Annotated in this window: 62 protein-coding genes and 4 pseudogenes (1 of these 66 cut by a window edge); 29 read left to right on the forward strand and 37 right to left on the reverse strand. The window is 50.9% G+C overall.

What is annotated here, in order from left to right; all coding sequences use genetic code 11:
* Nucleotides 1-108, forward strand: a 108-nt coding sequence (locus tag M0R33_RS24390) for an IS3 family transposase (RefSeq protein WP_366043435.1), incomplete at its 5' end; no start/stop codon positions are given.
* Between the two features lie 253 nt (nt 109-361).
* The gene (locus M0R33_RS08080; RefSeq protein ID WP_292567650.1) at nt 362-1213 is read left to right on the forward strand and encodes an SIR2 family protein; all 852 of its coding nucleotides are present in this window, start codon (nt 362-364) and stop codon (nt 1211-1213) included.
* 89 nt (nt 1214-1302) lie between these two features.
* On the opposite strand, the gene M0R33_RS08085 is transcribed toward M0R33_RS08080, so the two are convergent.
* The 3 genes from M0R33_RS08085 to nifL form a co-directional block, all read right to left on the reverse strand.
* A complete protein-coding gene (locus tag M0R33_RS08085; RefSeq protein ID WP_292567652.1) occupies nt 1303-3036 on the reverse strand; it encodes an NAD-dependent malic enzyme in 1734 nt (577 codons plus the stop codon).
* 102 nt (nt 3037-3138) lie between these two features.
* On the reverse strand, nt 3139-4671 hold the full coding sequence (gene nifA / locus M0R33_RS08090; protein ID WP_292567654.1) for a nif-specific transcriptional activator NifA: 1533 nt from the start codon (nt 4669-4671) through the stop codon (nt 3139-3141).
* Entirely contained in the window at nt 4664-6295 is a 1632-nt protein-coding gene (gene nifL, locus M0R33_RS08095; RefSeq protein ID WP_292567656.1) for a nitrogen fixation negative regulator NifL, read from the reverse strand. The genes nifA and nifL overlap by 8 nt, the downstream gene beginning before the upstream one ends.
* 289 nt (nt 6296-6584) lie before the next feature.
* Here nifL and rsxA point away from each other — a divergent pair, with 289 nt between their 5' ends.
* The 11 genes from rsxA (at nt 6585) to M0R33_RS08150 (ending at nt 15074) form a co-directional block, all read left to right on the forward strand.
* Nucleotides 6585-7166, forward strand: coding sequence for an electron transport complex subunit RsxA (gene rsxA / locus M0R33_RS08100; protein ID WP_292567658.1), 582 nt, complete (start codon nt 6585-6587; stop codon nt 7164-7166).
* Between the two features lie 138 nt (nt 7167-7304).
* Complete coding sequence (gene rsxB, locus M0R33_RS08105) at nt 7305-7841, forward strand: electron transport complex subunit RsxB (protein WP_292567660.1); 537 nt, start codon at nt 7305-7307, stop codon at nt 7839-7841.
* Between the two features lie 13 nt (nt 7842-7854).
* Complete coding sequence (gene rsxC, locus M0R33_RS08110; RefSeq protein WP_292567662.1) at nt 7855-9402, forward strand: electron transport complex subunit RsxC; 1548 nt, start codon at nt 7855-7857, stop codon at nt 9400-9402.
* On the forward strand, nt 9399-10454 hold the full coding sequence (locus tag M0R33_RS08115; protein WP_292567664.1) for an RnfABCDGE type electron transport complex subunit D: 1056 nt from the start codon (nt 9399-9401) through the stop codon (nt 10452-10454). The genes rsxC and M0R33_RS08115 overlap by 4 nt, the downstream gene beginning before the upstream one ends.
* A gap of 14 nt (nt 10455-10468) precedes the next feature.
* Entirely contained in the window at nt 10469-11212 is a 744-nt protein-coding gene (gene rsxG, locus M0R33_RS08120) for an electron transport complex subunit RsxG (protein ID WP_292567666.1), read from the forward strand.
* A gap of 50 nt (nt 11213-11262) precedes the next feature.
* Complete coding sequence (locus tag M0R33_RS08125; protein ID WP_292567668.1) at nt 11263-11976, forward strand: electron transport complex subunit E; 714 nt, start codon at nt 11263-11265, stop codon at nt 11974-11976.
* A gap of 12 nt (nt 11977-11988) precedes the next feature.
* The gene (locus M0R33_RS08130) at nt 11989-12264 is read left to right on the forward strand and encodes an RnfH family protein (protein ID WP_292567670.1); all 276 of its coding nucleotides are present in this window, start codon (nt 11989-11991) and stop codon (nt 12262-12264) included.
* Nucleotides 12265-12291: 27 nt separating this feature from the next.
* Nucleotides 12292-12861: a hypothetical protein gene (locus M0R33_RS08135; RefSeq protein WP_292567672.1), complete on the forward strand. Its 570-nt coding sequence runs from the start codon at nt 12292-12294 to the stop codon at nt 12859-12861.
* A 21-nt stretch (nt 12862-12882) separates the two neighbouring features.
* On the forward strand, nt 12883-13203 hold the full coding sequence (locus tag M0R33_RS08140; protein ID WP_292567674.1) for a rhodanese-like domain-containing protein: 321 nt from the start codon (nt 12883-12885) through the stop codon (nt 13201-13203).
* A complete protein-coding gene (locus tag M0R33_RS08145; protein WP_292567676.1) occupies nt 13200-13907 on the forward strand; it encodes a dinitrogenase iron-molybdenum cofactor biosynthesis protein in 708 nt (235 codons plus the stop codon). Before M0R33_RS08140 ends, M0R33_RS08145 begins: the two co-directional genes overlap by 4 nt.
* Before the next feature lie 213 nt (nt 13908-14120).
* Nucleotides 14121-15074 (forward strand): 5'-nucleotidase, encoded by a 954-nt coding sequence (locus tag M0R33_RS08150; protein ID WP_292567678.1) that lies wholly within the window; start codon nt 14121-14123, stop codon nt 15072-15074.
* Between the two features lie 63 nt (nt 15075-15137).
* Here M0R33_RS08150 and M0R33_RS08155 read toward each other — a convergent pair whose 3' ends face one another.
* Complete coding sequence (locus M0R33_RS08155) at nt 15138-15722, reverse strand: TetR/AcrR family transcriptional regulator (protein WP_292567680.1); 585 nt, start codon at nt 15720-15722, stop codon at nt 15138-15140.
* Between the two features lie 198 nt (nt 15723-15920).
* Between M0R33_RS08155 and M0R33_RS08160 the strand changes: the two genes are divergently transcribed.
* Together M0R33_RS08160 and M0R33_RS08165 are read left to right on the forward strand one after the other, a co-directional pair.
* A complete protein-coding gene (locus tag M0R33_RS08160) occupies nt 15921-16538 on the forward strand; it encodes a cytochrome P460 family protein (RefSeq protein ID WP_292567682.1) in 618 nt (205 codons plus the stop codon).
* 574 nt (nt 16539-17112) lie between these two features.
* A complete protein-coding gene (locus M0R33_RS08165) occupies nt 17113-17733 on the forward strand; it encodes a cation transporter (protein WP_292567684.1) in 621 nt (206 codons plus the stop codon).
* A 40-nt stretch (nt 17734-17773) separates the two neighbouring features.
* On the opposite strand, the gene M0R33_RS08170 is transcribed toward M0R33_RS08165, so the two are convergent.
* The 7 genes and pseudogenes from M0R33_RS08170 to M0R33_RS08200 all read right to left on the reverse strand — a co-directional run bounded on the left by M0R33_RS08170 (nt 17774) and on the right by M0R33_RS08200 (nt 21479).
* Nucleotides 17774-18139: an efflux RND transporter permease subunit gene (locus M0R33_RS08170; protein ID WP_292567686.1), complete on the reverse strand. Its 366-nt coding sequence runs from the start codon at nt 18137-18139 to the stop codon at nt 17774-17776.
* Nucleotides 18136-18629 (reverse strand): annotated as a pseudogene (locus tag M0R33_RS08175) (efflux RND transporter permease subunit). Before M0R33_RS08175 ends, M0R33_RS08170 begins: the two are co-directional and overlap by 4 nt.
* 42 nt (nt 18630-18671) lie before the next feature.
* A complete protein-coding gene (locus M0R33_RS08180) occupies nt 18672-18875 on the reverse strand; it encodes a hypothetical protein (RefSeq protein ID WP_292567688.1) in 204 nt (67 codons plus the stop codon).
* 40 nt (nt 18876-18915) lie between these two features.
* On the reverse strand, nt 18916-19038 hold the full coding sequence (locus tag M0R33_RS08185) for a hypothetical protein (RefSeq protein ID WP_292567690.1): 123 nt from the start codon (nt 19036-19038) through the stop codon (nt 18916-18918).
* Nucleotides 19035-20276: a HAMP domain-containing sensor histidine kinase gene (locus tag M0R33_RS08190; protein WP_292567692.1), complete on the reverse strand. Its 1242-nt coding sequence runs from the start codon at nt 20274-20276 to the stop codon at nt 19035-19037. Before M0R33_RS08190 ends, M0R33_RS08185 begins: the two co-directional genes overlap by 4 nt.
* A gap of 130 nt (nt 20277-20406) precedes the next feature.
* The gene (locus M0R33_RS08195) at nt 20407-21084 is read right to left on the reverse strand and encodes a response regulator transcription factor (protein WP_292567694.1); all 678 of its coding nucleotides are present in this window, start codon (nt 21082-21084) and stop codon (nt 20407-20409) included.
* Nucleotides 21085-21125: 41 nt separating this feature from the next.
* Nucleotides 21126-21479, reverse strand: a complete 354-nt coding sequence (locus M0R33_RS08200; RefSeq protein ID WP_292567696.1) for a PepSY domain-containing protein — start codon at nt 21477-21479, stop codon at nt 21126-21128.
* A gap of 297 nt (nt 21480-21776) precedes the next feature.
* Between M0R33_RS08200 and M0R33_RS08205 the strand changes: the two genes are divergently transcribed.
* Genes M0R33_RS08205 through M0R33_RS08215 form a run of 3 tightly spaced genes read left to right on the forward strand, consistent with a single transcriptional unit; the run spans nt 21777 to nt 24111 of the window.
* Nucleotides 21777-22088, forward strand: coding sequence for a metalloregulator ArsR/SmtB family transcription factor (locus tag M0R33_RS08205; RefSeq protein WP_292567698.1), 312 nt, complete (start codon nt 21777-21779; stop codon nt 22086-22088).
* Nucleotides 22088-23032 (forward strand): cation diffusion facilitator family transporter, encoded by a 945-nt coding sequence (locus M0R33_RS08210; protein WP_292567700.1) that lies wholly within the window; start codon nt 22088-22090, stop codon nt 23030-23032. Before M0R33_RS08205 ends, M0R33_RS08210 begins: the two co-directional genes overlap by 1 nt.
* A gap of 17 nt (nt 23033-23049) precedes the next feature.
* A complete protein-coding gene (locus tag M0R33_RS08215; protein WP_292567701.1) occupies nt 23050-24111 on the forward strand; it encodes a DMT family transporter in 1062 nt (353 codons plus the stop codon).
* Nucleotides 24112-24266: 155 nt separating this feature from the next.
* Here M0R33_RS08215 and M0R33_RS08220 read toward each other — a convergent pair whose 3' ends face one another.
* Complete coding sequence (locus M0R33_RS08220) at nt 24267-25025, reverse strand: hypothetical protein (RefSeq protein ID WP_292567703.1); 759 nt, start codon at nt 25023-25025, stop codon at nt 24267-24269.
* 394 nt (nt 25026-25419) lie between these two features.
* Between M0R33_RS08220 and M0R33_RS08225 the strand changes: the two genes are divergently transcribed.
* The 5 genes and pseudogenes from M0R33_RS08225 to M0R33_RS08245 form a co-directional block, all read left to right on the forward strand.
* Nucleotides 25420-25608, forward strand: coding sequence for a hypothetical protein (locus tag M0R33_RS08225; protein WP_292567705.1), 189 nt, complete (start codon nt 25420-25422; stop codon nt 25606-25608).
* 208 nt (nt 25609-25816) lie between these two features.
* Nucleotides 25817-26284: a DUF805 domain-containing protein gene (locus M0R33_RS08230; RefSeq protein WP_292567707.1), complete on the forward strand. Its 468-nt coding sequence runs from the start codon at nt 25817-25819 to the stop codon at nt 26282-26284.
* A 56-nt stretch (nt 26285-26340) separates the two neighbouring features.
* Nucleotides 26341-26997: a pyridoxamine 5'-phosphate oxidase family protein gene (locus M0R33_RS08235; RefSeq protein ID WP_292567709.1), complete on the forward strand. Its 657-nt coding sequence runs from the start codon at nt 26341-26343 to the stop codon at nt 26995-26997.
* Nucleotides 26998-27058: 61 nt separating this feature from the next.
* Nucleotides 27059-27379, forward strand: coding sequence for a hypothetical protein (locus tag M0R33_RS08240; protein ID WP_292567711.1), 321 nt, complete (start codon nt 27059-27061; stop codon nt 27377-27379).
* Nucleotides 27380-27653: 274 nt separating this feature from the next.
* A pseudogene (locus M0R33_RS08245) lies at nt 27654-28026 on the forward strand (transposase); the annotation flags it as partial.
* Nucleotides 28027-28324: 298 nt separating this feature from the next.
* On the opposite strand, the gene M0R33_RS24395 reads toward M0R33_RS08245, so the two are convergent.
* The 6 genes and pseudogenes from M0R33_RS24395 to gatC form a co-directional block, all read right to left on the reverse strand.
* Complete coding sequence (locus tag M0R33_RS24395) at nt 28325-28447, reverse strand: DUF5615 family PIN-like protein (RefSeq protein WP_366043380.1); 123 nt, start codon at nt 28445-28447, stop codon at nt 28325-28327.
* Nucleotides 28447-28673: pseudogene (locus M0R33_RS08250) on the reverse strand (DUF433 domain-containing protein). The gene M0R33_RS24395 and the pseudogene M0R33_RS08250 overlap by 1 nt, the downstream one beginning before the upstream one ends.
* Before the next feature lie 60 nt (nt 28674-28733).
* Entirely contained in the window at nt 28734-30173 is a 1440-nt protein-coding gene (gatB, locus tag M0R33_RS08255; protein WP_292567713.1) for an Asp-tRNA(Asn)/Glu-tRNA(Gln) amidotransferase subunit GatB, read from the reverse strand.
* A 19-nt stretch (nt 30174-30192) separates the two neighbouring features.
* Nucleotides 30193-30795, reverse strand: coding sequence for a Uma2 family endonuclease (locus tag M0R33_RS08260; RefSeq protein ID WP_292567715.1), 603 nt, complete (start codon nt 30793-30795; stop codon nt 30193-30195).
* A 13-nt stretch (nt 30796-30808) separates the two neighbouring features.
* Nucleotides 30809-32260: an Asp-tRNA(Asn)/Glu-tRNA(Gln) amidotransferase subunit GatA gene (gatA, locus tag M0R33_RS08265; protein WP_292567717.1), complete on the reverse strand. Its 1452-nt coding sequence runs from the start codon at nt 32258-32260 to the stop codon at nt 30809-30811.
* Between the two features lie 8 nt (nt 32261-32268).
* Complete coding sequence (gene gatC / locus M0R33_RS08270; protein WP_292567718.1) at nt 32269-32556, reverse strand: Asp-tRNA(Asn)/Glu-tRNA(Gln) amidotransferase subunit GatC; 288 nt, start codon at nt 32554-32556, stop codon at nt 32269-32271.
* 105 nt (nt 32557-32661) lie between these two features.
* Here gatC and M0R33_RS08275 point away from each other — a divergent pair, with 105 nt between their 5' ends.
* The 6 genes from M0R33_RS08275 to mltB all read left to right on the forward strand — a co-directional run bounded on the left by M0R33_RS08275 (nt 32662) and on the right by mltB (nt 39224).
* The gene (locus tag M0R33_RS08275) at nt 32662-33705 is read left to right on the forward strand and encodes a rod shape-determining protein (RefSeq protein ID WP_292567720.1); all 1044 of its coding nucleotides are present in this window, start codon (nt 32662-32664) and stop codon (nt 33703-33705) included.
* Nucleotides 33706-33878: 173 nt separating this feature from the next.
* A complete protein-coding gene (gene mreC, locus M0R33_RS08280; protein ID WP_292567946.1) occupies nt 33879-34772 on the forward strand; it encodes a rod shape-determining protein MreC in 894 nt (297 codons plus the stop codon).
* Nucleotides 34759-35250: a rod shape-determining protein MreD gene (gene mreD / locus M0R33_RS08285; RefSeq protein ID WP_292567722.1), complete on the forward strand. Its 492-nt coding sequence runs from the start codon at nt 34759-34761 to the stop codon at nt 35248-35250. Before mreC ends, mreD begins: the two co-directional genes overlap by 14 nt.
* 1 nt (nt 35251) lies before the next feature.
* Nucleotides 35252-37105 (forward strand): penicillin-binding protein 2, encoded by a 1854-nt coding sequence (gene mrdA / locus M0R33_RS08290; protein WP_292567723.1) that lies wholly within the window; start codon nt 35252-35254, stop codon nt 37103-37105.
* The gene (gene rodA, locus M0R33_RS08295) at nt 37095-38225 is read left to right on the forward strand and encodes a rod shape-determining protein RodA (protein WP_292567725.1); all 1131 of its coding nucleotides are present in this window, start codon (nt 37095-37097) and stop codon (nt 38223-38225) included. Before mrdA ends, rodA begins: the two co-directional genes overlap by 11 nt.
* A 9-nt stretch (nt 38226-38234) precedes the next feature.
* A complete protein-coding gene (mltB, locus tag M0R33_RS08300; protein ID WP_292567727.1) occupies nt 38235-39224 on the forward strand; it encodes a lytic murein transglycosylase B in 990 nt (329 codons plus the stop codon).
* Here mltB and thpR read toward each other — a convergent pair.
* The 19 genes and pseudogenes from thpR to M0R33_RS08395 form a co-directional block, all read right to left on the reverse strand.
* On the reverse strand, nt 39221-39730 hold the full coding sequence (gene thpR / locus M0R33_RS08305; protein ID WP_292567729.1) for an RNA 2',3'-cyclic phosphodiesterase: 510 nt from the start codon (nt 39728-39730) through the stop codon (nt 39221-39223). The genes mltB and thpR overlap by 4 nt on opposite strands.
* Nucleotides 39727-40401 carry a TlpA family protein disulfide reductase gene (locus M0R33_RS08310; protein WP_292567731.1) on the reverse strand — a complete coding sequence of 225 codons (675 nt, stop codon included), beginning with the start codon at nt 40399-40401 and terminating at the stop codon, nt 39727-39729. Before M0R33_RS08310 ends, thpR begins: the two co-directional genes overlap by 4 nt.
* A 24-nt stretch (nt 40402-40425) precedes the next feature.
* The gene (gene flgL / locus M0R33_RS08315) at nt 40426-41340 is read right to left on the reverse strand and encodes a flagellar hook-associated protein FlgL (protein WP_292567732.1); all 915 of its coding nucleotides are present in this window, start codon (nt 41338-41340) and stop codon (nt 40426-40428) included.
* An 11-nt stretch (nt 41341-41351) separates the two neighbouring features.
* Complete coding sequence (flgK, locus tag M0R33_RS08320) at nt 41352-43013, reverse strand: flagellar hook-associated protein FlgK (protein WP_292567734.1); 1662 nt, start codon at nt 43011-43013, stop codon at nt 41352-41354.
* Between the two features lie 9 nt (nt 43014-43022).
* The gene (gene flgJ / locus M0R33_RS08325) at nt 43023-44057 is read right to left on the reverse strand and encodes a flagellar assembly peptidoglycan hydrolase FlgJ (RefSeq protein WP_292567736.1); all 1035 of its coding nucleotides are present in this window, start codon (nt 44055-44057) and stop codon (nt 43023-43025) included.
* Nucleotides 44058-44142: 85 nt separating this feature from the next.
* Nucleotides 44143-45243, reverse strand: coding sequence for a flagellar basal body P-ring protein FlgI (locus M0R33_RS08330; protein WP_292567738.1), 1101 nt, complete (start codon nt 45241-45243; stop codon nt 44143-44145).
* Between the two features lie 33 nt (nt 45244-45276).
* On the reverse strand, nt 45277-45945 hold the full coding sequence (gene flgH / locus M0R33_RS08335) for a flagellar basal body L-ring protein FlgH (protein WP_292567740.1): 669 nt from the start codon (nt 45943-45945) through the stop codon (nt 45277-45279).
* Nucleotides 45946-45961: 16 nt separating this feature from the next.
* Nucleotides 45962-46750, reverse strand: a complete 789-nt coding sequence (gene flgG, locus M0R33_RS08340) for a flagellar basal-body rod protein FlgG (RefSeq protein WP_292567742.1) — start codon at nt 46748-46750, stop codon at nt 45962-45964.
* 50 nt (nt 46751-46800) lie between these two features.
* Nucleotides 46801-47550: a flagellar basal-body rod protein FlgF gene (flgF, locus tag M0R33_RS08345; protein ID WP_292567744.1), complete on the reverse strand. Its 750-nt coding sequence runs from the start codon at nt 47548-47550 to the stop codon at nt 46801-46803.
* Between the two features lie 15 nt (nt 47551-47565).
* Nucleotides 47566-48870, reverse strand: a complete 1305-nt coding sequence (gene flgE / locus M0R33_RS08350) for a flagellar hook protein FlgE (RefSeq protein WP_292567746.1) — start codon at nt 48868-48870, stop codon at nt 47566-47568.
* A 9-nt stretch (nt 48871-48879) separates the two neighbouring features.
* A complete protein-coding gene (locus M0R33_RS08355) occupies nt 48880-49554 on the reverse strand; it encodes a flagellar hook assembly protein FlgD (protein ID WP_292567748.1) in 675 nt (224 codons plus the stop codon).
* A 10-nt stretch (nt 49555-49564) separates the two neighbouring features.
* Entirely contained in the window at nt 49565-49981 is a 417-nt protein-coding gene (gene flgC, locus M0R33_RS08360; protein WP_292567750.1) for a flagellar basal body rod protein FlgC, read from the reverse strand.
* A gap of 2 nt (nt 49982-49983) precedes the next feature.
* The gene (gene flgB / locus M0R33_RS08365) at nt 49984-50376 is read right to left on the reverse strand and encodes a flagellar basal body rod protein FlgB (protein ID WP_292567752.1); all 393 of its coding nucleotides are present in this window, start codon (nt 50374-50376) and stop codon (nt 49984-49986) included.
* A 333-nt stretch (nt 50377-50709) separates the two neighbouring features.
* Nucleotides 50710-51099, reverse strand: a pseudogene (locus M0R33_RS08370) (integrase core domain-containing protein); the annotation flags it as partial.
* A 526-nt stretch (nt 51100-51625) separates the two neighbouring features.
* Nucleotides 51626-52825, reverse strand: a complete 1200-nt coding sequence (locus M0R33_RS08375) for a catalase family protein (protein WP_292567754.1) — start codon at nt 52823-52825, stop codon at nt 51626-51628.
* Complete coding sequence (locus M0R33_RS08380) at nt 52822-54345, reverse strand: peroxidase (RefSeq protein WP_292567756.1); 1524 nt, start codon at nt 54343-54345, stop codon at nt 52822-52824. Before M0R33_RS08380 ends, M0R33_RS08375 begins: the two co-directional genes overlap by 4 nt.
* Before the next feature lie 16 nt (nt 54346-54361).
* Nucleotides 54362-55663, reverse strand: coding sequence for a hypothetical protein (locus M0R33_RS08385; protein ID WP_292567758.1), 1302 nt, complete (start codon nt 55661-55663; stop codon nt 54362-54364).
* A 24-nt stretch (nt 55664-55687) separates the two neighbouring features.
* Nucleotides 55688-56143 carry a hypothetical protein gene (locus M0R33_RS08390; protein WP_292567759.1) on the reverse strand — a complete coding sequence of 152 codons (456 nt, stop codon included), beginning with the start codon at nt 56141-56143 and terminating at the stop codon, nt 55688-55690.
* Between the two features lie 5 nt (nt 56144-56148).
* On the reverse strand, nt 56149-57076 hold the 3' portion of the coding sequence (locus M0R33_RS08395; RefSeq protein ID WP_292567761.1) for a catalase. 26 nt of this gene lie beyond the right edge of the window; only the last 928 of its 954 coding nucleotides appear in the window; the start codon falls outside the window, past its right edge — the gene reads right to left on this strand; its stop codon occupies nt 56149-56151.

The following is a 57076-nucleotide window of genomic DNA, read 5'->3' on the forward strand; positions in this document are numbered from 1 at the left end:
GGCGTGATCGATTATTTGGCCTTTTACAATGGCCGCCGATCACACTCAACATTGGGTTATCAATCCCCAATCGAATTCGAGCGGGAATTTTATAGAAACGCTGTCTGAACAGGTGTCCGGTTTTTGTTGACCATTACAGTTTGGACGGTTTTGTATCGATTGACCCATAACCGTTTAAATACCGCTTTATTGTGATAAACCCTACAAATATCCGTGATTTAATACATCTGTCTAACCCGTGCCCCACTGGGGCCATACCTTGATTTTTGCCGTCCGGCAACCTCAACAACGGCTGTATGCAAAACTGGATTGAATATTGCTTAAGCCTACTAAATAGTGGTTATTTATTAGGAGTTCACCCATGTCCGAATCCGTATTTTCCGAAATCCTCAGCGGTCTTTATGACAATCAAGTCGTGCCTTATCTGGGGCCGGGGGTGTTGTTCGACGCCGTCAGCAAAGTCAGCGGCGCGCCCATGCCAGCCGACAGCGATAGCCTGATTTTGGCCATGAACGGCGGCAAACCGATGGCGCCTAAATTGATGTATGAATTCCCACGGGCGGCCATGAATCAGGAGCTGAAACGCGGCCGTAATTTCCTCGGCCAGTTTCTGGATAAAACCTATCGAGACACCAAATATAGCCGTGCCGCGATTCACGACTGGGTGGCGGAATGGAAACCCAATTTTGTGATCGATATTAACCGCGACACGCAATTACAAGACAGTTATGCCGACGAAGAACACACGTTAATCGTCGGTTTGGCTCGCGTAGTGGGCAATGACTATCGCTTCAAAATCTATCAATACGACGGCCAGGCTTATTTCGAAGTCGCACAAAATCAGGTCGACAAAAAGCTGCCTATCCTATTTAAACCGATGGGCACACCTAGACCCGAGTCCAACTACGTTGCCTCTGACGCCGACTACGTCGATTACATCACCGAATTAATGGGTGGCTTTGCCATTCCGGATTTCTTAAAGGAATATCGTAAAGGTAAAAAATATCTATTGATCGGTTTACCTTTAAACCGCGACTCGGAACGTATGGTAATGAGCGACATAACCTATGACGCCGACCAACACAGAGGCTGGTTTTTACGTAAAAATCCAACCGACAAGGAAAAACGCTTTGCTGGAAAATTGGGGTTTGAATTAATCGAAGCCGATTGCAAGGATTTGCTGGAACAAGTGCAAACCCGCCAGGCAGCCTAACGCGGGTTTTGTTGATGACATCCCCTTCCGCCTCACAGTCCCGCAACCCCACGCCCAGCGTGGGGCTATATGGATGGGCGGCCGATGATTTAACCGATCGTGGCGTATTTGACCGGCAAATGCTTGGCTTGCCAGAGATTGGCTTTGATATAGGCCTCCAGATCGATGCCGGCCAAGTCCGTGCGACAGGCGGAACCGTCTTCCAATGCTTTCGCCAACACGCGAGTTGCCACATACAGACTGACTTTTCTCAAGTCGGAAATCGGCGGAAAGATCTGCCCGGCCGACAGACAATGTTCCTCGGTGTAATCGGCCAAGGCGTAAGCGGCCTCTTGCACCATGGCCTCGCTAATACGACTGCACTCGGCCAGTACCGCCGCAAAACCCAATCCTGGAAAAATAAAGGCATTGTTGCCTTGAGCAATCTGATAACGCTGTCCTTGGTATTCAACATCCGCGAAGGGGCTGCCGGTCGCTATGATGGCTTGTCCATTCGTCCACTCTAGTATGTCTTTAGGCGTGGCTTCGCAATTATCGTTGGGATTGGATAACGGAAAAACGATAGGCCGTTGATGGTTTGCGGACATGGTTTTGATAATGGTTTCAGAAAACAATCCGGCCACGCCGGAAAGACCGATTAAAACCCCCGCTTTGGCATTCGCCACCACCTCCAGCAAACACGGAATATGATCAGACTGTATCGGCCATTCTTGAAAAATTTGTTTATCGTGAGCCAAGGGTAATTTGTAGTCTTCGATAGTCGACTCGGCAAGCACCAAACCATGTGCGTCTACCACAAAAATTTGCCTAAGGGCTTGTTCCGGCGACAAACCGGCCCGAATCAGGCCTTGCATAATAGCACTGGCGACACCGATACCGCCCGCACCGGCCCCGACCACGACGATGGTCTGCTGAAGCAAGGTTTCGCCCTTTTGCCGACAGGCTAAAATCAAACCCGCCAACGCCATCGCACCGGTACCTTGAATATCGTCATTGATACACGGAATTTGGTGTCTATAGCGTTCCAGCACATCGAAAGCCACGTGCTTGGCAAAGTCTTCCCATTGAATAATGGCTTTAGGCCATCTTTTTCGGACCGCGGCCACAAATTTATCCACCACCGCCCAATATGCCTCACCCTGCAGGCGTTTGGTTCGAACACCCAAATAGGTCGGATTATTCACTAACTCTTCTCTATCGGTCCCCACATCCAGATTGACCGGTAAAGTTTGAAACGGACATAAGCCGCCGCCGGCCGTATACAAAGACAGCTTGCCGATACAAATCGCCAAACCGCCCATGCCTTGGTCGCCGATACCGAGTATTGCCGAGGCATCGGTCACCACGATCATGCGAATATCCTGCATCGGGTAGTGTTCCAGCACGCTATCGACACGGTCGATATTATCAACCGATAACGTCAACCCGCGCGGCGTGTTGAACAAGGAACTGAATTGTTTAACCACCAAACCAATCGTAGGCGTATAGACAATAGGCACCATTTCTTCCAGATGCCGTTCCAACAACGCGAAAAACAGCACATCCGTGCGGTCATGGACTGCCCGCAGAAATTGATACTTGGCAATATCATTCGGCTGAATTTGATAATTTAGGTACAAGGCATCCACTTGCTGTTCAAGCGTTCTAACCTGGGGCGGCAACAGCCCATCCAGCCCCAGTTCGACGCGCTCCGCAATGGAAAACGCCGTTCCCTTATTAATGGCAGGCAGGCGCAGCAACAAACTGCCGCGCAACATCACCTGCAGATAAGCATTGCCGTCCGCATCGATCCGATAATCAAAGTAATCGCTTAATTTTGGCATTCAGTGCTTCCCGAGGTAAGAGTTAACCGCATAATAATTCAGTAGCCCAAGGCCCGGCGGCTATTTTTCATACCGATTCAGAATCAGCATCCGCCGCCTGGATCAGATCTGTTTAACACTAATATTCAGGGTCTGAATCCGATAGGCGATCTGGCGCGGCGTCATATCCAGCATGCGGGCGGCCTTGGCTTGCACCCAACCGCATTGCTCCAGAGCGGCTATCACGCGTTCGCGTTCGTCCAGGTCTTCGTCATGTAGATCCATCATCCGGATCGGTGCGGCCGGTTGCGGTCGGCTAAGGCTGATTTCGTCTTCCAGGCCGGTGCTGATGATGACATCCCGATCGATGATACCATCGTGGCTCATGATGGCCGCGCGCTCCAGGCGGTTTTCCAGCTCCCGCACGTTGCCGGACCAGTTATGTTTCATCAAAATGCGCAGTGCGCTTTCCTTGAGTTCCAACAGCCTGCCGCCTTGTTGTTTGGAAATACGGTTTAATAAAAAGCTCGCCAATTCGGGAACATCCTCAATGCGGTCGCGCAAGGGCGGCATGTTGATCGGCATGACATTCAGACGATAATACAAATCCTCCCGAAACATGCCGTCCGCCACATCTTTTTCCAAATTACGATTGGTGGCGGCGATGATACGCACATTGACTTTCAAAGTCCTGACCCCACCTACCCGTTCGAACTCGCCCTCCTGCAGCACACGCAGTAATTTGGCTTGAAACGACGCGGAAATTTCCCCCACTTCATCCAAAAACAAGGTGCCGTTGTCGGCCAGTTCAAAGCGGCCCTTGCGTTGGCCGATGGCGCCACTGAAGGCGCCTTTTTCGTGGCCGAACAATTCCGACTCCAACAAAGTGTCCGGCAATGCCGCGCAATTGAGTTTCAAAAACGGGCCGCTGGCACAATTCGAATTAAAGTGTATGGCGTTGGCCACCACTTCCTTACCGGTACCGGATTCGCCGCGAATCAATACCGTAGTATGCCATTTTGCCACCTGACGGATAATGTCGAACACTTTCAGCATCGGCTCGGAATGGCCGATGATGTTTTCGAAACGGTAATTTTTCACCAGCGCTTGTTTCAGAAAATCCCGCTCGTTAACCAGTTCGGTTTGTTTGCGCTCCATGGCCCGCACCGAATTGACGCTGTGCGCAATCAGATTGGCCACCATTTCCAGAAAACGAGCCCGTTCGCCTAGAAAGCTCGAATCGCACGGTTGTGCTGCCAATATGCCCACCACTTCGCCTTGCTCAACCGCCAACGGCGAACCGATAAAAGGTAGATCCGGGTTGTACACACCCAGGCGGCTCAAAAAGCGCGGCTCATCGGCAATGCGTTCCACAACGATGGTGCAGCCCTCGTCCAGAATCGCGCCCACCAAGCCTTCGCCAGGCTGGTAACGGATACTGCGATCGATATCGTCGCCATAAATTTCGCAAATGCTCATGCTGTCGTTATCGACATCGCGTAGCGTGATCATCCCAAAGTGCAGGCCGGAGCGCTTATGCAAAATTTCCAAAATGCCTTTAAGTTTATTACGCATATCGTGCGTGCTGTTGAGCAGCTGACTCACCAGAAACAGCGTATCCAGTTCAGACTCAACCAGTGTGGCGCGATCATTCATGAATACTTACCCCCAACGAATGCTGTTGGCTGGGAAAGCTGATATTAAACCGGCAACCATTTTTATATTCCGGATCGATTTCAATAATACCGCCATGCTGGCTGACAATTTCCCGTGCCATTACTAAACCCATTCCGGCTTGAGCGCCGCCCAGACTTTGATGCGTGGTAAAAAACGGTTCGAATACTTTTTGGCGTTGATTGGCGGGTATCCCCGGACCGCTGTCGGATATGGCCACCCGCACCCAATCATGATCGGTGCTAGTGCTGATATTGATCAGCCGTTCATTAACCCCGGCCCGATTCATGGCGTTGACGGCATTATCGATGAGCTGTTTAAATAACATGCGTAATTTGTTGGCCGAGCCGAGTACGGATGGTAAAACCGGGTTGGGCAACCAATCCACCACCACGCCGTTGGCCAGGAATTTTTGACTATGCAACAGCATGGTTTCATGCAGTAGTTGGTTGATATTCACCGACGTCACGGCAGTTTCGGGAATTTCCGGCACACAACGCCGCAAGGTTTCCAGCGTTTCCTCGCCCCTGGCTTGTACCTGGCTTAACAAGTCTTTTAGCGATTGATTTTGGCTGTCGTTCCGCTGACTCATGATTTGAATAGCCGCGCTAATCTGGTTCAGGGGCTGGCGAATTTGGTGCATGGCGCCCAGCAGCGTTTCGCGGATGCTGCGTATATGCTCTTCTTCGGACATCAATTGCCGCAGGGTATGCAATTGCAGTTTCTCTTGCTGACTGCGTTGCAGGCTGATGTCGTTAATGGTCAGCAGCAGGTAATTGCTGGACTGCCGGGAGAAAAAGTTGTCGGCATCGGTACCGTTTTCGCAAAACCAGTTGCCGGAACAGGAAAACCAGCGCGTACCCCGACGGCCTATACCCTCGACCCGGATCTCCCGATTCACAAAGCCTTGCGGCTGAGCGGCCAGCGTCGACCACAAATCCCCCATGTCTTGTTGCAAGGCATCCAAAAAAAACAGAGCCGGCTCGGCGTAACCCAGCTCGCTGATCAACATTTTGTACATCTGATTATCCAGCACGATACTGTTGGCACTATCCAGCACTACCATGGCAACCGGCGAGGCGTTCAAAACCGACTCTATCAATTGCTTTTGGTTGTTGACTTGCTGCTCGGCATAATGCGCCTGAGTGACATCGCGGTGCATACCAATGTAATGGCTGATGGCGCCCTGTTCGTCCAGCATGGGAGCAATAGTCAGGTCCGCCAGATAGCGCTGCCCCTGCTTGCGCCGGTTAACCAGCTGACCGTGCCAGACTTGCTTACGGGAAATAGTGTGCCAAAGGTCGTAGTAAACCTGCCTGGGAGTACATTTATCGGAAAGTTTTGATTCGTTTTGCCCCAGAATTTCGGCTGCCAAATAGCCGGTAACCTGAGTAAACGCATTGTTTATATAAAGTATGTTGGCTTTCTTATCGGTAATGGAAATCGCGATAGGCGCTTGTTCAACCGAAGCCACAAATAGTGACAAAGGTACAGTTTTCGAGTTATCACTCCTTTCGGGATTGAGTGAGTCGATGCCTGGTGCGATCAAGTCAGCCACTTCGGCTGCGATCTGGTCAGGTAGAAAATCCGGTGTTATTTTGCTCATTACTGACTCTGGTTGATTGAATCGACTATACATTTATTAGCAAATTAAACGCCAATATTTTTAAATTGGGGCTTTGTAACAAATCCGCATCGCTATAACCCTTGTTAGTATCAGGATTTTGTAGGCTTTACGACAATTTTTAATCCACCTCTCCGGCATGTGTGTTGTTTGGTACAGCTCATCCGCACCGCAAAAGACCGCAAATGCACTAAATCTGCCCGCTTAACCCCACTGGAATTGTTGGCATAGATGATGCTCAATCGTTTACAAACAACTGGGTGTTAAGGCGATGGGCGAATACTTACTGCTGATTCTAGGTACAGCATTAGTCAACAATGTAGTGTTGGTAAAGTTTTTGGGTTTATGCCCCTTTATGGGGGTCTCCAACAAACTCGATTCCGCCCTGGGCATGGGGCTGGCCACCACCTTCGTGCTGACCTTGGCTTCGGCCGCCAGCTGGGTATTGGAACACCGCTTATTAATGCCCTTCGATATCGGCTTTTTGCGGGTGCTGGGCTTCATCCTGGTTATTGCCGCGGTGGTGCAATTCACCGAAATGGTGATTCACAAAACCAGCCCGGTTCTGTATCAGGTCTTGGGCATTTTTCTGCCTTTGATTACCACCAATTGTGCGGTTCTGGGTGTAGCGCTGCTTAACATCCAAGAACATTATAACTTCGTGCAAAGCCTGATGTTCGGCTTTGGCGCGGCAATGGGTTTTACCCTGGTGATGGTGCTGTTTGCCGGTCTCCGTGAACGCCTGGCGTTGATGGCTGTACCGGCTCTTTTTTCGGGCACGCCGATAGCATTCATCACCGCCGGCATTCTGTCCCTGGCATTCATGGGCTTTGCCGGCCTTTATACCAAATGAAAACAGCACGTTTGCATCGAACCCTTTTCGGCGGACACGCGGCTAGCCGCCCGACTGTCGGAACCGCCGAATTAAACAACCGCCGCAGCTACGGCACTTTTAAAGCCGCAGGCATATTCTGAACCACCGAGACGGATTATGTACATTCTATCAGCCATCATTATCCTCACCGCACTGGGCTTGTTCCTGGGCTTGAGTTTAGGTATCGCCGCCAAATATCTGCGGGTGGAATCCGACCCCTTGCTCGAAAAGGTGGAAGCCCTGATGCCGGGTTCGCAATGCGGCCAATGCGGCTTCCCCGGTTGCCGGCCCGCCGCCGAAGCGGTGGTCTCGGGTTCGGCGCCTGTTACGCTTTGCCCTCCAGGCGGCACTTCGCTGGTGGAACAGTTGGCAAAATTGCTGGGCGTGGATGTCGATTTAAGCCAAACCAAAGACGCCGAACCCATGGTGGCCCGCGTCAGCGAAGATACCTGCACCGGCTGTACCCGCTGCTTTAAAGTCTGCCCCACCGATGCCATCGTCGGCGCTCCCAAACAGATTCATGCCGTAGTGGCCGATGCCTGTATAGGCTGTGAAAAGTGTATCAACGTCTGCCCAACAGAATGTCTGCAAATGCATCCGGTCGAAGTGACTCTGCGCGATTGGCGCTGGCCTAAACCCATGGCCGCGGCTTAAACGGAGAACCTGCATGCTGGCTTTATTCGAAAATCCCAGGCTGCGCGGCGGCATTCATGCCGAAGAGCACAAAACCGAAACCTCGGGCGTACCGATTGCTTTGGACATGCCGTTGCCGAAAAAGCTGTATATCCCGGTACAACAACACGTCGGCAAACCGGCCGAGCCCTTGGTCAAAGTCGGCGAAAAAGTACTGAAAGGCCAGTTGCTGGCGTATAGCCAAGGCACCATTTCCGCGCCGGTACATGCCCCCAGTTCGGGCCTGATAGCCGATGTATTGGATTTCCCGGCACCGCACCCTTCCGCATTGCCGATCCGCACCATCGTCATCGAAACCGATGGTCTGGATCAATGGACTCCCATCCAAAAGCCTGATGATCCGCTGGCGCTGGCGGCGGAAGAAATCTGTGCATTGGTCGGTGCGGCAGGTGTAGTCGGCCTGGGTGGAGCGGTATTTCCGTCGGCGGTAAAACTGGATTTGGGCCGCAAGAATAAAATTCATACCTTGCTGATTAACGCCGGCGAATGCGAACCCTATCTGACCTGCGACGATAGATTGATGCAGGAACGGGCCAGCGAAATTGTCACCGGCATCCGTTTGATGCTGCGTGGAATGGGGGCTCCCGAAGCCACCGTCGGTATCGAAGACAATAAACCGGAAGCCTATCTCGCCATGCGCGAGGCTTGCGCCGAATTTACCAACATTAATGTGGTGCAAGTGCCCACCCGTTACCCCATGGGTTGGGACAGACAAATGCTGCGCTACCTGACCGGTCGGGAAATTCCAGCCGATGGCCGCGCCACCGATATAGGCGTGGTAATACACAATGTGGCAACCGCTCATGCCGTCTATCGGGCGGTCTGTCTGAACCAGCCGCTGATTACCCGGGTAGTCACCGTCTCCGGCAGTGCGGTGGCCAAACCACAAAACGTAGAAGTATTGATCGGCACTTTAATCTCCGAAGTATTGGATTTCTGCTTGGTCGACAAAAGCCGGGTGGCCCGCTTGATCATGGGCGGGCCGATGATGGGCGACGCGCTGCCTATCAGCGAAGTGCCGGTGGTCAAGGCCTGCAACGGCATTTTGGCACTATCCGAACAGGATATCGAAATTCCGGAAGTCAAACCCTGCATCCGCTGCTCGACTTGCATAACGGCTTGCCCGGTCGGTTTGTTGCCGCTGGAAATGGCCAGCCGCATCCGCGCCAACCAGCTGGATGCCGCCGTCGATTTAGGTTTAAAAGATTGCATCAATTGCGGTAGCTGTTCCTACGTGTGTCCGTCTAATATTCCGTTAGTGCACTACTTCAAGTTCGCCTCGGGTGAGTTGTATAAGCGCCAGCAGATGGACCACAAATCCGAACAAACCAAACGTCTGATGGACGACCGCACCCAACGCATGGAGCGCATCCGCCTGGAACAGGAAGCCGAAGCCCGCCGGGTGATGGAAGCGCGCGCGGCCAGGGCCCGCGAACAGGAATTGGCCAAACAACAAGCCCAACAGGCCCAGCAAAGTATTAGCGAAGCCGGCAACAAAGCCACCGCGGAGGAAGTCCAATGAGTATCAAACCTGTCAGCGGCCCTCATGTCGTCGCCGTCCGCAGTGTAGACAGCATTATGCGTAAAGTGATTTACGCGCTGCTACCGGCCACGGCCTGGGGAATCTTCATCTTCGGCTGGCCGGCCTTGTATTTGTGTGCCGTGACGATATTTTCCGCGGTATTGTTCGAAGCGGTTTGCCTGAAGTTAAAGGGAGTTGCCGCCGCACCTTATTTACGCGACGGTTCCGCCATCCTCACCGGTCTGCTGGTGGTCATGACCCTGCCGCCTTGGGCGCCTTGGTGGATAGGCGTCGTGGGCGCGGCGATCGCCATCATCCTAGGCAAACAGGTATACGGCGGCCTGGGCCAAAATGTTTTTAATCCGGCCATGCTGGCACGGGTAGCCTTGCTGATTTCGTTTCCGATCGAGATGACCACCTGGGTCAATGTTAAACCCATCCTGTTAGGCCCAGGCATCATGGAAAGCCTGTCGATTACCTTTTCCGGCTTGTCCGATCTGGATGGCGTGACGGGCGCCACAACCCTGGGCGCCGTGAAAACCGGTTTTTCCGTGCATCAAACCTTGCCTGGCCTGTTGCACGATTACTCCGCCATTCTGGCTTTCATCGGCTGGGAACGCGGCAGCCTGGGCGAAACTTCCACGCTGTTGATTTTGTTGGGCGGGCTGTGGCTGATTCGGGACGGCATCATCAAATGGCAGATTCCGGCGTCGCTGTTGCTTAGTATCGCCTTGCTGTCCAGTCTGTTTCACCTGATTGACAGCCAGCATTACCTGGGCCCATGGGTACATCTGAATTCCGGCGCGGTCATGCTGGTGGCTTTCTTTATCGCCACCGATTACGTCACCTCCCCCAACACACCGGTAGGACAAGTGATTTTCGGCGCCGGTTGCGGAGCCCTTATTTTCATCATCCGCAGCTGGGGCGGTTATCCGGAAGGCACCGGCTTTGCCATTTTGTTGATGAACGCGGTCACCCCGTTAATCGACCATTACATTCGCCCCCGCATTTACGGGCGCTACCGTAACGGCAAACCCATAGACGTCAGCTAGCCGAGAGAATCATCATGAGTTCCGACCCCGCACACGAACAACCCGCCGCTCAAGCTCCCGAGCTGAAAAACGCGTCGGCTGCCAAGCAAAAATTGCTGGCTTTCCTGGCACCGGACAATCTGGCGCTATGGCGGCCTAGATTGAGCTATCAGGCCGGCGTGCTGGCTGTATTTGCTTTGCTGGCCAGCGTTTTATTGGGTTTTGCCGATCTGGCCACCCGCGATGTGATTCAACAGCGCCTGGATGAAGATTTAAAAGCCAGCCTGGAAGCCGTGGTACCGGCCGATTTATACGACAACAACCTGCTGGAAGACACCATGACCCTGGCCTCGGCCGAGCACAATATCGGCGCGGCGGAGACCATGGTTTATCTGGCCAAAAAAGCCGGCAACGTGTCGGCGGTATGTTTCAAGTTTATCGCCCCGGACGGCTACGCCGGCCCGATCAGCTTGGTGATGGGCGTGAACACAAAGGGCGAAATTCTGGGCGTGCGGGTAATCGCCCATGTGGAAACCCCCGGTTTGGGTGACAAGATAGAAATCAGCAAATCCAAATGGGCGCTGGGTTTTAACGGTAAATCGCTGGATAACCTGACTGCGGCGCAATGGGCGGTCAAAAAAGATGGTGGGGTGTTCGATCAATTTGCCGGCGCCACCATTACCCCACGCAAAGTAGTCCAGGCCATCAAACGCGGCCTGGATTTTTATCAAGCCAATCGCCCGGAATTGCTAGGTTTGCCCAACGTATCAGAACCCTAAATTGTTGTAACGTTGCAAAATTTTGCGCCGCTCCCCAAGGAGACTTCGAGATGAAACTATCCAGCTTATTTTCCGAACCCTACCGAAAAATCGCCAAAGACGGCTTGTGGGACAACAACGTGGTGTTGACCCAAAATCTGGCCTTGTGCCCCTTATTGGCGGTAACCGGTACCGCCACTAACGGCCTGGGCATGGGCCTGGCGACCATGGTGGTGATGGTGGCGTCTAATGCCGCGGTGTCTTTTAATCGTCACTTGATCCCGACGGAAATCCGCATTCCGATTTTCGTACTGTTGATAGCCGCCTTGGTGACCTTGGTGGATCTGTTTTTGAACGCCTGGATGCACGAATTACATAAAGTGCTGGGCTTATTCATCCCATTAATCGTCACCAACTGCGTCATTTTAGGCCGCGCCGAAGCGTTTGCCTCCAAGCAACCCTTAATGCCGTCGATGTGGGACGGTTTTATGATGAGCGTCGGCTTTACCCTGGCCATGGTGGTATTGGGCGCGGCGCGGGAAATCAGCGGCGCCGGCACCCTGTTTGCCAATGCCTCCGTGTTGTTGGGCGAAAGCTTCCGGTTTATGGAACTGACCATCATTCCCGAATACAAAGGCTTTCTGTTAATGGCCTTGCCGCCCGGCGGCTTCATCATGTTGGGTTTTATGGTGGCCGCCAAACGCCTGTTCGATAAAAAAGCCGCCCAAAAACAAACACCCGGCGCGGTGATTGAAAGCCTGCAATTAGCCGAACAAGACAGTTAAGGGAGACTAGCCATGAATGTAGGGGTGTGTTATGCGGAAGCCGACCGGCAATTGTGGTTACGTCTGGAAGTACCCGAAGGCAGCAGCGTACAGCAGGCGATCGAGTTATCCGGGGTGCTAAAACAATATCCGTATATCGATTTGACTACCCAGAAAGTCGGTATTTTCGGCAAGCTGGCCAAGCTTGATGCCCCAATCAAGGAAGGCGACCGGGTGGAAATTTACCGCAAAATCACCGCCGATCCGCAACAAGTCCAACGACGCCGCGTAGACGTCGATGCGGATTAACCGAATTTTTTAAACAGGAGACACTCCATGCTACTTGAAAACTTGGACAAAGAAGGGTTGACCTTCATTACCAATGTATTGGGCGAAACCAGCGAAAAAGGCCTTTGGGCTTACCGGGGCGACTTGGTATTGATTCCAGGTTCATTTCGCGAAGGTTCCACAACCGACCGTAAACCGCCCGAATTACTCTTGCACCAGACCGCTATTCTGGCCGACAGCAATAAATTTATTTTCGTGAACGGCCTGTTCGATGAGTTGCAACACATCGGCATCTTTATCGAAAAATACAAAGAATTCCTCGCCCCGGATACCTTAACCCTGTTTTACGTGGAAAACATCTCAACCGCCATGCAAATCGAGTTGGAAGGCATCGCCTTCAGACTTTTACCCTACAAGGAAGGCATGGTTTGGAACGAGACCATGGAAACGCTATATATCGAAAAAGCCGATTTGAAAGGTCAATCCGCCGAAGACAAAGTCGTCACTGTCTTTGAAGCCGCTAAAGACTTTAAGCCCAAAGGCGAAACGCTCAGCTTCGAAGATGCCTTGAGCAAAACCTTTGTGGTCAAAAAAGCCGCCGCCGTGGGTCCGATCTAAATCAGTATCAGGTAAAGCATTATGAAGCCGTTCAAAACAGTCACCGCCGATGCGGCGGAAAAACTCATCGCCGACGCCGACCCTTTAATCCTGGATTGCCGGGAGTTAAAGGACTACCGCGCCGGTCACATCGACAACGCCATGCATGTGCATGAACAGTTACGCGACAGCTTGATCAAAAAAGGCGATAAGGCCCGGGATATGCTGATTTACTGCTATTTCGGCCACGCCAGCGAGCATCTGGCGGAGATGTTTTGCGATTTCGGCTTCAAACAAGTCTACAGTCTGGCGGGCGGTTATGCCGGCTGGAAGGAACATCACAAACCTACAGGTGATTTATGAATCAATTATCGCGAGAACTGGCCTTACGTATCGCGCTGGCAACGCGCGTCCTGCCCGGCGTAGACGTCCCACAACTGATCGGCATTTTGCACGAAAAAGTCGGCTCGCCGCTGGACGATGATAAGCTCAAGTCCATTACCGTCACCAATCTGAAAACCGGCATCGGCAGTTTGGACGGCGAAGAAGACGGCGAAGACATCGGCATCGGTTTGGAAAACATCAAACTGGCGGTGCGTTATTTATGGGGCGAGGAAGAGGAAGACGAAGGTCTACCGGAAATTCAAACTTACAAGGAAGGCGACATTCCGGAATCGATCCGGGTGGCCGTGGCCTCCAATAGCGGCGCGCTGTTAAACGGCCATTTCGGTTCCTGTATCCGCTTTTTAGTTTACCAATTGTCCCGCGCGGAATGCCGGTTGATCGACATCCGTTCGACAATAGAAGCCGACAATGCCGACGACCGCAACCTGTTCCGCGCCACCATGATTGAGGATTGCCATGTGCTGTTTGTGCAGTCCATCGGCGGCCCGGCGGCAGCCAAGGTCATCCGCGCCGACATCTATCCGATCAAGGTGCCGGACGTGATCGATGCGGTGGATAAGCTGACCGAATTCCAAAGCGTCTTCGACGCCGCCCCGCCCTGGATGGCCAAAGCACTGGGCCGTGGCGCCGAGGAAAGAAAACGTTTTGTGGCGCATGAATAATTCCTAACGTCCTCAAACAGGGTTTGTGTGTTAGCAAACCCAGCTTGAAAGTATCTTAAGCCGGATTGGATTTCCATCCAATCCGGTCATTTCCTATAACACCCTACTGGTCTTATCGTTCCCCGCCCGCCTTCACTGAGACTGAAAAAAATTGACAGCCGTCCATTACCGGTTATAGTCGGTGGCCTTTGAACGAGCGGGTATGGAGACATTGTGGCATTGGATTTATCCGATACTTTAGTGATAGGTGTTACAGCAACAGCGCTGTTTGATTTAAGCGAAGCCGATTCGGTATTTCGCTCAAAATATGCTGAAAATAAAGATACCGCGATTCAGCACTATCGCGAATACATGCTTGACAGGGAAAACGATCCACTAACCGATGGAACCGGGATGCCGTTGGTAAAAGCGCTATTGGATTTGAATCGATATCAACCCGTGGGGGAACCGCCATTAATCGAGGTCGTGGTGATGTCTCGTAATAGTCCGGAAACCGGTGTAAGGGTATTTAATAACATCAGAGACAGGAAAATGTCCATCTCACGCCATGCTTTTACTGGCGGCGAATCTGTCGTCGATTACCTGGATGCCTACGACGTGGACTTATTCCTGACTACCAACATCAGCGATGCCCAGAAAGTAATCGACGGCAAGACATGCGCCGCGGCAATCGTCAAAAATCCTCCCATTGATTTTGGCGATATTCCCGAGGGACAGGTTCGTATCGCATTCGATGGCGATGCTGTTCTATTCGACGATAGCAGCGAGATCGTCTACAAGGCGGAAGGGCTCGGCAGCTTTCATGCAAACGAAGATAAAAACCAAGATATCCCGATACCGGAAGGGCCTTATGCCACCTTGCTTAAAAAGCTATCGCGCCTTCAAGACCGATTGCCGTTTAGCGTGGAGTTTTCTCCGGTTCGCATCGCAATTGTCACGGCGAGAAATTCGCCGGCGGAAATGAGAGTGATTAAAACGCTGCGTCACTGGGGCGTCTATGTGGATGAAGTATTCTTTCTGGGCGGACTGGAAAAATCAAAGGTACTTCGAGCTTTCAGACCGCACATTTTCTTCGATGATCAAGACCTTCACCTGGAAGCGGCCTCAAAATATGTGCCTTCCGGAAAAGTCCCGTATACTAGCGATTCGCCGTTAAATAAAAAATGAAATCGCTTCAAGGGTATTCCTGCCCGGCAGTGCAAATAACCGAAACACCCGCTAAAGCAAACCTCAACAATAACGGTCGATCAACTCGGCAGCCATGGCCGTCATATCCACCGGATAGTCGCCTTTGGTCACCAAGGCAATGGCGGACATGCCTTCCAGCAACACAAACAGTTTATAAGCCAGTTCGTCGGCTTTATTTGGATTAATCTGTTGGGTCAAGCCTTGCAAAACCTCAATTTCCCATCGTTTGAAATCTGTACAGGCATCTTCTATAGCGTGGTCCTTACCTGAAAACTCACCCATCGCATTGACGGCCAGGCAGCCGTGAAACTGCGCGTCGCCGAACCAGGTTTTGGCGTCGTCAAAGATAGCCAGTAGGTTATCGCGGGCCGGTCTGTTGTTAGGGTCTATCACCGTGGCCATATGACTTTGATAGCTCGCCCGGTAATACGCCAACACTGCCACAATCAACTCGCCTTTAGTCCGAAAATACTTGTACAAGGTTCTTTTCGAGATCCCAGCTTCCTGCATGATCATGTCGACGCCGGTGGCGTAAAAGCCGTTTTGTTTGAATAATCTAAAAGCCGTTTCCACAATGAGTGTCTGCTTGGAAAGGCCTGCTTTATTTGCGTCTGCTTCGCTGTCCATGGTTTGCCGGTGTAGGGATTTTGCGGTCTATAGCTTAACAGAAAGCCACAAAAGTATACAGATCGGTTTACAAGACTTGACAAAGTAAACAGATCGGTTTACATTTTTTGACAGGGTAAACAAGTCTGTTTACCCAAAGATAAAGCGCACCTTCTCTCCGTTCGCTTTATTTGCTTATCTTTGCTTCAGGAGTCAGTCATGAATACTACCAACACCATTTATTCCGGCAGCGCGGCATTGCTGCTTTGTTTAAGCATGTCACCGTTTGCCTCGGCCGAAAACGTTCCCCAAGCTTCGTCGGGCTATGCAAATTTCACATCTGCGGGCGAATTGGTCAGACCTCTCGGTTATCGGGAGTGGATTTTCATCGGCACGCCTTTAACTCCCAACGATATGAACAACGGCAAAGCGTCTTTTCCGGAATTTCACAACGTTTATATAGACCCGGCCAGTTGGGCAGATTGGAAAAAAACCGGTGGATTCCCGGACGGCACGTTGATCGTCAAGGAACTAGTCAGTGTCGGCAGTAAGCAAGCTGCCAGCGGTAACGGCTATTTTCAGGGCGAATATATCGGCCTTGAGGCCAGCGTTAAAAGTAAACAGCATTTCCCGGATACCCCAGGACATTGGGGCTTTTTCCGGTTTACCGTCGAAATCAGTCAAGCGTTACGCAAAATTGCAGCAGCGCAGCCCGGCGAAAACTGCATGGGTTGCCATCAAAGTAAAGCGGCCCAGGATCAGGTATTCACCCAACACTATCCGGTGCTGCGCGCGGCCGCGGGTAAAGGCAGCGCCGGTGCCGGCCGCCTTGATTAAAAGTATCCGTGCATCCGTGCCTGAATTTTAATTTTAGCTGGAGAGGGTAATGAATATTAGCATATTCGGCTCGGTTTACGGTAATGGCCTCAGCTGAGCAGGTCTCGACGTCCACGCGGAATCAACAGTAAAAATCGATCAAATACGGCTTCCAGCAGCTTTTGTTGGCCCTAAGCGGCGGTTAAGACGGTCGATTCGGCTATAAAATCATCGATAAGCCAAGGATGACAAACGTGGCTTTTTGCCAAACAGCGATAACAAATGCGTTACCATAACACTATCCATCGCACGGCGAATTTCGGTAACTCCATTCCCTCTCCCACAGGAGAGGGTTACGGGCGGAAGAGAATTAAATAACCGAAATTTGAAGTGTATTGCGTATATTAGGACCGGCAAGACGATGACGTTTTTCATGAGAATGCGATTTGTTGATGCACCGAATCGGCCGCCGCAGTGCTCAATCTTGCTGTTTCGGGTGAGGAAAATGCCGTTAAGTGCGTTCTGCAACTGAATAACGATAATGGAAAATTTTTAGTACTCGTCGATTGATTAGACTATTTATGAGGTGTTCAAAATGAGCGGTTGCTGTGATCATGATTGTTCTTTGGATCGGCTACAAGAACGACAACGCGGAACATTACAAATCGTTTTAGGCATTAACGCTATTATGTTTTTTGTCATCGTTGTTGCTGCATTCTATGGCCGATCATCCGCTCTGCTATCCGATAGTCTTGATAATCTTGGAGATGCACTGACCTATGGTCTAAGCATTTATTCCGTCTCGCGTGGTGTCGCGGTCAAGGCCAAAGTGGCTTTATTCAAAGGTACGCTTATTTTTCTAGCCGCTTTGGCCGTGGGTGCCCAAATTGTATCCAAGCTTATAGCGCCAACTGTGCCTATCTTTGAGATTATGGGTGTGTTTAGTCTTATCGGTCTTGCCGCTAACGCCTTATGTCTCTTTCTTCTTTGGCGTCATCGGCAGGATGATGTCAATATGAGTTCGGTATGGGAATGCTCCAGAAACGATATTGCATCTAATCTTGCCGTTTTCGCTGCCGCCGGGGCGGTCTGGCTGACGGATTCAGGGTGGCCGGATATTGCGGTTGCGTCATGTCTTATGCTTCTGTTGATACGTTCGGCCATCAGAGTGATTAAATCCGCCAGGGCTGAACTTCAGGCAGCAACCGCACAATAAACACATCTCGAATGTCCGCATCAACTTAATAGATCACCGGTTAGATCCGGGCTTGGCCATTATGATTTCGGGATCGGGATTTATGTTTAAACCTAACAATGAAACCGTGGCCGTGCAAATCGTCGGCATATCGGATGAAGCATGATTTTGATCGCTTAATTGTAGAGGTGAGCCGGTATTCATTAGACTTTTTAGGTTTTAACTGATTGAGTAGAACTAAAAAACTTGGTAACACAATGAGTACCAACGGCGTCTGAACAATAAGCCCCGAAACGATGGCGATGGCCAGCGGTTGCAGCATTTCAGAACCGGCGCCGATACCCATCGCTAAGGGTAAGAGCGCCAAGATGGCCGCTACTGTGGTCATGGCAATTGGTCGCATGCGGTTGTTGCCAGCCGTAATCATGCGCTGGATGCCCGCCTCTGATTTCGGCAGGCCTTGGTATTCCAAATATAAAAAATACTGACTTCAGTGACGATACCGATGACCATGGCCATCCCCATCATCGCGGTGATGTTTAATTCGGTGTTGCTAAGCCACAAACCGACAAAAACCGCGGCAACCGCCATGAGCGTGGTGAGCATCATCGATAGAGCCACATGGAAATATTCGTATAAATATAATAAGCTTTATGCGGCAGTAATCCGGGTTGATCCATGGCTTTAATGACATCGGCAACAGTTAATCCCATATCGCGGCCGCTAATGCGGCCAGTGACAGCCACCATACGTTTTAAGTTATCCTGTTTAATTTGCACCTGCCCGACTTCGGTGGTGATTTCCGCTATTTTTTTTAGCGGCACCCAATGACCTTCAGCGGAGCGGATGCGTAATTCATTCATGGCGCGGGTGCTTGAGCGGTTACTTTGAGGTATCCAAAGGCGTAAATTCACCATCTTCGGGCCTTCTTGCAATTGTGTGGTGACAGTTCCGGCTAGTTAACTATTCAGGGGTTGTTTGACGGCATTGGGATTGAGTCCTTCCAAGGCGGCTTTATCGCGTAACACTCTAAGATTGATAGCATCGCCCGCTGGAATAACGCCGTTGTTAAGATCAACCACGCCTGGAATATTTTCCAAATTACTGGCCACTTTCGTTGCCTGTGCTTTCAATACCGCGCCGTCATCTGAATATAAATTCACTTCTATCGACTGCGGGACTGTGGTTAAGTCACCGTTGCTTCTAGGGTGTTTCAAGCTGTTGTTGAATGGCTTGTTCGGTTAATGGCTTGGCTTGATATTGGGCACAGCCAACGAGCCAACATAGCCACATCACGATAACAGGTTTGCTTACCTTGGCATTCATACTGAAGTAAATTGATCCGTTTTTTTTCGGAAATTGAGTACCGCTTTTAGGCCTGGGTAGTTATCGGATAACACTATTTTGCCGTTATGCAGATCTACAATGGCAGCTACAATACTTAAGCCAAGGCCGTTACCAGGCCTGGTACGGCTTTGCTCCAGCCGATAAAAACGCTGAAAAACTTTTTGGCGCTGTGCTTCGGTAATGCCTGGGCCGTGGTCGGCAATTATCAATTCAACCCAGTCATCAAAGGCGCGCAGGTTAACGGTGATTCCGCTGTGTTCGGGTGTATGCACGATAGCATTTTCCAAGAGATTAAAAACAAGCTGCGTCATAAGCTCTTTATCTCCGTATAGCTCACAAGCTTGTTCAATATCAAAAGCAATTATTTTTCCTTGTTCCTCAGCTGCCGGATTCAGTGCATCGACTACCGCAATCACAATGTCGCTGAGATTGATCATCTTGAACCCACTACGGCGGGATTGGGATTCGATTTGAGAAATCCTCAATAACGCGGAAAACGTCTCCAGAATCGTATCGGCTTCAGTAATGGCACTGGCAATCTGCTCTTTGTATTGCTCTTCGGATAAGTTTGACATTAAAGCCGCTTCGAGTCGGAATTTCAAACGACTGACCGGGGTACGTAAATCATGGGCTATATCGTTGGAAACCTGCTGAACGTTGGCAATTAAAGTACCCATTTTGTCCAGCATCCGATTTAACAAAAATGCCAGATTGTCTAATTCATCTTGGTTTTTCGAAACCGTCAAACGATGGCTTAAGTCTCCAGCAATAATGGCTTGGGTTGATTGAGTAATGCGGTCGATTTTTGTAAGAAAAGCATGGCTAATATAAATTCCTCCCATTATGCCTAGGACAATCACCAGTCCGAAGCCCCATAAAAAAGCCTGAATAATGGCTTCTCCTGCATCGTTAATATTACCGCTGTCATGGCCCACCCCTAGCCAAATATGATTGGGTAAAGCGATGATACGAACCAAAAAAAGGGCTTTCTCGTTGGCTGTCTTGTTGATGGGACGGTTGAGTTTGAGGATTTGCCAGCCTTCTGCAAGCTTAAATTGGCTGAGACTACCGGCTATCAATTGGCCATTCTGATTCAACACCCCGTATTCCAAGGCATGATTCGATTTTGAATCAATAACTTCATTAATCTCGTCGATTAATTCCGGCAATCCGCCGGATTTATATTCCGTTTTCAGTCTGGCAATTTCGGACTCCAAATTATTCCTGAGCTGTTGCTCCAGAGAATGTGTGGTCAATAGATAAACCGTGGTGCCGATGGCTAGAAATGAACATAAGAACAAACCTAAATAGAGTGCCGACAATTTAAAGCCGGTCGTGCTGACAAGGCTAGATAGTTTCACGAAGCATATATCCCGAACCGCGCACGGTTTGAATTAAATCTGTTCTGTCGCCGACATTCAGCTTACTACGCAAGCGGCTAATATGGGTTTCGACAATATTGGTTTTAGGGTCAAAATGGAAATCCCAAACATTTTCCAGCAACATGGTGCGAGTGACGACTTGGTCGGCATGACGAACAAGATATTCAATTAAGCGAAATTCGGTGGGTTGCAAGTCGATCAATACACCATTGCGCCTGACCGATCTTTTCATCCGGTCAATTTCGAGTTCACCCACTTGTAAAACGTTCTGCGCCACGGTTTCTCTGGGCCTACGTAAAAGCGCGTTCACTCGTGCATCCAATTCACTAAATGCAAACGGCTTGACCAGGTAGTCGTCCGCCCCGGCATTTAAACCTTCAACACGGTCGTCAATCCCGCACATCGTGGTTAGAAACAACACCGAGACGGAGCAACCGAAACTGCGTATTTTTTTTACTAGGCTAAGCCCATCAAGTCCCGGTAGCATGCGGTCAACAATGAGCAGGTCATAGAGGGAGTCTTGAGCTAGAAGCAGACCTTCGCAGCCGTCTTTCGCTGAATCCACTGTATGGCCTGCTTCTTTTAAACCAGTGACTACATAGTTTCTGGTTTGTGTATCATCTTCGATGACTAATATTTTCATGAATTTAAAATACCGGGAAATTACTTCTCGGCGCTAACAGCCTATTCTTTACCGTTTTCAGCGCCTTCTTTGGCGTCATCCTCCAGGGAAATCTTGAGTACTTTGCCAGTTTTGCCATCGACGATCACTTCATGGACTTTACCATTTTTGACAATTTCGACTTCAAACTGTACGGCAGCGGACTCATCATTTAATTCGGCCTCCATGGCTTTGCCGCCGGTTTTTTGCTCGGCTGCTGTAATCGCCTCTTGTAAAGAAATTTTGGCTTGACTAAAAAGCAGCAACTCATTGACTTCTTCATCTTTGGCTTCTGTCGCTCGCGCCAGGTTAATGGCACTACCGACCATCATCATGGCAAATATCGTTGTGACTATTTTGGCTTGTTTGTTTTTCATGCTATTGATCCTCGTGGATGTCAGACAGGATTGCCTGACTCGGGATATAGATTAACCCCTACTACATTACAGATAGCTTCCCAAAACTATACAATTTTGTAATGTAACTGCTTTCAATTATTCATTGTAGTGGTTTGCGGACGAATCTCTCTCAAAGATTGTACTTTTGATTCGTCGAGAATTATTGAGGGCGCCGGTAGAGCGAAAGCTGGGAGCAAAACGACATCTTCAGTATTTCTTTACTTATGGCGGTAGTTTAAATAACATATGAACATCTATTCAATTGTTTACATTTAAATGGCGCATTCTCTTGTTGAAAATCCAGTGTCCGAACTCGCCGACCTTTTTCGCCTGCTGGGTGACAATACCCGATTGCGCATTGTTTTGACTTGTCTTGATAAGCCGATTGCCGTTAATGACATTGCTAGCAAACTCGACTTGAGCAATTCGCTGGTCAGCCATCATCTTCGGTTACTAAAAGCCGCTCGTATCGTCAAGGCCGACCGTCACGGCAAACAAGTGTTCTATGCCACTGCAGATCAGCACATCTCGGATATCCTAACTAACATGCTCGAACACATTGCAGAACCTCACCCGGAGGCAGACTAATGTCGCACAATCATTTACATGACCATGATCACGATCACGCTGGACACGCACATAGCAATATCGACAATCATGGTAAAGCCTTTGGCATCGCCATCGTTCTAAACATGGCTTTTGTAGTAATCGAATTCGCCTATGGCTTTCTTGCCAACTCGACCGCTTTAATGGCCGATGCTGGACACAACCTCTCCGATGTACTGGGTCTACTACTGGCATGGGGCGCTTCTATTCTCGCTAGTAAGCCCTCTAGCGAGCGCTACAGCTATGGTCTGCGTAGTGCCTCGATTTTGTCGGCACTAGCGAATGCCATACTCTTACTGGTTGCGTGTGGTGCCATTGCCTGGGAGGCTATCCAGCGCTTTTCTGTGCCTCCTATTGTGGCTGGACAAACAGTCACGCTGGTAGCAAGTGTTGGTATCGTAATCAACGTTTTATCGGCTTGGTTGTTCGTAAAGGGAAGTAAGGGGGATTTAAATATTCGTGGAGCCTACCTGCACATGGCTGCCGATGCGGCTGTGTCGCTGGGTGTTGTGATCGCCGGCGTGGCGATGATATTCACCGACTGGTATTGGCTTGATCCGGCAATGAGTTTATTCATCGTAGCTGTGATTGTAATTGGCACATGGGGACTGCTGCGCGAATCAATCCAACTGGCTTTGAACGCCGTTCCAGCACACATTGATGTATCCGCAGTGGAAAACCATCTGCGCCGATGTCCAGGCGTCAAGGACATTCACGATTTGCACATCTGGGGTATGAGTACCACGGAAAGTGCTTTAACTGTCCATTTGGTGATACCTGCTTACCCCGGCGACGCATTCTTGGACGACCTGGCACAGACTCTAAAAGAGCTTTTTTCCATTCAGCATAGTACGCTGCAAGTAGAGCAAGGCACTACCGAACATACCTGTGCATTGCATTCAATAGCAACGACCGCGCACGACTAGCAGGTAGTCACTCAATCATGAATCCAAACGTTTTGTATGCACTACTTGCCGCCGCTTTATTTGGAGCAAGTACCCCCATTGCTAAATTACTAATTGGTGAATTATCACCTGTGTTGCTGGGTGGACTACTGTATCTGGGTAGTGGGATTGGATTAGCGATAGTAAGACTCATCAGGGATCAAGGTTGGATCGCCCCTTTGCTTACCTGGTCAGAGTGGCCATGGCTACTAGGTGCTATCCTTTTTGGGGGGGTGCTCGCCCCCATTGCTTTATTGTTTGGTCTACCACTTATCAGTGGATCGGCAGCATCGCTTTTGCTGAATCTTGAGGCGGTTTTGACTGCCGTAATTGCATGGCTTGTCTTCAAAGAGAATGCAGATCGACGTATCGTGCTCGGCATGTCGGCAATAGTTGCTGGTGGTATGTTGCTGTCCTGGCCGGGAGGCGATACAGGCATGACTAGCTGGGTGGGTCCATTGTCTATTACAGTTGCCTGTCTCTGCTGGGCCATCGACAACAATTTAACCCGCAAAGTCGCTGCATCCGATGCTTTATTCATTGCCACTAGTAAAGGTCTGATTGCTGGCACAGTAAACACCAGTTTGGCGATATATTTCGGGACCGTGCTGCCAGACGCGTTCAGCTTGATAACCATCATGATATTGGGGCTAATTGGTTATGGAGTAAGTTTGGTGCTATTTGTTTTAGCGTTGCGTGGCTTGGGAGCGGCACGTACGGGAGCTTATTTCTCGACGGCACCGTTCATTGGCGCTACTGTGGCTTTAGCATTGTTGGGCGAGTCCGCTTCGCCAACATTTTGGCTGGCCGCTATCCTGATGGGCGTGGGTGTTTGGTTACATCTGACCGAGCATCATGAGCACAACCATACCCATATACCGCTCGAACATACCCATAATCATTTCCACGATGAGCATCACAATCATCAACATGATTTTGCCTGGGATGAACGCGAGCCTCACGCACATTTACACGGGCATGCTGTAATAACCCATAAACACCCGCATTTCCCAGATATACATCATCGACACAATCACAAAGACGCCGAGACTACCCGCTAAGAAGTAAGGGCAAACGAAAAGTTTGTTGTGGCGATCATAAGAAATGGATTGTTTGGACTGGCTACTTAATCCCTGCCTTTTTAAAACAAAATAGCCACTATAAACGCGTTAATTCAAGCCATCATAGCCGGATGAACTTGATACCTTAGCTATGCTCAATGCGCTTGTTTTGCGGGTTTATGCGAAAACATGAAGATAAAAGCAACGATTAACAGGAACAAAGCCGCTGATGCTGAATAACGGCTTAGCTCCAAACCCCCTTTGCTTATTGGTTTATCAAGGAAATCGCCAACCACCGCACCTAGTGGCCGGGTAAGAATGAATGCAGCCCAAAAAAGTAGCGTGTGGGAAATTTTGGTCCAGTAATATGCTGCTGCAGTCACAGCCAACATTGCGCCAAACAGAATCGCGCCACCGCTGTATCCAAGACCTGCCGTATCAGCCGTCCAATCTCCGAGGGCTGTGCCTAAGGTTTGCGAAAACATGATGGTTATCCAGTAATACATTTCCGATTTTGGTGAGCTCACCGTGTATACGGCTATTGATCCCAGTGCGCGATACCAAATAAACAGGGATGCGATCAACAATGTGAACAGTATGGTTGTTCCACCCGCATAACCGATACCCAAAGAACGATCCGCGAAATCAGCCAATGTCGTTCCAACCGTTGTGGTGGCGATAATGGTGGTCCAATAGATAATAGGATGGAACTGCTTCGCGGAAATTTGTACGAATACCGCAACCATAAATATGCTGGCAAATATTGCAGTGCCAACCAGATAGCCAAGATCCATCGACATGGATACCGCATCTCCGCCGGTCTCTCCAAGCGTCGTAGCCAGAATTTTTATAATCCAGAAGACTAAAGTGACCTCTGGAACTTTGCTTAGAATCTTTTGCGGCTCTGTGTTCATTTCTTCCTCACTTGCTCAAATCAATATTGCGGTTGTACCAAGCTGGATGGCCAAACTCCGAACTTAGAATACGCCAAATGACCTTACGAGAAGCTTTCCAGAACTATACCGTTTTGTAATCTTTATTTTGGGTAGGAGGAATACCAAATGATTAATAGCGTTGTGTGGCTGTGATGCCTTCCGTACCTGCCGCTCATGACAGACGCTTTTCAGCAACTTGAATGTCGAATAGTGGCCGATCCGAGGCGTTCAAAATCTGGCCGGGTTTATATCGGAATGGGTGGCGGTTTTGCGATTGGAATACCCTGTGGTTTTGGTATCGGAATTTCTGGCAGTTTTGATCAGAAAACGCACACATCAAGCTGACTTTGTTAATCGGCCGGTATGCGCAAGAATGGCATCTGCGCGACAATCCCAAAACCTCCCAGGCCGCGACTATCAAAACATGGAAAGCATACTGGCCGGGCATTATGGCGTTACCCCCCAGCCCACGCAACAATCGCAGGTTAAAGCCTTCCCCTGGTTCGAAGAGGATGTTGTTCCAGTCTTGCGCGCCGAAATAACCGGTATAGTCGGCCGGTAAACCTCTATCAAACCAAGCGAAATTATCCGTATACCGTAACCGGCATCCGCCCTCCGCTAAATACCAAACATCGCGCAGCCGTTTGCCGCCGCATGTATACTTGCGAGGTTTCTATAGAAAGCAACAACACCTTGCCGAATGGTATTATGCCGGGCTTCACGGCCCGGCAATGCCGGATACTTTATGGTAATAGACCCAAGGACAGCGCATGGATAAAAATGCCAAACCAGCCTCTTCCGGCTCTACGCCAGCCATACTCAGATATAACCGCGCCGGTTTTTTCGTTTTGGGCGTTTTACCCGCCGTGAATGCTATCGGCCTGCTTCTGTATGGACTGGGCATTGCGACCCATGGCACGGGCGGCGCGGCGCGTTCCCTGCCTGTGCTGATTGTGTTGGCTATCTTGTGCCTGTTGGTGTCGATGTTCGCCGGCATTAAGAGAGGCCACGACCTGGGCTGGTCCAGCTGGCTAACAGCACTCGCTTACGTGTTTACCCTGGGCATGGGGCCGGTCGCTGTGCTGCTGATTGCTTACTTTGCCTGCGCCAAAGGCTTGCCGGCCGAGAATGAATATGGCCAGCCCCCCCCACCGGGATCTTTCAGCGCATGGTTCTGGGCACTATTTGTAATTATCTGTTCCTGGTTCGCCCTGGCAACTGCGGGCCGTATTCTCTAGCAAAGCGATAAGATCATACAAACCCCAACCAGAAACTTAAAAAAGACGGAGGCAAAATGAGCGAAATTTACGGCGAGCAGCACCGACTGTTACAACAACAATTTGAATCCACAAAATTGGCGGACAGAGTTAAAGAGCTGATTGTGTTACCGGAAATAAGCGCTGAACATAAAGCGTTTATCGAAAGCCGGGACATGTTTTTTCTGACCACCATAGACCATCGCGGCTACCCTACCTGTTCCTATAAGGGAGGGTCACCGGGCTTTATTAAAGTACTGGACGATAAAACCCTGGCTTTTCCAAGTTACGACGGCAACGGCATGTTTTTATCGATGGGTAATATCGAGGCCAATAACAAAATCGGCATGTTATTGATCGATTTTGAAACTCCGCACCGGGTAAGAATACACGGCACCGCCGGCATCGATAAACAAGATCCGCTAATCCGGGAATTTCCCGGAGCAACCTTGCTTGTGCGTGTGCTCATCACGGAAATTTTCGTCAATTGTCCGCGTTATATTCATAAATACCAACGTATAGAAAGCTCAAAATACACCCCCAAGGCCGACTTCGAAGCGCCGTTACCCCCACAATGGAAACGCATAGACGCCGTACAGGATGTGTTATCCGAGCAGGAACAAGCAATGGTAAAGCAACAAGGAACGATCACACCTGAAGAATACGGCGAATTGATCCTGAAGGGTCAAGCCTGACAGTCATGTTTTCTGGCCGGATATTGTCCGATATACGGCTTAAAAGAGCCGTGGGAATTATATGGCTACACTAACGCCGTTTCTATTTCCGTTACTGGCTAATTTATGGGGCATCTATCTGGTGTTGAGACAGAAACGCCCGGCCATTTTCAGCGTGTTGTTAACCAATCTGGCCGGTTCCCTGCTGTTTGGTTTATCCGTGTCCATTCGGGTTTGGTGTTGCGCCACGGATACGGATTGGTGGTTAATGCCGCTGTTGTTAGCACCCTTGGAATATTGGCAGCGGTTTGGAATAGCCATAATCTCGCTTTCAGCGCTTCTGGCTGGCTGGTCAAAAATCCGTAAAACCCGGAAGCACTTATCATCTTCGCTAAGACCATAACAAATCCCGTTCAAGCCATCGCTTTCCGCCGTTTAAGCGGGATTTTGCTTGCGCCCCGCCAAAAGCGATTATCTTGACGGGTGCTACCGTTATGGTCAAAGCCCAAACATCACGTAACCACTTAGGACTGCAACGCTCAAACTGAATACCTTAAGTTTATCCAGCCAAGATTTCTCGCCCCAGTAATAAAGCATGCTGGCTTTTTTGCGCAGTAAAAATTTGGCAGCCGTTTGACAGCTCGTGGACCCGCTTGGACGACGCGAAATCCCCGGCGATCGAACGTTACCGCGATCACGGCACCCACGAACAATTCCACTCCGAATTCAAGACCGACCTCGACCTGGAACGCTTGCCATCCGGCAAATTCGACACCCAACGACGTCATCCTGCGCTTGGGCATGCCGGCTTGCAACTGCCTGCGGTTACTCGGTCAATTAGGTTTACTCGGCAACTTGGTGCCGATCCGAAATCCGGCCAAGCGGCGGCGGATCAGAACAGTGTTACAGAAAATCATGCACCGTGCCGCGCAGGTCATCCACCAAGCAAGACAATGGTGGCTGGATTTGGGGCAAGCATCGCCGGTTGCCAGGCTGTTTGAGTATTTGCAGCAACGTTTGCTGGTGCAGCCAAAAGCCGCACCAAAATAAACGCCGGCGAAAATACCGTGTTCCACGTACTCGCCATCCCTGCCGATCAAGCCGGGTTGCCAAGCATTTGCCAGTTGTCGGCCAAACGTGCAAAAAATACGATGATACAAGGTGGTGTTAGGTTTTTTTAGGATAAATCGACGGTAGGCCGCTAAAAACAACCCGATGATGGTCCGGTTAACCGAAAAAAAATGCGCTTATGCGTAGTCGGGGGCAATTAGGCTACCGGCAGCACGGATTCAGGATAAAAATCAGTATCTTTCGTGACAATTACAAAACCCTGATCTTTCGCAAATTTCTAAATGGTTCTGTCATCGACATTTTCTAAATTCAATAAGGCGACCTGCGAACTTCCGGGAAAAGCATCTTGCAAACAAGGAATTACTCGCCGAGACAAATACTCATCAAGCAGCAGCTTCATTAAACTATCGCAGACAAACTATGCCCTCGATTGGTTACAAACGCCAAACAAGCCCGGATATCTTTCTCTTCCAACTCAGGAAAATCCTCCAATATCTCGGCTTCACCCATCCCATCGGCCAACCATCCCAATCCGTTGTAAACGGTAATTCTGAGTCCCCGAACGCAAGGTTTACCTCTCCTTTGTCCGGGCTCCAATGTAATATATCGCAGTAATCAATCGCCATCGTAACGCCCTCAACGATTCATAACGGACCAGGATACATGCGATTTGTACTCCACAGCGACTAACCTCTCAACTTCCCTATCAACATCTTATTCACTTCCCCAGGATTGGCCTTGCCCTGAGTTTCCTTCATAACCTGACCGACCAGCGCCATCAGCGCCTTATCCTTACCGGACAAAAATTGTTCGACAGGAACCGGGTTGGCTGCAATCACTTTGTCGACTATGGCTTCAATCGCGCCGGTGTCGGTGATTTGTTTCAAGCCTTCCTGCTCGATGATCTCATCTGCGGTGGCGGTACCGTTCCATAATTTATCGAACACCTGTTTGGCGATTTTGCCGGAGATGGTGTTGTCGGCGATACGTTTTAACAGACCGGCCAGACGCTCGGCGTTGACCGGGCAATCGCCGATTTCCAGGCCTGCTTTGTTCAAGGCGCCCAATACGTCGCCGGTCATCCAGTTGCCTGCCAGCTTGGCTTCGCCGCCGGATTCGGCCACCACTTGCTCGTAAAAATCCGCCAGTTCGCGCGACGAAGTCAAAGTCGCGGCACTTTCCAGATCCAGACTGTATTGCTCTAGGAAACGCTGTTTCTTGGTTTCCGGCAATTCCGGTAACGTGGCGCGAATTTCATCCTTGAGCGATTCTTCAATTTCCACCGGCAATAAATCGGGATCGGGGAAGTAACGGTAGTCATTGGCTTCTTCCTTGCTGCGCATCGAACGGGTTTCGTCTTTGTTGGCATCGTAAAGCCGGGTTTCCTGCACGACTGTGCCGCCGGCTTCGATCACCTCGATTTGCCGCTCGATTTCGTGATTGATGGCTTTTTCGACGAATTTAAACGAGTTGATATTCTTGATTTCGGCACGGGTACCGAATTCTTGTTGGCCTTTGGGGCGCACCGAAACATTGGCGTCGCAACGGAATGAGCCTTCCTGCATATTGCCGTCGCAGATTTCCAGGTAGCGCACCAGTTCGTGCAACTTGCGCATGTAAGCCACGGCCTCCTTGGCGGAACGCATATCCGGCTCGGAAACGATTTCCAGCAGCGGTGTGCCCGCGCGGTTCAGGTCGATACCGGTCAGGCCGTGAAAATCTTCATGCAGCGATTTGCCGGCATCTTCTTCTAAATGGGCGCGGGTAATACCGATGCGTTTGCCGACGCCGTCGACATCGATATCCAGATGACCGTTGCCCACGATGGGCAACTCAAACTGGCTGATCTGATAGCCCTTCGGCAGGTCCGGGTAAAAATAATTTTTCCGGGCGAACACCGAATGCGGAGCGATTTTAGCGTCGATGGCCAACCCGAAGGTAACGGCCTTGCGCACCGCATCTTTATTCAATACCGGCAACACGCCTGGTAAACCCAGGTCGACCGCGCAGGCCTGGGTATTGGGCTCCGCGCCATAAGCCGTGGCCGCGCCGGAAAAAATTTTGGATTTGGTGGATAGTTGAGTATGGATTTCCAGGCCGATGACGGCTTCCCATTGTGAGTTCATGCTTGGTTTCCTTTATAGCTTATTCGGCAAAAACGTCGTTCAGATCGATTTGCAGGTCGGGGAATAAATGCGGAATGGCGATTTCGTTGCCGGGATACAGTGCGCGCAATTGGTATTTTCCGTACTGGTCCAGCACGAATTGCTGGACAATTTGTTCGTACGGGAATACTAGCCAATATTCGCTGACCCCGCTTTCTTCATACAAACCAAATTTCAAGCGCACTTCTTTCCGGCCATTACCCGGCGACAAGACTTCAATAATCCAGTCCGGCGCGCCGTCACAGCCTTGTTCAGTCAGTTTGTCCTTGTCGCAGATCACGCATAGATCGGGCTGTACGACACTCAATGCTTCGCCATTTTTAAGTCGTGATTTGCGGCGGTCATACAACTTAACGTCGAAGGGGGCGACAAATAACTGACAACTTTTGCGTTTAAAGTGGTTGCCCAAACTTAGCGACATGTTAAGCGATATGCGTTGATGCTTAAGGTTTGGCGCGGGCGACATCGCCATGATCTTGCCCTTGATCAACTCGACCGATTCTTCGAGTTGCCAAGTTAAATAATCGGCATAGCTGTAAGTGCCGTCGGGGTCCAGTTGCGATAATTGCGTGATAGGCGCCATATTGCCTCCCGTGTTATTCGAAGCCTTTTGGTATTTGCAAATGCCAACCGGTGACTTGCTGATAGCGGTGACCGATATTCAACAGCTTAGGTTCGCTGAAATAATTACCGATTACCTGCAAACCGACCGGCATGTCGTCGAAAAATCCGGCCGGAATCGACATGGCCGGCAATCCGGCTAGATTGATGGCGATGGTGTAAATATCTTCCAAATACATCTGGATGGGGTCGCTGGTTTTTTCGCCTATCCTAAACGCAGTGCCGGGCGACACCGGCCCCATCAACACATCCACTTCGGACAATGCCCGTTTGAAATCGTCGCTGATTAGGCGGCGCACTTGTTGCGCTTTTAAATAGTAAGCATCGTAGTAACCGGCGGACAACGCATAAGTACCCATTAAAATCCGCCGTTTGACTTCGGCGCCGAAGGCTTCGCCGCGCGAGCGGGTGTATAGGTCGGCCAGGTCCTGCGGACTCTGGCAACGATAGCCGAATCTGACGCCGTCATAGCGGGACAAATTGGACGAACATTCCGCCGAGGCGATCACGTAGTAAGCCGGAATCGCCAATTTCAGGTTGGGCATGGAAACCTCTTTGATTTCCGCACCCATTTTTTGATATTCAGCGATTGCCGTCTGAATCACTGCGGCGATATTGCCATCCAGCTGATCGGTGAAAAATTCCTTGGGCAAACCGATTTTCAAACCTTGCAGGCTATCGTTAAGGCCCGCGCTATAATCCGGCACCGGCTGATCTACGCTGGTGGAATCCTTGCTATCGAACCCGGCCATGACCTGCATCATTAGCGCCGCATCTTCCGCGTTGCGGGCCATCGGGCCGCCTTGATCCAGACTGGACGCATAAGCGATCATGCCGTAGCGGGACACCCGGCCGTAGGTTGGTTTTAAACCGGTGATGCCGCAAAAGGCCGCCGGCTGGCGGATGGAGCCGCCGGTATCGGTGCCGGTGGCGACAGGGGTCAGACGCGCCGCCACCGCAACGGCCGAACCGCCCGATGATCCGCCGGACACGCAACAGGTATCCCATGGATTATGCGCCACACCGTAAAAACTGGTTTCATTGGATGAGCCCATGGCGAACTCGTCCATATTCAATTTGCCCAACATCACGCTGCCGGCCCGTTCGAATTTTTCAACCACCGTGGCGCTATAAGGCGCGATAAAGTTATCCAGCATTTTTGACCCGCAGCTGGTTTTGGTGCCTAGGGTGCAGAAAATATCTTTCTGCGCCACCGGAATTCCGGTTAACGGCGCGGCCTGGCCGGTCGCCAATAATTGATCGGCTGCATGCGCTTGCCGTATTGCGCCGTCTTCACAAACCGTGATAAAAGCGTTCAACGTTTCGTGCCGGCCAATCCGGCCCAAGAATGTCTGGGTCAATTCGACACTGGAAAATTGTTTGCTGCGCAGCCCGGCTGCCAATTCGGTTAAGGTTTTGTTATGCATAATCGTCTTTAATCGATGACTTTAGGTACTAAATAGAGTCCCGCTTCGGTCTGCGGAGCAACGGATTGGAAACGGTCACGCTGATCCGTTTCGGTCACCACATCCTCGCGCAGCCGTTGCATTTGATCCAGGGGATGGGCCATGGGCGCCACACCGGCGGTATCTGCCTGCCCCATCTGCGTCATCAAATCCAGCATGCTGGATAAATCATTGGCATAGCTTTCAATTTGTTGGTCTTCAATGCCCAACCTGGCAAGGTGGGCGATTTTTTTCACGTCACTGGCCGTCAACGACATCATTAAGCTCCATGTTGAGTAATGTAAATATGATACTTTATATCTTGCCCTACTGCCCGCTTGATTGATAAAGTAGCGGGATTTTCTGTGCGCTTTGGTGTAATCATGTTCAAACGAATTCGCGGCCTCTTTTCTAACGACTTATCGATCGATTTGGGTACGGCAAACACCCTTATTTATGTTCCAGGCCAAGGAATCGTGCTAAACGAACCTTCCGTGGTGGCTATTAAGGAAGATAAAATCCGCGGACAAAAAACTATTGCGGCAATCGGTTCCGAAGCAAAAAGCATGCTGGGCCGTACGCCCGGCAACATTACCGCCATCCGGCCTTTAAAAGACGGCGTAATCGCGGATTTCGCGGTAACCGAACGCATGCTGCGGTATTTCATCAAAAAAGTGCATGAAAACAAATTGCTGCGTCCTAGCCCGCGCATTTTAATCTGCGTACCTTGCGGCTCCACCCAAGTGGAACGCCGCGCTATCCGCGAATCGGCTGCCATGGCCGGTGCGCGGGAAGTGTATTTAATTGAAGAACCCATGTCGGCCGCGGTGGGCGCGGGTCTGCCGGTCGATACGCCACACGGCTCCATGGTGTTGGATATTGGCGGCGGCACCTCGGAAGTGGCGGTTATTTCCCTAAACGGCATCGTCTATTCCGCATCGGTCCGCATCGGCGGCGACCGTTTCGATGACGCTATCATCAGTTATGTGCGCCGCAATTACGGCACCTTGATCGGCGAGGCCACCGCGGAAAAAATCAAACACGAAATCGGTGCCGCCTATCCGGGTAGCGAAGTACGCGAAATGCAGGTGACCGGCCGCAATCTGGCCGAGGGCGTGCCGCGCAGCTTTTCCCTGAACAGCAACGAAATTTTGGAAGCCTTGCAGGAACCCCTATCCGGTATCGTCAGCGCCGTCAAAGTCGCTTTGGAACAAACCCCGCCGGAATTGGGCGCGGACGTAGCCAGCCAAGGCATTGTGCTAACCGGCGGCGGCGCCCTGTTAAAAGATATCGACCGTCTGATTGCCGAGGAAACCGGCCTGCCGGTGTTTATCGCCGACGATCCATTGACCTGCGTCGCCAGAGGCGGCGGTATGGTGTTGGAAATGCTGGATAAAAAAGGCGCCTCGGCGTTTTCCTTGGAATAAATTTAACGCCACTCAACATTCGGCAACCCTGACAGCTCGGATTCCGAGCTGTCAGGGTACGTTACGGCGGCGCCAACCGCTGACTTCGTTGCTGTGGTAGTATGGGCCATCTTTAATCGGCAGACACTTTTTAGCTGAGTTTGCCGCGTCATCATTATGCTTGAGGTTTTGCCATAAAACTTTTATTTGCCCAAGGCCCTTCGCTTAACACGCGCCTGTTAGTGGCCATTTTGGCTTCAATCGCATTATTGGTAACCGATTATCGAACGCAGTTTCTGCACCCACTGCGCTCCCTCTTGTCTATTGCAACCTATCCGATCCAGGTTTTAGCCAGCCTGCCGGGCGATAGCATTAAAACCATGTCTGATACGGTACTCTCCTACGTAGAATTGCAAAAAGAAAACAGACGCCTGAAGGAAACACAGCTGATTAACGCGGCCAAACTGTTAAAACTGGCCGCCCTGGAAAAAGAAAATATTCGGCTGCGCGTGCTGCTGGAAAACTCCTTTCAGCTTGGCGAACAAGTATTGATTGCCGAATTGCTGTCGGTAAAACTGGCGCCCTATGAACACACCGTGGTTGTGAATAAAGGCACCCGTTTCGGCGTGCACCCCGAGCAGCCGGTACTGGATGCCAACGGTATCGTCGGCCAGGTAATACGCGCCCTGCCCTCCAGCTCGGAAGTAATGCTCATTACCGACCCGGACCACGCCATTCCGGTTGAGGTCAATCGCAACGGCTTGCGGACTATTGCCTTCGGCACCGGCCTGCCCAATCGCTTACAACTGCCCTTTTTAGCTAAAAATGCCGATATCGTACCTGGCGACTTATTGGTTACCTCGGGTTTGGGCGGCGTGTTTCCGGCCGGCTACCCCGTGGCTGTAGTGGATAAATTCGAAACCCGACCGGACAAGTCGTTCGCCAATATTTACGCCACGCCCAAAGCCCAACTGGAAACCAGCCGCGAATTTTTGATCGTCTGGAGCGACTCGACCCCCGTGTTTCTGGACAAACACCAAGAACCCCAACCTTCCGACAAGCCGGAAACCGAGCATGCCAAACCCTAGCCCGTTCGCGCCCTTCTATTTCATAGCGACTTTGGCTATCGCCATGATACTGCGCATCATGGACTTATTTCCGGGCACGGTTGAATTCAATCCCGACTGGATCGCGCTAGCCTTGATTTATTGGTCCATTGCCTTACCCGAGCGGTTTGGGGTATTTACCGCATTTTCGGTCGGCTTGCTGACCGATGTCCTGACCAGTCATTTGCTGGGCCAATATGCCCTGATTTATGCCCTATTCAGTTATTTCAGCATCAGGCAACACCGCCGGCTACGCCAATTTCCGCTGATACAGCAATGCGTATTCGTGTTTTTTTGCCTACTGTGCGGTCATAGCCTGATTTTCGGCATGGAAAGTATGCAAGCAGCGAATCGACTGCCTTTGTCGTTTTGGTATCCTGTGCTTACCGGCTCCTTGGCCTGGCCACTGGTGTTCATGGTCCTGCGGGCGATTCGGGTCTTGGCGCGTATCAGCGGATAAAATGGATAGACTTTTTGCTATCAAGGATTCTCTGGCGGAAAACCGGATATTTCTGAGCCGCATCGTGGCGGCTTTTTTGCTGATCCTGGTGTTGATCGCCGGACTGATTGTCAGACTGGTCTATTTACAGGTGGTCGGGCACGAGCATTACGCCACGCTGTCCAAAGACAACCGCATTAAAATTTCGCCGTTACCGCCCACTCGCGGCATCATTTACGACCGCCATGGCCGAATGCTGGCTGAAAACGTGCCCACCTACAGTCTGGAATTGATCCCGGAGCAAATCAAGGATTTAGACGGCACCTTGGCGAAACTGCAAAAGCTGCTGACCATTCCAGACGACAAAATCGAGCAATTTCATAAGCAAAGAAAACGGAATAAAGCCTTTGTCACTACGCCGCTATTGCAAAACCTGTCGGACGAAGATGTGGCAAAATTTGCCGTGGTCAGACCCTATTTCCCAGGCGTCGACGTCTACGCCCGCTTGGTGCGCCATTATCCATACGGCGAACTGGCCGCGCATGTGGTCGGTTATGTCGGCCGTATCAACGAGCAGGAATTAAAAACCCTCCCCACCGCCGAATACCGCGGCACCGACATCATCGGTAAAAACGGTATCGAAAAATCCTACGAATCCCAATTGCTGGGCACCGCCGGCTATGAAGAAATCGAAACCAACGCTCAGGCCAGGGCCGTCAATACGGTAGCCACGGTGGAACCGATTGCCGGCTCCAACATTTATCTAACCCTGGACATCGATCTGCAAAAAATTGCCTACGATGCGCTGGGCGAATACAACGGCGCCGCCGTGGCGATTGATATTAAAACCGGCGGGGTACTGGCTTTCGCCAGCAGGCCCGGATTCGATCCCAATCCGTTTGTAACCGGGATATCCTACAAAGAATACAAGGCCCTGCGCGACTCGCCCGATCAACCGCTCTATAATCGCGCTTTGCGCGGCCTGTATCCGCCCGGCTCCACGGTTAAACCCTTTATCGCCCTGGCCGGACTGGAGTATGGCGTCATCGATTACAGGCACCGGTTGTTTTGTCCGGGTTATTACCAATTGCCCAACGTTAAACACAAGTACCGCGACTGGAAAAAAGGCGGACATGGCATGGTCGATATGAACGACGCCATCACTCAATCCTGTGATGTCTATTTTTACGAACTGGCGATGGCCCTGGGCATCGATCGATTATCCGAATTCATGCATCGTTTCGGGTTCGGCGAAAAAAGCGGTATCGATCTGGTCGGCGAAGTCAGCGGCTTAATGCCGTCCAAGAACTGGAAACGCAGCCATCGCAATCGCCCCTGGTACCCAGGGGAAACCGTGATCACCGGTATCGGTCAGGGTTATACTCAAGTAACCCCGCTACAATTGGCGCGCGCCACCGCCATTTTGGCCAATTACGGCAAGGTTATCACCCCGCACTTGGTACAGGAAATCATCACCCCGGATTACGCCACCCCCCCGGAATTATTGCCGGACAGAGAAATCCCTTTAATGAAACAGCATGTCGATAATATCATTACCTCCATGACTAATGTAGTTCACGGCTACCGCGGTACCGCGGGCCGCATATCCAAACACATTAATTACCAGATTGCCGGCAAAACCGGCACGGCCCAGGTTTTTACCGTCAAACAGGAAGAAAAGTACAACGAGGATGCCATCGATTTTAAAATGCGCGACCATGCCTTGTTCATCGCCTTTGCGCCGGTACACGACCCCAAAATCGCGGTAGCCGTAGTCGTCGAACATGGTGGCCACGGGGGTTCTATAGCGGCCCCCATGGCCGGAGACATCATCAACGCCTATCTCAGCCCCAAGGAGGCGCCGCATGAAGATTGAAATGCGTACCGAACAGTTTCAGTCGCCGTCATTACTCGGTAACTTGCTGCGCAAGTTACATGTCGATATTCCGTTGTTTTTGATCCTGATCTTGATTTGCACGCTCAGTTTTGTGATCTTGTATAGCGCCGGCGGCCAAAATGAGGCGCTGTTAATGCGTCATGCCAGCCGCATGGGTTTGGCGATTGCCGTGATGATCGTTTTGGCACATATCAATCCGCGCCGTTTTCAGTCCTTTTCCGTAGCTTTTTTTAGCCTTTGCCTGCTGCTGCTGCTAGCGGTTGCCGTGATGGGCCAAATCAGCATGGGCGCGCAACGCTGGCTGGATTTGGGCTTTTTTCGCTTTCAACCGTCCGAATTCACCAAGATAGCCGCGCCCATGATGGTCGCCTGGTATTTGTCCGAACATTCGCTACCGCCCAAACCCAAAAACGTTCTCGCGGCCGGCATATTATTACTGATTCCCGTGTTGCTAATCGCCAAACAGCCGGATCTTGGTACCTCGTTGCTGGTGGCCAGTTCCGGCGCGGCAGTACTGTTTTTTGCCGGCCTGTCCTGGTGGTTCATGATCGGCATTGCGGTGCTGCTGGCGGCATCGACCCCAATTTTGTGGCATTTCCTGCGCGAGTATCAGCGCAACCGGGTACTGACTTTTATCAATCCGGAAGCCGACCCGATGGGCACGGGCTACCATATCATCCAGTCTAAAATTGCCATCGGCTCCGGCGGCATCAGCGGTAAAGGCTGGCTGGGCAGCACCCAATCCAAGTTGGACTTTTTACCGGAAAGCTCCACCGACTTCATTTTTGCCGTGTTTGCCGAAGAGTTCGGCTTGTTCGGCTGCGTCGGTTTGTTGTTCTTGTATTTACTGGTCATCAGCCGTTGCTTTTACATTGCCGTGCAATCTCAGGATACTTATTGCCGCTTGTTGGCCGGCAGTCTGGCTTTTACTTTTTTTGTTTATGTGTTCGTCAACATCGGCATGGTGATCGGCATTTTGCCGGTGGTCGGCGTTCCCTTACCTCTGGTCAGTTACGGCGGCACCTCCATGGTGACCCTGATGGCCGGCTTCGGCATTTTGATGTCGATACACACCCACCGTAAACTTTTACCCATCTAATTCAAGCCTATGAAACCATATATTCACTTATCCGCCGCCCTACTCAGCGCCAGCCTGATGACTGCAGGCACCGCAACCGCTGAAATCCCCCAAACCGACGCCTTAAATCGCTTTATCAATCAGATGGTCAAACAGCATCATTTCAACGGAGCCGAACTTAACCGCTTGTTTCAGTCGGTCAATATCCAGCAACCTATCCTGAACGCCATGGGCAAACCGGCGGAAGGCAAGCCGTGGTATCAATACCGCGAAATATTCATGACGGACTCCCGCATAGACGGTGGGGTACAATTCTGGCGCGAAAACGAAGCCGCTTTAAAAGCAGTGGAACAACAATACGGCGTGCCTGCCGAAATCATCATTGCCATTATCGGCGTGGAAACCAAATACGGTGCGTTTACCGGCAAATACCGGGTGATCGACGCCTTATCGACCCTGGGCTTCGCCTACCCGTCCCGCAGCGAATTTTTCTTGAAGGAGTTGGAAAACTTTTTGTTGTTAAGTCGCGAAGAACACCTGGACCCGTTACAACCGTTGGGCTCATATGCCGGCGCAATGGGATTGGCGCAATTCATGCCTAGCAGTTACAGGGCCTATGCCAAGGATTTCGATCAGGATAAAAAACGCGACATTTGGCATAACAATAGCGACGCTATCGCCAGCGTTGCCAACTATTTTGTCGCTAATCACTGGCAACGCGGCGGGGCTATTACCTATCAAGTCTCGGCTAAGGGCGATACCTATAAAAAGGCCTTAAGCAAAGGCGTCAAGCCGGATGTATCGATAGGTCAACTGCGTAAATTGGGCGTCGACATCCCGAAACAATTGCGGAATAACGAACAAGCCAAATTACTGAGCTATCCCATGCCCGATTACGAACAACTCTGGCTGGGCCTGCATAATTTTTATGTAATCACCCGGTATAACCACAGCCCGCTGTACGCCATGGCCGCTTATCAATTAAGTCAGGCCATACGCGAGAAAAAGACCCACAATTAAGCCGCGAGCCCCCATCGCTGCAACACCCGGTACTCCACTCCCGCGGGAGTGGAGCTGGATTCCACCAGACAAAAACTATCGGCCTGCCAAATAATCGGCTCAAATTCGGCCCGCGGGAGTTGCTTGGCCTTTCGCAGCAAAGTAACATGCGGCTTATAGGGCCGCTGGTCAACCGGTATGCGGTTTTGTACAGCGGCGACCGTCAACGCAGTCACCCAATTTAACAATACCGTGTCGGCCGGTTCGGCGCGCAAGCATACGATTGCCGGTTTTTTCCAAAACTCAATCCGATCGAACCTTAAGCAAAACGCCTCAATGGCAATTTGGCCGGCCGCGTTGCTGACGGCTTGCTGCCGGACGGCATCGACTGAGCCTAAAAACACTAAGGTGACATGCAGATTGTTGGCCGAGACCGGCTTGCCGAAACTGTGCATACCCCGACAGAGCTGCTGGCATTGTCGCCGGGTATTTTGATCCGGCCAAAGGGCAAAAAACAGCCGCTTCATGCCGGCACGGGTTCTGCTAAAAGTTGCTGAATATTGCTTTCCAGTCCCGGAAAAAATCCGAATCCGCTGAACCGCAGCACGCCCTGTTTATCGAGCAATAGGTGTGAAGGTGTGCCCTGCAAACCAAAACAATCGAAGGTCTCGGCACGGTATTCGCGCTGCTGTAAAAAACGGAACACCTGTTGGCGGATTTGTTGTCGATATTCAGCCGACTGCACCGCGAGAGCCGGTAGATTGTGTTGGATATAGTTATCAACGCTCAGTTCGCTAACAGGCAGCTCGGCTTTAACCAAGCGATCCACAGCCACCGGAAACGGAATTCGATATTGCCAGCCGCCGTTCACTAATTGCCCATGCTCGCCAAGCGCCTTTAGCGTTTCGCCTATCACTTGCCCCTTCTCGAGTAGCAGTTGCAAATTCTGCCGGGTGTTTTTATCAAAATCTTCAAATGCGGTGGCCACCCCCAACACCGTCAGACCATGCATTGAATAGCGCTGATGTAAATCGATGGCCTGCGGCAATGCATACAAAAAGCAGCCAGGACAATTAACCTGAAACACCTCTACCAAGACAACCTGCCCACGCAGTTGGGCAAAATCGACGGCATCTCCCTGCAGCCATTCCTCTACCAGCAACGGTGGTGCGATTCGCTCTAATTGCGCGACAGCCATATTCAGCACCCATCTGTAAGCAATTTAATTGATAAAGTTGAATAACGACAAATTCTGTACCTTTATAAATGCTTGTTGCGCCGCTTGCAAGGACGTTTGCTGTAAATTGAATTTACTGATGGCATCGGCATAATCCAGATCGCCTATGGCCGAGGCTGTGGCTTTATTATCCAGAATATAGTCGTCATTGAGGCTTTCCTGATTATCCAAGGCATGCAAGCGGGCGCCGGTGGAAGCCCGGGTGGTCTCGATTCGCTTCAATGCCTCATCCAAATCGGTCAGCGAATTGGAGGACGGTTGATTATTTTTCAAATCCAGGGAAAGCTGCTCCACGGCCTGAAAAACATTGCCAATGGAACCGGCCGTCAACACACCGGGCGTCAGCTCTCCGAACACCGTGTTTCCAGGATCGCCATCGGTCAGCGTCCGCTCGGGCCCTATCGCGATATTCCGCCGAGTATCGGGCTCGCCATCGAAGCTATAGCCGGCGGCGCCCTTGCTGTAAGCAGGCACATTACTTTTGGTCCCGGAAAACAGATATTCGCCATTAGCGTTTTGAGTGTTCGCTAAGCCCAATAGATGCTGGTTTAATTGGTCGATTTCAGCAGCAATCTGTGTGCGGTTTTCCTGAGTATTGGTGTCGTTCAAGCCCTGAACAGCGAGCTCCCTGATACGCTGCAGTGTATCCGTGGCGTTACCGAGACTGGACTCTTGCAGACCCAGCCTTTGCCTGGCCACACCGATATTGACCTGATATTGCTCATTCTCCTTGATGTTTTGCTGTAGGTTAATCAGCCCTGTGACAGCCGTCGGATTTTCCGAAGGTTTCAGATATTTTTGTCCGGAAGACAATTTAAGCTGCGCTTCGCTCAACTTGACTTGTTGATTCAGCATCGCATCAACGGCGAGTTGTTGACTCCATGAAGTGGAAATGCGCATGATGATATCTCCTAACGAATCACGCCGAGTAGGCTGTCAAATAAAGCATTGGCAACAGATACCGCTTTGGCCGCGGCTTGATAGGAATTTTGGAATTTAATCAGATTAGCCGCTTCTTCGTCCAAATTGACTCCGACCAAATCTTCCCTGGCCTGAGTGGCTTGATCCAGCAAAACCTTTTGCGCACTTCGGCTAACGGAAGCATTGTGGGTTTTCGAACCAACATCCGAGACTAGCTGCCCGTAAACTTGGGTAAATGAACTTTTACCCCCGAACATCAGGTTGAGCGATTCAAGTCCGGCCAGTTCCAATGCCTTGCTATTATCACCCGGTTGATTTTTTGCGCCGGCCGCGGCAATCTGTCCGGGAGTCGAAATGGCGGGATTAATCTTTATCGACTCGGCAGCTTTAAAAAACGGACTGACTTTAAACGAGTCGCCGATATTAACAGACCCGGCTCCCGAGAAATTTAAATTAAATCCGAACGCAGCCAGACCGGCATCGCTTAAGCCCGCGGCGATACTGTTATCGCTTAAATTAGTCAGCGTGTAGACGTTGTTGGGCGCCACCCCGGTCACCTCCACCCGATAGGATGCCCCTAGATTCACCGCGGCGGTGGGAGCAACGAAATCGGCGGTCACCGTCAAATTACTATCCTGGACATTACTGACCACCGGCAGGTTGGTTGGCGACCCCAGATCGAAAAACTTCAGACCAGGGTTGTCGTTAAGATCATAACCGTCTTGATGGACTTTGTTAAACTCTATGGCCAATCCAGTAGCCAGCAAACCCAACTGGTTCTGGGCGGAATCCAACATCTCATCCCTAAAACGTAAATTTCCGTATATTTCGCCGCCTGTCAGATTACCGGTAATGTCTTCGCCATTTAGCTTAACCAGCAGATGACTGGGATCGTTAGCAGCCCCTTGCAGGGACAAGCTGGATGCATTTGTACCCAGTACCAGGGGCTGGCCTTGCTGGGTAAAGATACTGAAGCTGCCGTCAGGTTGCGGTACCACCGAAATATCCATTTTTTCCGCTACCTTGGACAACAATAAATCGCGTTGATCCATCAACTCGTTAGGTAATTGCTGACCGCTGGTTTTACCCACAGCATCCATAATCCGACGATTGAGATCGGCAATGGATTTGGTGAAACTGTTGACTTCTTTTACTGAAGTATCCAGATTACTATTAACCTGTTGCCGCAGATCATCGAACCGGTTGCTCATGGTATTAAACTGCCGCGCGATAGCATCCCCTTCCGACAGCATAACCTGCCGGGCGGGAATCGAAGTGGGATCGTTCGCCACATCGTTGACAGCATTAAAAAATGATTTCATGGCCGGCGACAAACCGGTGCTTTCATTGGCTATCAAATTGTCCATTTGCGTCGACAACAAGTAAAAGCTGTCCACATCGTTAAAAGCGGTTGCGCTGGAACGTTGCTGAGTATTGACAAACTCATCATAACTTCGCTTGATATTGGTTGCATTGACGCCGCTACCGAGATAACCGTGCCCGACAAATTGCTCGGGCGACGTTTGCAGTTCCACTCGCTGGCGGCTATAACCTTCCGTATTAACATTGCTGATATTATTGCTGGTGACTTCCAACGAACGTTGGAATGCCGCCAAACCCGATAAAGCCGAACCTAAAATACCGATGGCCATAACAACCCCCTACCCCGCACTCACCAGCGCCTGATCGGCGATTTGGCTGTTATAAATACTCATGATTTTCTCCGCATAGCGAGGATCGGTCGCATAACCGGCCTTTTGCAGCTCCCGGACATATTGGGCAGGATGATCGGCCTTCTTCAAAGCCTCGCTATAACGGGGATTCGATTTGATGAATTTCACATAATCGTCAAAGCTTTGTTTATAAGAATCGTATGATCTAAATCCCGCCATTTCTTTTCTGGCCACCCCGTTCTCATATTCCAAAGTGGATACTTGATTTTGTTTGCCTTGCCAACTTTTATCGGCTTTGATATTAAAAAGATTAAAACTACTTTCACCTTCGGCATTTTTGATCACCGATTTTCCCCATCCGGTTTCTAACGCGGCCTGCGCTAACAGCACATTGGCATCCACGCCAAGTTCATCGGCGGCCTGCTGCGCATGAGGCGACAACTGACTCATAAATAATTGTTTGTTAAGCGCCATTTCGCCGCCACCCAGATCGGACTGCATGGCTTTCCATTGCTCATCAAGGGCTTTTTGACTTTGTTCCAAACGCTCAAGGCTTTCCTGTAAGCGGTTTAAGCCGGATTCTTCCATGGCTTGGGCGGCCGTGACACTAGCGGTAGTCGTATTTGGGGCAGTATTAAGCGACTGACCGGCTGCTTGAGCTTTGATACCCATGGCTCGGTTCAAATAATCGCCGGCCTGCATCTCTTGGTCTTTCTCGCTTTTTGGCTTGGGCGACAATTGCTTGGCGATTAAATCAGCCAATCCGACACCCGGTTTGCCGGCCAGATTGATCGCCATCTGTTGATCAAACATATCCCGATAAAAATCGCTTTGTTTGCTATCCAAAGCTCCATCCGCTAATTTTGCTTGGCGCATGCTTTTTAAAACCATGGTCAGGAATACGGATTCGAATTGCTTGGCGACTTCAGCGATTGCTTCGGGCGTTTGCTCGCGCGCACCTTGTTTCAGTTTTGCCAGACCATTAAAGTCCGTGTATACGGATGCAGCGTCGGTATTTAACATGAGTTCCTCCTAAAAGCCGGCTGAAAGCGAGTTTGAATAAAACCATCGTCCAGCCTTTTACCTTTCATAACTTGTCTGAATTTTTTTAAATCACTATCAATTCGGCCCGCAAAGCGCCCGCCGATTTCAACGCCTCTAAAATCGCCACCAAATCGCTGGGCCCCGCGCCTACCCCATTGACGGCTTTGACGATTTCATCCAATGTGACACCGGGGTTGAAAACAAACATATGGTTGTTTTCCTGATTGACCGCAATATCGGATTGGGGTACCACGACAGTCTGCCCACCCGATAGTGGCGCCGGTTGACTAACCTGTGGGTTTTCATTAATGGTAACGGTTAAGCTGCCATGAGATACGGCGGCCGGCTGCACTCTGACTTTACTGTTGATGACCACCGTTCCGGTTCTGGAATTGATGATGATTTTAGCCGGCGCGTCATCCGGTGAAAGCTCGATGTTTTCAATCACAGATACGAAACCTACCCGCTGGCTTGAATTCGCCGGTGCTCTAACACTCACCGAGGTGCCGTCGATCGCCGTGGCCGTTCCCGCACCCACGGTGTTGTTAATGGCTTCCACCATACGGTTGGCCGTCGTGAAATCGGAGCTGTTTAAGTCAAACACTACATCCGTACCTTCTTCGAAAGAAGTCGGCACGCTACGTTCCACTGTGGCGCCGTTATCAATACGGCCGACCAGCGGGTTGTTAACGGTAATTTTTGAGCCGTCCTGGCCTGACGCACTTAATCCGCCCACCACTAAATTGCCTTGCGCCACTGCGTAGACATTGCCATCGGCACCGCGCAGGGGCGTCATCAATAAAGAACCGCCGCGCAAACTTTTCGCATCACCAATAGACGATACCGTAACGTCAATTCTTTGACCTGGTTTGGCGAAAGCCGGCAACTCGGCGTGAATGCTGACTACAGCTGTATTCTTGGTTTTCGGATTGGAATCCGGCGGCAAAGTAATGCCTAAATTTCCGGCCATGTTACGCAAACTCTGCCGCACGAATAATGAAGACACGTCCCCGGATTTATCAAGACCGGTGACCAAACCGAAACCGACTAATTGGTTGGTACGTACACCGGAGACCGAGGCCAAGTCTTTAATTCGTTCGGCTCGTGTATAACCGCATGACAAGAGTAGTGCCATAAATAGGATTGAACCGAGAATTTTGTTCATTGTCGTCTCCGAAAACGTTGGTTTCGAACGCTATTAAAAAGGAAATATCGGGCTCAGGAAAAACCGCGCTAGCCAACCGATTTTGCTGGAATCGTTCATGCCGCCGTCGCCTTTATACATAATGGTGGCGTCTGCTATCTTGGCGGAAGAAATGGTGTTGGCGGTAGAGATGTCGATGGGCCGTACAATGCCCGATAAACGCACATATTCATCGCCATCATTCATCGCCACCCGTTTTTCACCTCTAACTCTCAAGTTGCCGTTGGGTAACACCTCCACCACCGTGACGCTAATAGCGCCGGTCAGGCTGTTACTTTGATTAGCCGTGCCGCCGCCGTCAAAGGAAGATGAAGCGGCCAAACTGGTTTTCAAGTCGTGTCCCAATAGTGCCTGGCTGGCAATACCGAACAGGGTTGGCGCGGTGACCGATACGCTGGTATCTTTTGCCGCCGTCGCATCGGCCAGTTTTTTGGCTTTTGTGGCTTCGTTTAAGGTCACTGTCAGCACATCGCCCACTCTGCGGGTTTTAATGTCTTCGAACAAACGAATGTCGTAACCCGATTGATAGATAGCGCCGTTTCTTTGCGCCGGGGGGCGCAAGTCGGCCGGTTGCACCGGGGCAAAGTCCGGGTCTCTTTTGGGCAGCGTGTCGCAACCGGTCAAGATTGCCAGCGATAAGCCCATTAAAATCAATGCTTTCATAATTGATGTCCTACCTTTAGAGTTGCTGTGTAACGAACGACAGCATCTCGTCTGTGGTGGAAATGGCTTTGGAGTTCATCTCGTAAGCGCGTTGGGTTTCAATCATATTGACCAATTCCTCCACCACATTCACGTTTGAAGTTTCCAATGCCCCTTGTTGCAATGAACCCAACTCGTTTTCTCCAGGAATGCCGATAATCGGTGGACCGCTGGCAACAGATTCGCGGAAAAGATTTTCCCCAACTGGTTCCAGCCCGGTCGGGTTGATGAAGTCTGCTAATTGGATCTGACCGACGTTGGTTGCCGCCGCGCTGCCGGGTTGAACAACATTGACGGTACCGTCCCGGCCTATGCTGATGCTAATCGCGTCCTGGGGGATGGTGATATTGGGTTCCAGCGTCAAACCGCCCGAAGTGACGAGTTGACCGGTCGAATCCAACTTAAGCGAACCGTCGCGCGTGTAATCGATGTCGCCGTTCGGCATTAAAATCTGGATATAACCGCGTCCGTTGATCGCCACATCCAACGAGTTTTCGGTTTGTAGAATATTGCCCTGGGTATGCAGTTTTTCGGTTGCGACGGTTCTTACCCCGGTACCTAACTGTAAACCCGTGGGCAGTTGAGTATTTTGGGTGGTTTGCGAGCCGACCTGTCTGACGTTTTGATAAATCAAATCTTCAAATAGCGGGCGTGATTTTTTAAAGCCTGTGGTATTGACGTTGGCCAGATTATTGGAAATAACCGCCATTCGGGTTTGTTGGGCATCCAGGCCGGTTTTGGCCACCCATAATGCTCGTTCTGTCATGACAACCTCCTGACTGACATTTATTTGTCTTATCAGGAGTAATGCAGATTCTATGCCATTTGCATCAGTTTGGTGGAAACACCCGCGTTGTCATCGACGGCTTTCATGACTTTGGTTTGCAATTCAAAATTACGCGATAGTTCGATCATCTCCACCATGGCGGACATGGCATTGACATTACTGGCTTCCAGCGAACCCTGGATCAGACTGACGTTAGCGTCCGGCTTAGGGGGGGGGGCGCCGACTTGCTTGAGATGCATCAGGCCATCGTCGCCTTTTTCCAGATTCTGATTGCCGGGATTGACTAATTTTATCCGCTCCAGCAAAACCAGATTGGTTGCATTAGCGCCTTGCGGAATCATACTAATGGTACCGTCGCGGCCAATTTCTACCTTTTGGGCGGGCGGTATGGCAATAGGTTGCCCATTTTCGCCTATCAGATTCTGACCGGCGCCGTTTTGCAGTAGACCCTGCGGGGTAATCCGCAAATTACCCGCGCGAGTGTAAGCTTCCGAGCCATCCTTGGCTTGCACCACAAACCAGCCCTCCCCATTGATGGCCACATCCATATCCCGTCCGGTGGTTTGCAAACCTCCGGAGGAAAGGTCGCTACCGGGACGTTCCGTCATACTGTAAACCCGCGAAGGATAGCCGGGGCCGAAGGAAGGCATGGCACGAAACTGCTCAAAATCCGATTTAAAACCCGTGGTTTGGGTATTAGCCAAATTATTGGCATTCGCCGATTGCGCCAACAATGTCTGCTTGGCGCCATTCATAGCAATATAAAGGCTACGATCCATGATCGTTCTCCCTCATTAAATATTGAGTATGGCTTGCATAATCTGGTTCTCGGTGGTGATGGTCTGAGCATTGGCTTGATAATGTTGCTGAGCCACGATCAGATTAACCAACTGGGCCGACAAATCCACATTAGAAGCTTCCAAAGCACCGGACTGAATAGTACCGAAATTATTTCCACCCGCCTCACCGCGTATCGGTTCACCCGAGTTGGCACTTTGTCCCCAAGTAGTATCACCCAATTTGGCTAAGCCATTGACATTGGGAAAGCGGGTTAAGGCAACTTGCCCCACGGTCGTGGATCCGCCATTACTAAACCGAGCAAAAATAACCCCTTCGTCATCAATATCGATACCCGTTAGACGTCCGGCAGGCAAGCCATTTTGCGACATTTCGTTGACGCTGAATTTCTGTTGCACCTGTGTGGAGCCTACATAACTGATTGCAGAAATATCGATGGGTGCAGCACCATTACCAGGATCATACGTCGGACTCATGGAAAATATCGAGGCGGCATTGTCCACCAATTTACCTGTATCATCGAAAACCAATGTTCCCGTGCCGACCGCTGTCTTGGGTATCAGCGCCGGATCCGCGCCAGCAAGCGCTGGCTCGCTCATATAGTGATGAACGGCCCACGTGTTATCCGCCACTACTGGCGGGCCAACCGGATCCGCCGCTACTTTAACGAAATAACTGGTCATTATATGAGGAGACCCTAACGAATCATATACGGTTACTGAGGTCTGATTGTTATAGCTGGTGCTCTGATTCGGATCAAAAACAGCAGTAGAAGGAGGCAACTGTTGAGAATCAACATTAACGACCATATCCACGCTGCTGGTTGCGGAAGGCAAACCGGTTAATGTATTGATTTGCACCGGCTGAGTAACACCCACGCTAAATCCGTCAGATACTTTTGTACCGTTAGGTCTATACACCAGTAAGGCAGAGCCTTGATTATTCACCAAATAACCATCCTTATCCAGCTTGAATTCACCCGAACGGGTATAGGATAAATTATTCGTTTCAGTTGGACTTTTACCCAGCGTAAAAAAACCCTCGCCGCTAATCGCCAAATCCAAATTATTATCCGTGAATTGCAAATTACCCTGATTAAATTGCTGCGCAACATTGGCAACTCTGACCCCCGCCCCCGGCTGGATACTACTGACCCCGCCCAAACTGGATGCATAGACATCCGCAAACTCGGATCGCGACTTTTTAAAACCAACGGTATTGGCATTGGCAATATTATTGCCCGTCACCGCCAGATTGTTGGATGCGGCATTTAGACCGCTTAATGCTGTAGTAAATGGCATGACCGCCTCCTAAAGAATTTGTTTAATCTGATTAAATTTAACCGGCCCCAGGCCAGTCAGGTTTACTTGCAAGCCGCCACTACCGCTGCCCATGGTGACGCTTTGCACTTTTGAAGTGATATTGGTCGCCAAAGCAGTATTGGTTCCGTCGATTTGCGTTTGGGCCTCGACCGTATAAATCCCGGGATTCGCAAACTGGCCATTGTTATCCATTCCATCCCAAACAAAGGCATTGGTGCCGGATGATAGCGCCCCCAGATTCATATCCCGCACAGTCTCGCCGGTCTGCGGGTTAATAATTTTCAAGGTCACGGACGGCGAGCTACTGGGCAAACTGAAGTCGCCGGAAACCGTGCCGCCGGCGGCCAATAACGCCTGCTGACTTGGCGCGGATACATAACGCCCGACCAGACTGGCGGCCTGCAATGCTTGATCCGAGCTGATGGAACTGGCGAAATCCTTGAAGGACGCCTGCAAATCCTGTATTCCGGAAACGGTACTAAATTGCGCCATCTGCCCCAGAAACTCGCCGTTATCCATAGGCTTCATGGGATCTTGGTGAGTCAATTGGGTAGTCAGCAATTTCAAAAACTGTTCTTGCCCTAATGTCTGCTTTTGCGGAGTTGCGTTATTGGTAGTCGCCAGACCTATATTTGAGTAAGTATCTATTGTATTGGTAGCCATGACTTATCCCTCACTGTCCCATTTTCAAGGTCTGCAATATCAGATTTTTTGCGGTATTCAACACTTCCACATTGTTTTCGTAGGATCGCGATGCGGACATCATATTGGCCATTTCCTCTACCGTATTGACATTAGGTTTATAGATGTACCCCAGCTCGTCCGCCATGGGATGATTGGGTGCATATTCCATGACGGGCGGAGCCTGACTCTCAACAACCCCCATCACATTCACACTGCTGGCGGCGTTATCTTTATCCATGATATTTTTTAATTCGGCGGCAAATACCGGCTGCCTGGATTTGTATACCTCATCTATGCTGCTACTCACACTGTTGGCATTGGATATATTGCTCGCCACCAGATTTAATCGGAGGTTTTGCGCATTCATGCCGCTACCGGCAATATTAAAGATGTTCATAGACGACATGATTATTCTCCACGTATGGCCGACATAAGCCCGGAAAACCTGTTATTGATGAATCGTAAACTGGCCTGGTATTGGACTGCGTTTTCGGCATATTTGGATTGCTCAATATGGGCTTCTACCGTATTACCGTCCAATGAAGGCTGTTGCGGGTTTCGGTAAAGCAAATCGGCGCCCAGTAATGTCTGCGGCCCGGTCAAATGCCCTACTTGGGTCCGATCCATATGCCCGGTCTTATCCATTGTTTGCGAGAGTACCGATTTGAAATCCAAATCCTTCGCTTTGTAATCCGGGGTATCGACATTCGCCAAATTGGCCGCAAGGATTTCGCTACGCTTTTCGCGTAAGGCCAAAGCTTGCGGGTGAATACCTAACGCATTGTTGAAATTGATTGCCATGTTAGTCACCTCCTGTTTTAAAAAACAAAAGCAGGTGTCATGCCATAATAATTATTAGCTTTATTTTCAACAAATTAAAAAAATTGATTTATTATTCAGGTGTCAAAAAAACAGTTGCGGCATAAGGCGGCAAAAAATTTCCGCTTGAAATACGGGTCAATATTCTGACGGCTGCTGGCTTTACGGCGGGAGATAAGGCGTTCGGGAAATAGCGTCGACAGCCTATGAAATAGGCTGCCTAACGTATAAGGTTAGATTGTGTGAGCGGAGCGAACCACAATCTGAACCGGTTGTTGGACAAGCCCGGGAATATCGGAGGCTGATTGTTGTGAGTCATGCTGCCTTAGCCGACTCGGAAAGTTGTTGATAATACATGGCCTCGGCTTCGGTTGGTGGAATGTTACCAATCGGTCCTAGTAGGCGTCGATGGTTAAACCAGTCGACCCAGGTCAAGGTGGCCAGTTCGACGGCTTCGCGATTCTTCCATGATTGTTTATGAATCAGCTCGGCCTTATACAAGCCATTGATGGTTTCAGCCAGGGCATTGTCAAAAGAGTCGCCGACGCTGCCCACGGAGGCCTCAACGCCGGCTTCTGACAGGCGCTCGGTATAGCGGATCGAAACGTACTGCACACCTCGATCGCTATGGTGAATCAGGCCGCCGTCATGTAGGGGTTGCCGGTCATGTAACGCCTGCTCCAGCGCATCCAGCACAAAGTCGGTGTGTGTAGTGCCGAACTATGTGTATTTGCACATTTACCTTGTGGCTCAGCCCTAGGCGTCCGCTGCGCAAGGCTGAACACAACTACACATAATTTCGATGCTTGAAGATGTAGCGTCAACTTGCCATCGTTTGGATAACATCGGCTCATTGTTGATTCCAGCCCTTTGATACATAGCGATAGTCATGAAATCTAGGGTTAGGGTGCCAATTGGCTCTCAAATAGCTAAGGGGTTGAGTGGCGCCGGACATGACTCATTGGAATCCCTGATGACACTGAATTTTTTACTTCAGGACATCGGCAAAACTATGTGGAGCTAAGAATTACTCATATTGGCCGTATCCCTTGTGGACTCTAGCTCTCATCCAGGTGATATTAAAAATCTACACATAGGGGTCGTCACTTGCCTGTCGGCCCCTCTAAGTCCGCCATCAACTGACCTAGAGGCGCTAATTTCACAATTGTGAGATCTGACACCGCGGAACTGATTTCCGCCGAAATTTTGAGTAAGCACCATTCCGCCAAACTTATTCAAACACCTCGTCGCCCGTGGGCTCCAGGTGGCTAACCTGATTCATCTGCTGCCGGAAGTTAGATAATTCATGATACAACCTGAATCTGGCCCGATTCAGGTTACCCAGCGGCCGGTGTTCGGGCAGGCAATGCCAGGGGTTCATTTTAAGCCGTTTGGTAAAGTCCGCCATGGCCTCGAAGTTGTGCTGCTGTTTGGGAATATGCACCGTGGCGACTGGAACAAACGGCGACAATTTTTCCGGCCAACGCACCGAGCTGTCCTCAATCGGCATTAAATGCGGGTCGGTTTGCAGCTGTATCATCAAGTCGAATTCCACATCGGTTTCGGCTATGGTTTTGGTCAGATTATCCCGCAGATAATTAAACGGCACCTTGCCGAACGGCAAGCCGGGTATCGGGGACACGATATTGGCTTTTGGCACGAAGGAATACATCACGGCCTGGCCTTCTCCCAGCAAATAAGGCGTACAACTCCAGTAACGTTTACCCAGCGGGTTGGTTTGGGTCTCATTCCACAGGCTTTGCATGAACATGTCCAAAAAATGCGAATCGAACGGATTCAGAAAGTAGTACAAGGTCATGTCCCGCAAGCTCCAATACTGCAACTTGGCGTTTTCACGGGTATTCGGAGTCACAAAGGTCGGACCACCGCTGGTGGTGATAATATCCTGGGTGAATTGTTCTTCATCCATTAGCTTTTTACCGGGCACTCCCATCAATTTAACCGCCATACTCAAGAAGCCGACATCCTGAATATCGGACGGTACGTTCGGGCCGGGGCCGGCATAACGCACATAGGCGGGATAGCTTCGCGGTTCGGCGAAGATCCCGATGCGGCAATGCTCGGGTATATCGTCGCGGACGGTGACCGTGGCCTTCAACACTCCATGGGTTTTGGTATTGCCGCCCCGTTCGTAGCCGCCGGGCTTGAAGCGACCGCGCATCTGGTCGGCCATCAAGTCGATGATGTTATCCAGGCTTTGCTTTTCATCCGGATCGATTCGTTCTTCGGCGATTTTCAAGCCTTCGTTGTTACGGCGCAGATTAATCAGAAATTGCACCAGCCTGACGCCAGGTTCCCGGAAAACCGCGTTCCATGCCGGACGAAACGGGGGTTCAAGGCGGCGTTCCAGATACAACAATTGCAGTAAAAACCGGTGAATTGCCATTAGTATGCAGTTCTTGATGGTCATGACGACGGGTCTCCCTGATGGGGTAAGGCTGCCAGGTAGCGAATGGCACTGAGCCCCGGCATAAAAAAGTAAGCACCGCCTCGCACGCTGATGAATTGCGGCAAATGCGCCACGGTTTGCGTGGGCCCCGCCGCATCGGGGCGGTGGAACTGATCGGTAGGCGTGCCGTCATTCAGCGGCTGGCGATGCGCCAGCAACGGATCTCTTTCCTGTTGCAGACCGGCGAATTTACCGTTCACCACCCAGGCATTCTGTACAAATTCGAACTGACGGGAGATGTTGGCCACCAGACAAATGAACTGCAAGCCCCGCTCGGCAACCGGTGCATCGGCTTTGACGGCCTGTTCCGGCGTCAGCAGCGGGCCGTAGGCGCGTCCTCGCCGCAGTAACCGATGGAAGCGCGTCGAGGCAATCAAGTCCTCATCGTAACGTTTAAGGCCGAAACCCAAAATTTTCAGCAACCGGCTGAAAAAACAACCCGAAACGGACGGCATGTCGCCGGTTCGCGGATTGGCTCTGCGCACATGCGCACCGATCGGGCAACGCGTACCGCCAGGGTCAGGCAGATAATTGAAGCGATTGAGGTGGTCATCGGCGGCAATACCGGGTATGGCTGCGCTGGCCGGCGGCAGTAAAGGCGAACCGTCCCGCCGCCGCCCTACCATGCTGGCGGCGAGTTGTTCTCGCTGTGCCGCATCGCCGCCGCTAACGTTATCGAGGAATTGCCAGAATCCCGGCACATCCTGCCCGAGCTGCCGTAACACCAAGTAGCTGCCGTTACGGGCGAAATCCTTCAATTCGGGCTGCTCTTCCGCCGGCGGCAATTCCGCCGCGCCGGGATCGCTGCCAGGATCGATCAGCGGCCTTACCGTATACTGCTTATATTCATTGCGATAGCCCAGCACCACTTCGCCCACCGCCAACAGGTTGGAAAAACTGTCGCGTTGGTGGGAGTCGAGCGTTTGTTGGGCGGCCCAATCGATGTTGGGTTGGCTAATGCCATCGACAAAACCGAAGGGTTCGATATCGCCGATATCCTGGGTCGGTAGCTGGGCCAGCAACTGGAAGGCCTTGACAAACAGCTTGGTTTCCACTTTTTTACGCCAGGCAGCGATTTTGCCTGGTTCTGCATACAGCAGCAGCAGCATATGCGGCACTTGTTGATTATTGCCGCCCCATTCCCAGTATTCCGGCGCATTGGCGCCTACATCGCCGAGGCGGCGGGAACGGCTTTCGTTACCTGACATGCCGCTGATAAATTCATCGGAGAAATCCCGGATCACTGATTCTTTCAAGCCTAAAGCGCGCAAACCGGCCACAGAAAAGGCAATCTGCAAAGCGGTTTTAGGCGGGGGACTGGTTTGAATGGCCCTAGTAATCGGCGCACCGCCCAACCATTGTTTAGCGGCCGCCTGATCGGCCACATTCAATAATAAAAAACAGCTGTCTCTTAAACGTCCATGTCCAAAGCGCAACAAGCCCTGCAGATCGTCGAATTGAAAGTCGCTTGAATGTGTCATTGCCCTGATTCCCTACTTAGATTTCGGCGAGCCAGTCACGTATGGCCTGTTCATTTGCCTGGCGTATTTCCACACCTTTGCGAATGCGACTGTTGCGTGCCAAATCGATGGCCGTCAAATCCGGATAGGCCTTGTACCAGACGTCGGACGGTAACTGGTGCCGCCTTTGCGTGTATTTAAACTGCTGTTCCCGTTCCGCGCCCTGCTTCACAAACCAACGGGTAGTCGGGTAACCGATCGCATTGCCGAAAGCCAGATTCAGCCCCCAACCGGCCTTGTTAATGAAATCGTCCATATAGCTTTCATGGCTACTGTCGTAGTTACTGGCGAAGAAAGCCCGGCGATTGTTGTCCATGAACACCCAGCGGGCAAAATGAATGGTTCTGATCCGGGTCAAGAAGCCGTGGTTGTATATGTGTCTGGCCACATAATCCGTCAACAGCATTATTAATTTAAACAGAAACAACCTGAACAGCCCGGGTTTGACATCGCCGAACACGTTGAATTGATTACTGACATCCCGATCTTCCAGATAGGCCAAGGCTTCGATATGTTCGCGACTCGGACGAATGAACAACTCCGGGTCTGAACGCTCCAGCATACGCAAGCGCAGCGCAAAAAAAGGCGCCAAGATCAGGAATACCGGTGATAACAGCAATAAAATCAACGGCACCCCAATCTTGTGCAGCCCGTCCCGGATTAACCACGCCAGAGGCGTGGGCTCTTCCGGAGACAGTTTGAGGAGGCCAAGGTGTTTTTGCATCTCGACATGAGATAACAGTTTTTGCCGCAAAGCCCGGGGGTTGCCCCGCCCCGTCTCGGCGACGATTTGTGGTAAATATTCCGACAGACATCGATGCAATGCCGCCTCTTCATGCACCTGCCTGACCGTACGTCCCCGCCAGTTGACGTAATTGGCCGCCGGCTCGATGTTGTGGGTCATCATCCAGCTCACCAGATCGAATGCTTTGGTAAAGCCTTCGCAATGGGCAAATATTTGCTTTAGCCCGTCCTCGGCTTTCCGTGCCAATTCGGTTAAGAATGTCACTCGGTCGCCGTCAAAATCGCCCAGAAATGCCAAGGTCGGCTGCCATGGTTGAGGCGCCCGCCCAAAGGCTTTGACGTCGTCCCCGGTAAGCGCTTCAATAATTAGAAAACGCGCCATGTGCAAGCCATCGAACTCACCGAAAGGCACCAACCCGTTAGCCGGATCGGCCAGCCCCACCGTTTTATTCATTCCCGCCAGCAAACTGCGCAGCGCTTCCAGCTCCCCGTCACGTACCGGAGCCACTATCATGAAAGTGGATTGAGGGGTCATAGCGACATACTCGGATTATGGGCCTTATGCGGCACTTTTGCTGGTTAACGCAAAATCCAGGATCCGTTTTTTGCCCCACCATACCTTGCCCAGATAAACCCCGGGTTCGATCTCGCGAATTTCATCGCGTATCACTTTGGCGAAAAACGAGGTTTTCGAATAATCGATGACGATGGTGTCTTTTTGGTCCAGCCAGCTTTTGTCCATGTACACTTTGGCGACGATAAAGGTCAGACTGAAAAAAGTGATTTTGTTGACCAGCACTCCGGCTTGGCCGCCGGGACAAAACAAATCGAATTTCTTGCCCTGCCACGCATATACTCCGGCCAAAAATGCCACTAATTTAGAGAACACCGATCCGGCCAAAATCGCGGTACCCTGGGTATCGCCGCTGGGAATCTTGCCCGGCGTGGCATTGCAATAAATTTCATCCAGCTCCTCACGTGATTTGCTCAACCAACTATTGACGGTATCGTTCATGTTGTTTACTCCTGATTGCTATTGCGAAGGGCCGCGGCGTGGGCATATACCAGACGTCTAACTTGGTTCATGCGCCCCAAGGGTTCGTGCGCCGCCAGGCTTTGCCAGGGATTAAAACTGCTGCGCTCGCAGTCGGCCAGCGCCTCCGTGTCGTCGAAATCCTGATTTTCTATGGTGATGGTAGCGACGATTTGAAAGGGCGAAACCGTTTCATCCCAAATCACCGAGGCATCTTCAATCGGCATGGTCGGCGGATCGGTTTGTTTTTGCACCGCAAAATGAAATTTGGCCGGAAAGCGTTGCAAATGCGCTTTCATCGCCGCGCGCAGCTGGTTACGGCCCGGATTTTCGGTTTGTAGGGTCTGGTAGTCCGAACAGGGCAGCACGGAATACTTCACCACCTGTCCCGACTGTTCGCCCAGGCGGTAGGGGGTGGTGCTCCAGAACCGCACATCGAACGGACACAAATGCTTTTGCCGGGATTTAAAAGCTATCCACAACGCTTTCAGATGCGGATCGAACGGGTTCAAAAAAAACCACAGTTTCCGATTGGCCTGCCGGGCCTGGATAAAGCCCAGAAAATCTTCCGGCGTGGCCACGAATAGAGCAGGATAGCTATTTAGAATAAAATCCTGGCAACCAGGCTCTCCCCAAAGTACCGGCCCCTCCACACCGGAGAGCCGTATCGACAAGCCGCGCACATCCTTTTCGGCATCGTCCCGGCTGGTGGCGTTGGCAAACCTCAGCATGGCCGGATAGGTTTTCGCTTCGGAAAAAACCCCGTGCTTCAATTCGGCGGGAATATCCTCATGCACGCGAAACTCGCCCCGCAAACAGCCTATGGTTTTGGCCTGATTGAAGCGGGGCACAAGGCCATTTTCGGCCTCGTCCGAGATGACGGCGGCAATGCCCCGATTCATCTCGGTAACCAAA

It is taken from the genome of Methylomonas sp., assembly GCF_023228165.1.
In the GTDB taxonomy this organism is placed as follows: domain Bacteria; phylum Pseudomonadota; class Gammaproteobacteria; order Methylococcales; family Methylomonadaceae; genus Methylomonas.

Coding starts and splice junctions, on each gene's coding strand:
- M0R33_RS08080 (WP_292567650.1), top strand. CDS start 362: ATGTCCGAATCCGTATTTTCCGAAATCCTCAGCGGTCTTTATGACAAT.
- M0R33_RS08085 (WP_292567652.1), bottom strand. CDS start 3,036: ATGCCAAAATTAAGCGATTACTTTGATTATCGGATCGATGCGGACGGC.
- nifA (WP_292567654.1), bottom strand. CDS start 4,671: ATGAATGATCGCGCCACACTGGTTGAGTCTGAACTGGATACGCTGTTT.
- nifL (WP_292567656.1), bottom strand. CDS start 6,295: ATGAGCAAAATAACACCGGATTTTCTACCTGACCAGATCGCAGCCGAA.
- rsxA (WP_292567658.1), top strand. CDS start 6,585: ATGGGCGAATACTTACTGCTGATTCTAGGTACAGCATTAGTCAACAAT.
- rsxB (WP_292567660.1), top strand. CDS start 7,305: ATGTACATTCTATCAGCCATCATTATCCTCACCGCACTGGGCTTGTTC.
- rsxC (WP_292567662.1), top strand. CDS start 7,855: ATGCTGGCTTTATTCGAAAATCCCAGGCTGCGCGGCGGCATTCATGCC.
- M0R33_RS08115 (WP_292567664.1), top strand. CDS start 9,399: ATGAGTATCAAACCTGTCAGCGGCCCTCATGTCGTCGCCGTCCGCAGT.
- rsxG (WP_292567666.1), top strand. CDS start 10,469: ATGAGTTCCGACCCCGCACACGAACAACCCGCCGCTCAAGCTCCCGAG.
- M0R33_RS08125 (WP_292567668.1), top strand. CDS start 11,263: ATGAAACTATCCAGCTTATTTTCCGAACCCTACCGAAAAATCGCCAAA.
- M0R33_RS08130 (WP_292567670.1), top strand. CDS start 11,989: ATGAATGTAGGGGTGTGTTATGCGGAAGCCGACCGGCAATTGTGGTTA.
- M0R33_RS08135 (WP_292567672.1), top strand. CDS start 12,292: ATGCTACTTGAAAACTTGGACAAAGAAGGGTTGACCTTCATTACCAAT.
- M0R33_RS08140 (WP_292567674.1), top strand. CDS start 12,883: ATGAAGCCGTTCAAAACAGTCACCGCCGATGCGGCGGAAAAACTCATC.
- M0R33_RS08145 (WP_292567676.1), top strand. CDS start 13,200: ATGAATCAATTATCGCGAGAACTGGCCTTACGTATCGCGCTGGCAACG.
- M0R33_RS08155 (WP_292567680.1), bottom strand. CDS start 15,722: ATGGACAGCGAAGCAGACGCAAATAAAGCAGGCCTTTCCAAGCAGACA.
- M0R33_RS08160 (WP_292567682.1), top strand. CDS start 15,921: ATGAATACTACCAACACCATTTATTCCGGCAGCGCGGCATTGCTGCTT.
- M0R33_RS08165 (WP_292567684.1), top strand. CDS start 17,113: ATGAGCGGTTGCTGTGATCATGATTGTTCTTTGGATCGGCTACAAGAA.
- M0R33_RS08170 (WP_292567686.1), bottom strand. CDS start 18,139: ATGATTACGGCTGGCAACAACCGCATGCGACCAATTGCCATGACCACA.
- M0R33_RS08185 (WP_292567690.1), bottom strand. CDS start 19,038: ATGAATGCCAAGGTAAGCAAACCTGTTATCGTGATGTGGCTATGTTGG.
- M0R33_RS08195 (WP_292567694.1), bottom strand. CDS start 21,084: ATGAAAATATTAGTCATCGAAGATGATACACAAACCAGAAACTATGTA.
- M0R33_RS08200 (WP_292567696.1), bottom strand. CDS start 21,479: ATGAAAAACAAACAAGCCAAAATAGTCACAACGATATTTGCCATGATG.
- M0R33_RS08205 (WP_292567698.1), top strand. CDS start 21,777: ATGGCGCATTCTCTTGTTGAAAATCCAGTGTCCGAACTCGCCGACCTT.
- M0R33_RS08210 (WP_292567700.1), top strand. CDS start 22,088: ATGTCGCACAATCATTTACATGACCATGATCACGATCACGCTGGACAC.
- M0R33_RS08215 (WP_292567701.1), top strand. CDS start 23,050: ATGAATCCAAACGTTTTGTATGCACTACTTGCCGCCGCTTTATTTGGA.
- M0R33_RS08220 (WP_292567703.1), bottom strand. CDS start 25,025: ATGAACACAGAGCCGCAAAAGATTCTAAGCAAAGTTCCAGAGGTCACT.
- M0R33_RS08225 (WP_292567705.1), top strand. CDS start 25,420: ATGGCATCTGCGCGACAATCCCAAAACCTCCCAGGCCGCGACTATCAA.
- M0R33_RS08230 (WP_292567707.1), top strand. CDS start 25,817: ATGGATAAAAATGCCAAACCAGCCTCTTCCGGCTCTACGCCAGCCATA.
- M0R33_RS08235 (WP_292567709.1), top strand. CDS start 26,341: ATGAGCGAAATTTACGGCGAGCAGCACCGACTGTTACAACAACAATTT.
- M0R33_RS08240 (WP_292567711.1), top strand. CDS start 27,059: ATGGCTACACTAACGCCGTTTCTATTTCCGTTACTGGCTAATTTATGG.
- M0R33_RS24395 (WP_366043380.1), bottom strand. CDS start 28,447: ATGAAGCTGCTGCTTGATGAGTATTTGTCTCGGCGAGTAATTCCTTGT.
- gatB (WP_292567713.1), bottom strand. CDS start 30,173: ATGAACTCACAATGGGAAGCCGTCATCGGCCTGGAAATCCATACTCAA.
- M0R33_RS08260 (WP_292567715.1), bottom strand. CDS start 30,795: ATGGCGCCTATCACGCAATTATCGCAACTGGACCCCGACGGCACTTAC.
- gatA (WP_292567717.1), bottom strand. CDS start 32,260: ATGCATAACAAAACCTTAACCGAATTGGCAGCCGGGCTGCGCAGCAAA.
- gatC (WP_292567718.1), bottom strand. CDS start 32,556: ATGTCGTTGACGGCCAGTGACGTGAAAAAAATCGCCCACCTTGCCAGG.
- M0R33_RS08275 (WP_292567720.1), top strand. CDS start 32,662: ATGTTCAAACGAATTCGCGGCCTCTTTTCTAACGACTTATCGATCGAT.
- mreD (WP_292567722.1), top strand. CDS start 34,759: ATGCCAAACCCTAGCCCGTTCGCGCCCTTCTATTTCATAGCGACTTTG.
- mrdA (WP_292567723.1), top strand. CDS start 35,252: ATGGATAGACTTTTTGCTATCAAGGATTCTCTGGCGGAAAACCGGATA.
- rodA (WP_292567725.1), top strand. CDS start 37,095: ATGAAGATTGAAATGCGTACCGAACAGTTTCAGTCGCCGTCATTACTC.
- mltB (WP_292567727.1), top strand. CDS start 38,235: ATGAAACCATATATTCACTTATCCGCCGCCCTACTCAGCGCCAGCCTG.
- thpR (WP_292567729.1), bottom strand. CDS start 39,730: ATGAAGCGGCTGTTTTTTGCCCTTTGGCCGGATCAAAATACCCGGCGA.
- M0R33_RS08310 (WP_292567731.1), bottom strand. CDS start 40,401: ATGGCTGTCGCGCAATTAGAGCGAATCGCACCACCGTTGCTGGTAGAG.
- flgL (WP_292567732.1), bottom strand. CDS start 41,340: ATGCGCATTTCCACTTCATGGAGTCAACAACTCGCCGTTGATGCGATG.
- flgK (WP_292567734.1), bottom strand. CDS start 43,013: ATGGCCATCGGTATTTTAGGTTCGGCTTTATCGGGTTTGGCGGCATTC.
- flgJ (WP_292567736.1), bottom strand. CDS start 44,057: ATGTTAAATACCGACGCTGCATCCGTATACACGGACTTTAATGGTCTG.
- M0R33_RS08330 (WP_292567738.1), bottom strand. CDS start 45,243: ATGAACAAAATTCTCGGTTCAATCCTATTTATGGCACTACTCTTGTCA.
- flgH (WP_292567740.1), bottom strand. CDS start 45,945: ATGAAAGCATTGATTTTAATGGGCTTATCGCTGGCAATCTTGACCGGT.
- flgG (WP_292567742.1), bottom strand. CDS start 46,750: ATGACAGAACGAGCATTATGGGTGGCCAAAACCGGCCTGGATGCCCAA.
- flgF (WP_292567744.1), bottom strand. CDS start 47,550: ATGGATCGTAGCCTTTATATTGCTATGAATGGCGCCAAGCAGACATTG.
- flgE (WP_292567746.1), bottom strand. CDS start 48,870: ATGCCATTTACTACAGCATTAAGCGGTCTAAATGCCGCATCCAACAAT.
- M0R33_RS08355 (WP_292567748.1), bottom strand. CDS start 49,554: ATGGCTACCAATACAATAGATACTTACTCAAATATAGGTCTGGCGACT.
- flgC (WP_292567750.1), bottom strand. CDS start 49,981: ATGTCGTCTATGAACATCTTTAATATTGCCGGTAGCGGCATGAATGCG.
- flgB (WP_292567752.1), bottom strand. CDS start 50,376: ATGGCAATCAATTTCAACAATGCGTTAGGTATTCACCCGCAAGCTTTG.
- M0R33_RS08375 (WP_292567754.1), bottom strand. CDS start 52,825: ATGACCATCAAGAACTGCATACTAATGGCAATTCACCGGTTTTTACTG.
- M0R33_RS08380 (WP_292567756.1), bottom strand. CDS start 54,345: ATGACACATTCAAGCGACTTTCAATTCGACGATCTGCAGGGCTTGTTG.
- M0R33_RS08385 (WP_292567758.1), bottom strand. CDS start 55,663: ATGACCCCTCAATCCACTTTCATGATAGTGGCTCCGGTACGTGACGGG.
- M0R33_RS08390 (WP_292567759.1), bottom strand. CDS start 56,143: ATGAACGATACCGTCAATAGTTGGTTGAGCAAATCACGTGAGGAGCTG.